The 42194-nt window shown below is 76.6% G+C and carries 36 protein-coding genes, 1 tRNA gene and 2 pseudogenes; 14 read left to right on the top strand and 25 right to left on the bottom strand.

The window, feature by feature from the left end; genetic code table 11:
* The coding region (locus QNH85_RS19020) for a glycoside hydrolase family 16 protein (RefSeq protein WP_282948923.1) at positions 1-811 on the top strand (811 nt) is incomplete at its 5' end.
* 6 nt (positions 812-817) lie between these two features.
* Here QNH85_RS19020 and QNH85_RS19015 read toward each other — a convergent pair.
* The 3 genes from QNH85_RS19015 to QNH85_RS19005 form a co-directional block, all read right to left on the bottom strand.
* On the bottom strand, positions 818-1621 hold the full coding sequence (locus QNH85_RS19015) for an SDR family NAD(P)-dependent oxidoreductase (RefSeq protein WP_282948921.1): 804 nt from the start codon (positions 1619-1621) through the stop codon (positions 818-820).
* A gap of 115 nt (positions 1622-1736) precedes the next feature.
* Positions 1737-2606, bottom strand: coding sequence for a DNA/RNA non-specific endonuclease (locus QNH85_RS19010; RefSeq protein WP_282948919.1), 870 nt, complete (start codon positions 2604-2606; stop codon positions 1737-1739).
* Positions 2603-3820 carry a trypsin-like serine peptidase gene (locus tag QNH85_RS19005; protein WP_282948917.1) on the bottom strand — a complete coding sequence of 406 codons (1218 nt, stop codon included), beginning with the start codon at positions 3818-3820 and terminating at the stop codon, positions 2603-2605. Before QNH85_RS19005 ends, QNH85_RS19010 begins: the two co-directional genes overlap by 4 nt.
* A 297-nt stretch (positions 3821-4117) precedes the next feature.
* Here QNH85_RS19005 and QNH85_RS19000 point away from each other — a divergent pair, with 297 nt between their 5' ends.
* Genes QNH85_RS19000 through QNH85_RS18990 form a run of 3 tightly spaced genes read left to right on the top strand, consistent with a single transcriptional unit; the run spans position 4118 to position 8024 of the window.
* A complete protein-coding gene (locus QNH85_RS19000) occupies positions 4118-5839 on the top strand; it encodes a caspase family protein (protein WP_282948916.1) in 1722 nt (573 codons plus the stop codon).
* The gene (locus tag QNH85_RS18995; protein ID WP_282948914.1) at positions 5836-6717 is read left to right on the top strand and encodes a hypothetical protein; all 882 of its coding nucleotides are present in this window, start codon (positions 5836-5838) and stop codon (positions 6715-6717) included. The genes QNH85_RS19000 and QNH85_RS18995 overlap by 4 nt, the downstream gene beginning before the upstream one ends.
* Before the next feature lie 41 nt (positions 6718-6758).
* A complete protein-coding gene (locus tag QNH85_RS18990) occupies positions 6759-8024 on the top strand; it encodes an MFS transporter (protein WP_282948912.1) in 1266 nt (421 codons plus the stop codon).
* A gap of 28 nt (positions 8025-8052) precedes the next feature.
* On the opposite strand, the gene QNH85_RS18985 is transcribed toward QNH85_RS18990, so the two are convergent.
* The 9 genes and pseudogenes from QNH85_RS18985 to QNH85_RS18945 form a co-directional block, all read right to left on the bottom strand.
* On the bottom strand, positions 8053-8586 hold the full coding sequence (locus QNH85_RS18985; protein WP_282948910.1) for an adenylyl-sulfate kinase: 534 nt from the start codon (positions 8584-8586) through the stop codon (positions 8053-8055).
* A gap of 18 nt (positions 8587-8604) precedes the next feature.
* A complete protein-coding gene (locus tag QNH85_RS18980; protein ID WP_282948908.1) occupies positions 8605-9435 on the bottom strand; it encodes an arginase family protein in 831 nt (276 codons plus the stop codon).
* Between the two features lie 51 nt (positions 9436-9486).
* Positions 9487-12867, bottom strand: coding sequence for an ATP-binding protein (locus QNH85_RS18975; protein ID WP_282948906.1), 3381 nt, complete (start codon positions 12865-12867; stop codon positions 9487-9489).
* A gap of 287 nt (positions 12868-13154) precedes the next feature.
* Positions 13155-13838, bottom strand: a pseudogene (locus tag QNH85_RS18970) (DUF4194 domain-containing protein); the annotation flags it as partial.
* A complete protein-coding gene (locus QNH85_RS18965) occupies positions 13835-15325 on the bottom strand; it encodes a DUF3375 domain-containing protein (protein WP_282948904.1) in 1491 nt (496 codons plus the stop codon). The pseudogene QNH85_RS18970 and the gene QNH85_RS18965, both read right to left, overlap by 4 nt.
* A gap of 61 nt (positions 15326-15386) precedes the next feature.
* Complete coding sequence (locus tag QNH85_RS18960; protein WP_282948902.1) at positions 15387-16610, bottom strand: GNAT family N-acetyltransferase; 1224 nt, start codon at positions 16608-16610, stop codon at positions 15387-15389.
* Between the two features lie 248 nt (positions 16611-16858).
* The gene (locus QNH85_RS18955; RefSeq protein WP_282948900.1) at positions 16859-17353 is read right to left on the bottom strand and encodes a DUF1097 domain-containing protein; all 495 of its coding nucleotides are present in this window, start codon (positions 17351-17353) and stop codon (positions 16859-16861) included.
* A 75-nt stretch (positions 17354-17428) separates the two neighbouring features.
* Positions 17429-18250 (bottom strand): phosphoenolpyruvate hydrolase family protein, encoded by an 822-nt coding sequence (locus QNH85_RS18950; protein ID WP_282948898.1) that lies wholly within the window; start codon positions 18248-18250, stop codon positions 17429-17431.
* A gap of 2 nt (positions 18251-18252) precedes the next feature.
* A complete protein-coding gene (locus QNH85_RS18945; RefSeq protein WP_282948896.1) occupies positions 18253-19515 on the bottom strand; it encodes a Tm-1-like ATP-binding domain-containing protein in 1263 nt (420 codons plus the stop codon).
* 171 nt (positions 19516-19686) lie between these two features.
* Here QNH85_RS18945 and QNH85_RS18940 point away from each other — a divergent pair, with 171 nt between their 5' ends.
* The gene (locus tag QNH85_RS18940; RefSeq protein WP_282948894.1) at positions 19687-21087 is read left to right on the top strand and encodes an aminotransferase-like domain-containing protein; all 1401 of its coding nucleotides are present in this window, start codon (positions 19687-19689) and stop codon (positions 21085-21087) included.
* A 42-nt stretch (positions 21088-21129) separates the two neighbouring features.
* Here QNH85_RS18940 and QNH85_RS18935 read toward each other — a convergent pair whose 3' ends face one another.
* Entirely contained in the window at positions 21130-22002 is an 873-nt protein-coding gene (locus tag QNH85_RS18935; RefSeq protein WP_282948892.1) for an alpha/beta fold hydrolase, read from the bottom strand.
* Positions 22003-22133: 131 nt separating this feature from the next.
* Positions 22134-22216, bottom strand: a tRNA-Leu gene (locus QNH85_RS18930).
* Positions 22217-22396: 180 nt separating this feature from the next.
* On the opposite strand from QNH85_RS18930, the gene QNH85_RS18925 reads away from it, so the two are divergent.
* Both QNH85_RS18925 and QNH85_RS18920 read left to right on the top strand, forming a co-directional pair.
* Positions 22397-23641 (top strand): AI-2E family transporter, encoded by a 1245-nt coding sequence (locus QNH85_RS18925; protein ID WP_282948891.1) that lies wholly within the window; start codon positions 22397-22399, stop codon positions 23639-23641.
* A gap of 74 nt (positions 23642-23715) precedes the next feature.
* Positions 23716-24117, top strand: a complete 402-nt coding sequence (locus QNH85_RS18920) for a RidA family protein (protein WP_213283341.1) — start codon at positions 23716-23718, stop codon at positions 24115-24117.
* A 39-nt stretch (positions 24118-24156) separates the two neighbouring features.
* Here QNH85_RS18920 and QNH85_RS18915 read toward each other — a convergent pair whose 3' ends face one another.
* From QNH85_RS18915 to QNH85_RS18900, 4 genes are read right to left on the bottom strand one after another with little or no spacing between them, the layout of a single operon-like run.
* Positions 24157-25056, bottom strand: coding sequence for a dihydrodipicolinate synthase family protein (locus QNH85_RS18915; protein ID WP_282948888.1), 900 nt, complete (start codon positions 25054-25056; stop codon positions 24157-24159).
* Between the two features lie 55 nt (positions 25057-25111).
* Complete coding sequence (locus QNH85_RS18910) at positions 25112-28720, bottom strand: error-prone DNA polymerase (protein WP_282948886.1); 3609 nt, start codon at positions 28718-28720, stop codon at positions 25112-25114.
* A complete protein-coding gene (locus tag QNH85_RS18905) occupies positions 28713-30353 on the bottom strand; it encodes a DNA polymerase Y family protein (protein WP_282948884.1) in 1641 nt (546 codons plus the stop codon). Before QNH85_RS18905 ends, QNH85_RS18910 begins: the two co-directional genes overlap by 8 nt.
* Positions 30350-31123: a hypothetical protein gene (locus tag QNH85_RS18900; protein WP_282948882.1), complete on the bottom strand. Its 774-nt coding sequence runs from the start codon at positions 31121-31123 to the stop codon at positions 30350-30352. Before QNH85_RS18900 ends, QNH85_RS18905 begins: the two co-directional genes overlap by 4 nt.
* Before the next feature lie 459 nt (positions 31124-31582).
* Between QNH85_RS18900 and QNH85_RS18895 the strand changes: the two genes are divergently transcribed.
* Positions 31583-32119, top strand: coding sequence for a YbhB/YbcL family Raf kinase inhibitor-like protein (locus QNH85_RS18895; protein WP_282948880.1), 537 nt, complete (start codon positions 31583-31585; stop codon positions 32117-32119).
* Between the two features lie 36 nt (positions 32120-32155).
* Here QNH85_RS18895 and QNH85_RS18890 read toward each other — a convergent pair whose 3' ends face one another.
* Complete coding sequence (locus tag QNH85_RS18890) at positions 32156-32713, bottom strand: GNAT family N-acetyltransferase (RefSeq protein WP_346016348.1); 558 nt, start codon at positions 32711-32713, stop codon at positions 32156-32158.
* Between the two features lie 3 nt (positions 32714-32716).
* Between QNH85_RS18890 and QNH85_RS18885 the strand changes: the two genes are divergently transcribed.
* Positions 32717-33286, top strand: coding sequence for a YbaK/EbsC family protein (locus tag QNH85_RS18885; RefSeq protein ID WP_282948870.1), 570 nt, complete (start codon positions 32717-32719; stop codon positions 33284-33286).
* 53 nt (positions 33287-33339) lie between these two features.
* Here the strand turns inward: QNH85_RS18885 and QNH85_RS18880 are convergent, their stop codons facing one another.
* Entirely contained in the window at positions 33340-34095 is a 756-nt protein-coding gene (locus QNH85_RS18880; RefSeq protein WP_282948872.1) for a TetR/AcrR family transcriptional regulator, read from the bottom strand.
* A 118-nt stretch (positions 34096-34213) separates the two neighbouring features.
* Here QNH85_RS18880 and QNH85_RS18875 point away from each other — a divergent pair, with 118 nt between their 5' ends.
* The 3 genes from QNH85_RS18875 (at position 34214) to QNH85_RS18865 (ending at position 37049) form a co-directional block, all read left to right on the top strand.
* Positions 34214-35161 (top strand): NAD-dependent epimerase/dehydratase family protein, encoded by a 948-nt coding sequence (locus tag QNH85_RS18875; protein WP_282948874.1) that lies wholly within the window; start codon positions 34214-34216, stop codon positions 35159-35161.
* A gap of 179 nt (positions 35162-35340) precedes the next feature.
* Positions 35341-36396 (top strand): iron-containing redox enzyme family protein, encoded by a 1056-nt coding sequence (locus QNH85_RS18870; protein WP_282948876.1) that lies wholly within the window; start codon positions 35341-35343, stop codon positions 36394-36396.
* Positions 36393-37049 (top strand): glycosyltransferase family 2 protein, encoded by a 657-nt coding sequence (locus tag QNH85_RS18865; RefSeq protein ID WP_282948878.1) that lies wholly within the window; start codon positions 36393-36395, stop codon positions 37047-37049. The genes QNH85_RS18870 and QNH85_RS18865 overlap by 4 nt, the downstream gene beginning before the upstream one ends.
* Positions 37050-37107: 58 nt before the next feature.
* Here the strand turns inward: QNH85_RS18865 and QNH85_RS18860 are convergent.
* From QNH85_RS18860 to QNH85_RS18850, 3 genes and pseudogenes are all read right to left on the bottom strand, one after another.
* Positions 37108-37344: pseudogene (locus QNH85_RS18860) on the bottom strand (glycosyltransferase); the annotation flags it as partial.
* 110 nt (positions 37345-37454) lie between these two features.
* The gene (locus QNH85_RS18855; RefSeq protein ID WP_282948876.1) at positions 37455-38510 is read right to left on the bottom strand and encodes an iron-containing redox enzyme family protein; all 1056 of its coding nucleotides are present in this window, start codon (positions 38508-38510) and stop codon (positions 37455-37457) included.
* Between the two features lie 179 nt (positions 38511-38689).
* Complete coding sequence (locus QNH85_RS18850; RefSeq protein ID WP_282948874.1) at positions 38690-39637, bottom strand: NAD-dependent epimerase/dehydratase family protein; 948 nt, start codon at positions 39635-39637, stop codon at positions 38690-38692.
* Between the two features lie 118 nt (positions 39638-39755).
* Here QNH85_RS18850 and QNH85_RS18845 point away from each other — a divergent pair, with 118 nt between their 5' ends.
* The gene (locus QNH85_RS18845) at positions 39756-40511 is read left to right on the top strand and encodes a TetR/AcrR family transcriptional regulator (RefSeq protein ID WP_282948872.1); all 756 of its coding nucleotides are present in this window, start codon (positions 39756-39758) and stop codon (positions 40509-40511) included.
* Positions 40512-40564: 53 nt separating this feature from the next.
* Here QNH85_RS18845 and QNH85_RS18840 read toward each other — a convergent pair whose 3' ends face one another.
* The gene (locus tag QNH85_RS18840) at positions 40565-41134 is read right to left on the bottom strand and encodes a YbaK/EbsC family protein (protein ID WP_282948870.1); all 570 of its coding nucleotides are present in this window, start codon (positions 41132-41134) and stop codon (positions 40565-40567) included.
* A 3-nt stretch (positions 41135-41137) separates the two neighbouring features.
* Between QNH85_RS18840 and QNH85_RS18835 the strand changes: the two genes are divergently transcribed.
* Entirely contained in the window at positions 41138-41695 is a 558-nt protein-coding gene (locus QNH85_RS18835; protein ID WP_346016348.1) for a GNAT family N-acetyltransferase, read from the top strand.
* A gap of 36 nt (positions 41696-41731) precedes the next feature.
* Here QNH85_RS18835 and QNH85_RS18830 read toward each other — a convergent pair.
* Positions 41732-42194, bottom strand: a 463-nt coding sequence (locus QNH85_RS18830; RefSeq protein WP_282948869.1) for a YbhB/YbcL family Raf kinase inhibitor-like protein, incomplete at its 5' end; no start/stop codon positions are given.

The following is a 42194-nucleotide window of genomic DNA, read 5'->3' as shown; positions in this document are numbered from 1 at the left end:
GCGCGGACTCCCCCGCGTGCAGCAGCTCGGGCACCCCGGCCCGCCCGGGCCCACCCAGGTCGACGAGCGGTTCGCCTCCCCCGTCGAGGACCGCGGGTGGACGGCCGCCTACCTGCCGGCGTGGAGCTCGCGCGCCGCGGCCGCCGCCCACGCGCGCACGGGCCCGGGCGGGCTGACGCTCGCGATCCCGCCGGACCACCCGGTGTGGTGCCCCGGCACCCACACGCCGCCGCTGCGGGTCTCGGCGGTGCAGAGCGGCAGCTGGTCCGGCCCGGTCGGCAGCACGCAGGGGCAGCAGCCGTTCCGGGAGGGGCTCGTGGTGCGCGAGGAGCAGCCCGCCCGCTGGGCCTACACGCCGTGGCACGGGCGCGTCGAGGTCACCTGCCGGGCGGTCGTCGGGCCGGGGTCGATGTTCTCCGCGTGGCTGGTCGGGGTCGAGGACGTCCCGGAGCGCAGCGGGGAGATCTGCCTGGTGGAGGTGTTCGGGGACCAGCTCGGCACCGACGAGGACGGCGGCGCGACGGCCGCGCTGGGCTCGGGCGTGCACCCGTTCCGGGACCCCGCGCTGCGCGAGGACTTCGCCGCGCCGCGCACGCGCATCGACGTGTCCGCGTGGCACACCTACGCGGTCGACTGGCGGCCCGGCTCGGTGACGTTCGCGGTGGACGGGACGGTGACCCGCACGCTCGCGCAGGCGCCGGACTACCCGATGCAGCTCGTCCTCGGGGTGTTCGACTTCCCCGAGCAGCCGCACACCGGCGGGCCCGCGGTTCCCGAGCTGGTCGTGGCCCGGGTCCGCGGCACCGCCTGAGCGGGCTCAGCCCTCGTCGTCGGTCGGCTTCGTGAACCCCGCGTGCATCGCGGCCTTCGCCCGGTCCGGGAGCACGGCGGCCGCCGCGGTCTGCAGCCGGGCCTTGAGCGACCGGACCTCGACCTTGTCGTCGCCCTTCATCATCGCCTCGAACCCCTGGTCGGCGACGTCGGCCGGGTCGTCCTTCGGGCCCTTCCCGACCGGCGTGTCCTCCATGCCGGCGCGCTCGAAGAACCGGGTGTCCGTCGGGCCGGGCAGCAGCGTCGTCACCGTCACCCCGGTGCCGTCGAGCTCGTGCCGGAGGGCCTCGGCGAACGACTGCACGAACGACTTCGACGCGGCGTAGGTGGCGTAGTACGGCCCCGGCATGAGGGACGCGGTCGAGGAGGTGAACAGCACCCGGCCCGCGCCGCGCTCCACCATGGCCGGCAGCAGCGCCTTCGCCATCCGGACGTTGCCCGCGACGTTGAGGGCGATGACGCGCAGATCGCCCTCCAGCGGCGTCTCGACGAACCGGCCGCCCTGGCCCGTGCCGGCGTTCAGCGCCAGCGCGTCCACCGGTCGTCCCGTCGCCGCCACCGCCTCGACCAGCTCGGCGACGCCCTCGGCGGTCGACAGGTCGGCCCGCACCGCGCGCACGGCGGCACCCGACGCGGCGAGCGCGTCCGCGGCGACGGTGATCTGCGGCTCCTCGGCGACCACGACCAGGTCGAAGCCCTCCTGGGTGAACCGGCGCGCGAGCTCCAGCCCGATGCCGCTCGACGCCCCGGTCACGACCGCCAGCGGGCGCGGCGCGATCTCCTCGGTCATGGGTGTGCCTCCGTGCGTGGTGTGGCTGCGTGGGCGCGGGCCTGCGTGCCGGACCCGCCTCTCGGACGCTAGGCCGGGGCCCGGGGCGCCGCCACCGGTGGCCCGGCGCAGCGGGTCAGGCGCCCAGGACGATGTCGGCGTAGGAGCGCAGCGCGTGCGCCGCGACCGCCGCCTCCTGCGAGCCCAGCGGGTCCGCCGCCGCGTACGCGCCCAGGTCCAGGCCGGTCAGCGCCGCGATCGTCGCCACGCGGACCTGGAACGTCCGGTACGCGCCGAACGCCGCCTCCGTCAGCACGCTCGGCAGGAACGAGTCCTGCCCGAGCACGTACCCGGTGACCACGAGCCGGTCGCGGTCGTCCACCACCGCGACCACCTTGAAGAACTGCCGGGGCAGCAGCGTCCCGCGGTACGGCGGGTCGTCCGGCGCCAGCACCGGACCGCTCACGACGCTGACCCGCAGCCGGTCGCGCCGCGCGGTGCCGAGGACGTACTCCTCCAGGCCCAGCCACAGCGTCGACCCCGCGTTGAACGCGTGGTGCTGCGGCGCGGAGTTCGTGTAGTGGAACGTGTCGTCGTTCGCCGCCCGGGACAGCGGCCCCCACGCCGGGTCCAGGCGCCGGACCAGGTGCCCGCGGTCGAGGTGGTTGTCCGCGTACACGTCGGCGCCGGTCTGCTCGGAGCGCGGCAGCCGCGGGTCGAGGATCCACCGGTCGTCGCTGCGGGGCTGCGCGTCGGTGGCGCCGCCGTCGATGTTCACCGCCGTGAGCAGCGCGAGGCGGCGCGCGCGGTGCATGACGACGCTGAAGTGGTGGTACCGCAGCTCGGCGGACGCCACGGCGGCGTTCGACCCCGCACCGGGCAGCGGCAGCGGGACGCCGAGGAACGCGGGGTCGTACCCGCCGCGGGTCGAGTAGTCCGGGTCGATCGCCAGGGCCTCGACGGCCGGTCCCGGCGGCACGACGCCGTCCTGCGCCGGGGGGTTCACGCGTACCACCGGCGGCGCCGTGGGCGCGGTATCGCCGAGGGCGAGGGAGACCGTGAGCCGCAGGGGGATCTCGACGGTGACGGGCGCCGGCGCGGGGGCGGCCGGGCGGGGCGGGGCGGGTGCCGGGTCGGCTGCGGCGCCGTCTCCGTCCCGGTGGTCGGGCGCCCGCCGTGCGGCGACGGGGCGGTGCCCAGGGCCTCCACCCGCGCGCGCCGCTCGCCGTCGAGCCCCGCCTCCCGCAGGTGGCGCAGGATGCGGCTGATCCGGATGCCCTCGTTGAGGTACCCCGGCGACTCCCCCGCCGTCCCGCTGGGCACGCTCGCGTGGTGCAGCGCGATGACCTCCCACTGGTCGTTGAACACCGGCGACCCGGACGACCCGGGCTCCGTGTCGGTCAGGTAGTGCAGCACCTGCTCGGGGATGTCGACGAGCTTGTTCTCCCGCAGGACGACCTCCTTCTCGCGCCCGCGGGGGTGCTGCACGATCGTCACGGACTCCCCCACCACCACCGTGCCCTGCGCGTCGGTCAGCCGGCACCAGCCGAACGGGGCCGTCGAGTCCGGGGCTCCCACGACCTCCACGAGCGCGAAGTCCAGGGTCTCGTCGGCGACGAAGAACCGGTCGGGGGCCAGGGGCAGCTCGACGACCGGCAGCAGGCTGCCGCCGAGCGACCGCTGGAAGTCGAGCTCCACGACGCTCGCCGCGGCGACCTCGGCGGACGGCAGCACGTGGTGGTTCGTCAGGAGCAGGTGCGCCGACACGAGGAACCCGGTGCCGTACCCCGCGACCCGGCCGTCGGACCCGCGGATGACGACGCGGCCCACGGTGCGCTGCGCGACGTGCCCGCCCTCGAGGTACCGGACGGCGAGGAAGTCCGGCTGGTTGATCACGCGCTCCAGCAGCACCTCGGGCGCCTGCGGCAGCGCGAGCCGGGCCGCGGCGTCGGCGACCAGCGCGGCCGGCGGCGCGTCGGACGGCACCGAGTCCGGGTCGCGCCCCGTGAGGAACCGGCTGACCCGGTCCAGCCGGCGCGCGACCCGCAGCGGGTCGTTGACCGCGGCGATGTCCTCGCCGTCGAGGCCCCCCATCGCGGGGGCGCGCTCGGCCACCCGGTCCCGCGCCCGGCCGGCGGCGAGCTCCTGCTGCCGCTGCTCGCGCTCGCGCAGCTGCTCGGCCAGCGCGGAGGTGGATCCCGGAGCGGCGACGGTGACCATCCCGCTGCCCCCTGACGTCGCACGGACGGACCGGGGCGGCCCGGCGGAGGCCGGGCGCGTGGTCGGACGGGGCGAGCGCCGTTGCTCGAGGGTCCCGTCCGACGGGTGTGACGCTGGACACAACGCTAGCAGCGGGGCACCGCCGGGCACCAGGCCCGGGGCGCACACCTCCGGCGGCCCTTGACGGCGCCCGGGCCCGGTGCTGCACTCGGAGCACCCGCTGGACGACGGAGTCCCGATGGCCGACCACGGACGGACCGGCGCCCGCCCCCGCACCCCCGGGGACGGGTGAGCAGGGTGGCGCGCGCCGTCGTCCTGGTCGGGGTCGCCCGCACCGGCGGCCGGTTCCCCGAGCTGCCCGCCGTGCCCGAGGCGGTCGCGGCCGTGCGGGACTGGGCGCGCGCGCAGGGCGTCCCGGACGACCTCGTGCTGACGTTCGCCGACACCGACGGCTCGCCCGTCCGAGGGGGCGACGTGCTCGCCGGCGTCCGCTCGCTCGTCCAGCGCGGGGACGTCGACCAGCTCGTCGTCTACTTCAGCGGCCACGGCGTCAACAACGGCAACAGCGAGTTCTGGCTGCTGCCCGGCGCCCCGGAGGACGGCAGCCAGGCGGTGAACGTCTCGCTGACGGCATGGCAGGCCGAGCGGCTGCCGGTCCGGCACGTCGTGCTGGTGTCCGACGCGTGCCGCACCGCCGCCAGCACCGTGCAGGAGCTCGGCATCCAGGGCGTCTCGGTGGTGCCGAACCTGCCACCGCACGGGCCCGCCGCCGCCGTGGACGTGTTCTACGCCTGCGCGCTCGGCGACCCGGCCTACGAGGTGAAGGACGCGGCCGTCGCCGGCGCCGCGTACCGGGCGCTGTTCACCACGGTGCTGGTCCGGGCGCTGCGCGGGGAGCTGCCGGACGTCGTGACGCCCGACGACGGCCGGCCCGAGCCCCGGCCCGGGCTGGTGCGGCCGTGGCCGCTCAAGCGCGCGCTGCCCGGGCTGGTGGCGGCGCACCTCGCCGCCGTGCGGGCCCCGCTGGACCTCGTGCAGACGCCCGACGCGCGGCTCTCGTCCGACCCCGACGTGGCGTGGCTGTCGCTCCTGGAGCCGTGGCCGCCGGCGGCGGAGGCGGCGGCCGACGCGGGGGCGCCCGGCGGGGCGGACACCGCGCCCACGCCGGCCGGCGACGCGCCGGCGCCCGTGGGTGCCGCCCCGACGCCGGCGCCCGCCGCGCCCGCGGGACCTGCTGTGCGGGCCGCCGCGGCCGCGGCCGACCGGCTCGCGGAGAACCTCGCGGGCGCCGGGGACCTCGCCGTCGCCGGGGGCACCGCCCCGTCCGGCCCGGAGCTGGAGCTGGAGCTCGCCGTCGCCCCCGGCCCGCCGGTGACCGTCCGCGGCGCCCGCGCGGTCCGCCTCGAGCGGCTCACCGACACGGCCGCGCTGGTGGTGCTCGACTCGGGCTGCTGCGCCGTCCTGCCGGTGCTGCCCGGGCGCGTGACGGTCGCGCTGGTCGAGGACGGCGCCCTGGTGGACTGCGCGATGCCCTGGGACCCCGCCGCCGGGTCGCCCGACGGCCGCTCGGCCGTCGGGCTCGCCCGCCGGGCCCGCTCCGCCGCCTGGTCGCGGTTCGGGCTCAGCCTGGACGACGACGACGAGGCCGACGACGGGCCCGACGACGACCCCCTCACCGTCGTCTACCGCGCGTGGGCGCTGCACGACCGGGGACGGCGCGCCGCCGCCGCGGCCCTCGCCGAGCCCGGCACCGACGGCGCCCGGCTGTTCGACGTCACCCTGCTCGCCCAGCCCGGGGGCGTGGCCGACCCCGACGACCCCCGCTGGGCGTCGCTGCTCACGCCCGTCCCGCTCCTCGCCCGCGGCTGGTCCCTGCTGCCCGCCGCCCCGGAACCCGTGCAGGAGCGGGCGCGGGCGTTCCCGCCGCGGCTGCCCTCGCACTGGACCCTGTTCGCCGCCGCCGACGCCGGGCGGGTCGCCGCCGCGGTGCTCGGCACCCCGCCCGAGGAGTCGCCATGAGAACGCTCGTCCTGGTCCACGGCCGTGCGCAGGAGCACAAGGACCCCGCCGCCGTGAAGAAGGAGTGGCTGGACGCCCTGGACGTCGGCGCCCACCAGGCGGGCCGGCGCGCCGACCTGCCCGACGACCGGGTCCGACTCCCGTACTACGGGCAGACGCTGTTCGACCTGGTCAGCGGCGAGGACCCGCGGCACGCGGCGGAGGTGATCGTCCGGGGCTCGCAGGACGGGCCCGGCGCGGAGGACCTCTTCGTCCGCGAGGCGCTGCTCGAGATCGCCGCGCACGCGGGCGTCACGGACGCCGAGGTGCTCGCGGAGGCGGGCGACGACGCCGTCGAGCGCGGCCCGCTGAACTGGAAGTGGGTGCGGGCCACCCTCACCGCCCTGGACAAGCTGCCGAACGTCAGCGCGTGGTCGCTGGCGCTCGCGACCCGCGACGTCTACCAGTACCTGAACAACGTGCGGGTCCGGGACACCATCGAGAACGGGGTCCGGCAGGCGCTCGACGGCGGCGGGGAGTGCGTCGTGGTGTCGCACTCGCTGGGGACGGTCGTGGCGTACAACCTGCTGCGCCGCGAGGCGGAGGCCCGGGACTGGAAGGTGCCGCTGCTCGTCACGCTCGGCTCGCCGCTCGCGGTGTCCGCGGTCGCCCGGACCCTGCAGCCGCTGTCCTGGCCGGACCCGGTGCGGGAGTGGTTCAACGCCTACGACCCGGAGGACCTCGTGGCGCTGCACCCGCTGACCGCCCCGTACTTCGCCGTCGACCGGATCGAGGACTACGGGAAGGTCGACAACCCCACCAGCAACCAGCACGGCATCTCGGGGTACCTGTCGGACGCTCGCGTCGCGAAGACGATCCTCGACGCCGTCGCGGATTGAGCTGCCGGGCGCCCGCCGCCGCGCACTAGGCTCACGCCCTTGTGAGCCGCCTCGCCGAGACCGTGGTGCCGCAGCGCCTGGGGACGCCGTTCCGGTGGCTGCTCGCGTCGTCGTGGGTGAGCAACCTCGGCGACGGGCTGGCGCTCGCCGCCGGCCCGCTGCTGGTCGCCTCCCTCACCGACGACGCCCGCCTCGTGGCGCTGGCCGCGACCCTGCAGTGGCTCCCGCCGCTGCTGTTCGGGCTGCTCGCCGGTGCGCTCGCCGACCGGTGGGACTGCCGCCGCATCGTGCTGGTCGTGAACGTGGTGCGCGCGGTCGTGCTCGCCGCGCTCGCCACCACGATCGCGACGGGCCAGGAGTCGATCGCCGTCGTGCTCGCCGCGCTGTTCGCGCTCGGCACCGCGGAGGTGTTCGCGGACAGCTCGGCGCAGACCTTCCTGCCGATGCTCGTCGCGCGGGACGACCTCGCCGTGGCCAACGCCCGGCTCCAGACCGGGTTCATCACGGTGAACCAGCTGGCCGGCCCGCCGCTGGGGGCCGCCCTGTTCGCCGTGGGCGCCGTCTGGCCGTTCGCCGCGCAGGCGGTCGTCGTCGGGGGCGCGGCGCTGCTGGTCGCGCGCATCGTGCTGCCCGCGCACCCGCGGGACCCGGACGCGCGCAGCCACGTCGGCCGGGACATCGTCGAGGGCTTCCGCTGGGTGCGGCACCACGCCGCCGTCCGCACCCTCGTCCTGACGATCTTCACCTTCAACATCACGTTCGGGGCCGCGTGGTCGGTGCTCGTGCTGTACGCGACCGGGCGGCTCGGCATGGGCGAGATCGGCTACGGCCTGCTCACCACCGTCAGCGCGGTCGGCGGGCTGGCGGGCACGGCGGCGTACGGCTGGATCACCCGGCGGGTGTCGCTCGGCAACCTCATGCGGATCGGGCTGGTGGTCGAGACCCTGACCCACCTCGGCCTGGCCCTGACCCGGCAGGCGTGGGTCGCGCTCGCCATCTTCTTCGTCTTCGGGGCGCACGCGTTCATCTGGGGCACCACGTCGGTGACCGTCCGGCAGCGGGCCGTGCCGGGGGCGCTCCAGGGCCGGGTGGGCAGCGTCAACATGGTGGGCGTGTTCGGCGGGCTCGTCATCGGCTCCGGCATCGGCGGGCTGCTGGCGGAGCGCTGGGGCGTGACCGCCCCGTTCTGGTTCGCGTTCGCCGGGTCCGCGGTGTTCGTCGTGCTCATCTGGGGGCAGCTGCGGCACGTCGCGCACGCGGACGAGGCGGAGGCCCCGGCGGACGACGCCGCGCCCACGGTCGGCTAGCGGCTGGGGTCGCCGTTCGGCACCCGGCTCACGGGCGGTCGGCGGCCCACCCCGACGCCCCGGCCACGTCCCGCGCGACCTCGGCCACGGTCCGGCCGTCGGTGGGCACCCGCGTCACCCACGGCCCGGCGGCGCGCTCCAGCAGCTCGGCGGCCGCGGCGCTGCGGTCCAGGTGCTCGCGCAGGGCCGAGCCGATCTCCCGCGGCCCGAGCCGGTCCCGCACGGTGCGGGCGGACGCGGTGAGCAGCACGCCCCGCACGTCCGCCCGGCCGCCGAGCGCGCGGGTGACGAGCTCGCGCTCCAGCACGCTGACGGTGTTGACGTAGATCAGCCGCCGGTAGCCCGCGGCGGCGTAGGTCGCCCACACGGCGCGCAGGTTCGCCTCGGTGAGCGCGCTGCCGTGCGGGTCGGACGCCGGCTTCGGGTACGCCGCGCACAGGTTGTCGCCGTCGACGAGGCAGTGCGCGAGGCCCTCGCGCGCCCACTGCGCGGACACCTCGAACGCGACGGACGACTTGCCGGCGCCGGAGCGACCGGCCACGAGCAGCACCTCGGGGATCACGGGACGTGAGTCTGGCGGTCAGCGGGCGACGGCGTCCAGGAGGGGCTGGAGCGCGTCGGCGAGCGCGCGGGCGTGGGCGGCGTCCTGCACCGGGTCGCCGGTCGCCTCGATCTCGCCGGCCTCCAGGCCGACGACCTCGCCCCGGGCCAGGACCTCCGCGGCGGCGCCCAGGTCCGCGAGCGTCAACCCGCCGGGCACGCGGTACTCCGTGGGGACCTCGTCCGGGGCCAGCACGTCGCAGTCCAGGTGCACGTACACGGGCCGGCCCGCGACCGCCTCCGCCAGGCGTCCGGGCAGGTCCGCGCCGGGGCCGAGCAGCCGCACCGTGCCGTCGGCCACGAGCGCCCGCTCGGCGGGGTCGAGGTCGCGCGCACCGACCAGGACCGCGTCCGCCGCCGGGAGGCCCGCTCCCAGCCCGGAGTCCCACAGCCCGATCGGGCCGCTGAGCGCCAGCCCGCCGAGGTACCCGGTGCCGGTCGTCGCCGGGGTGTGCACGTCGCCGTGCGCGTCGAACCAGAGCACGACCGTCCCGGGCCGGTGCTCCGCGACGGCCGGCAGCGTCGCCAGCGCCACGGCGCACCGGCTCAGCGCGGTCACGGGACGCCGGCCGGCGGCGAGCACCTCGGCGTACCGGGCGGCCATCGCCTCCAGCGCGGGGCGCGCCGCCGCGAGCTCCGCCGCCCAGTGCGCCCCGAGGGGCGGCTCCGGCGTGCCGACCACCACGGGCTCGACGCCCAGGCGCGCGGCGAGCTCGTCCGCGAGCACGGCGGACGCGACCATCGCACGGTCGTTGCGGTCCCCCGCCCGGCCGGCGAACCGGGTGAGGGCGACGGACGGGTGCTGCGGCACGGCGGGCTCCCGGGGCTGCGTCGGCGCGGTGGTCGTCTGCGAGCGTAGGGCTCAGTCCTGCGGCGCCGCCTCCGCGACCCCGGCGACGGCCTTGGTGCGCGACCGGCCCGCCGTGTCCTTCAGCACCACGTACTTGAGGTCGACGTGCGGCTCGAGCGCGCTGAACTTGTCGTTCGGCGCGCCGATCACCAGCTGGAACCCGAGCCCGCGCCACGCGCCGATCGCCCGGCCCGTGAACCGGGCGTCGGCCTTGATCAGCGCCTCGTCCAGGAACACCGGCGCGTACCGCGGGCGCGCGGCCCCGGCGTCGCCGAGCTGGTACCGCAGGGCCGCGCCGACGATGAACGCCACGAGCTCCTGCGACTCGCCGCCGGACTTCTCCCCGATGTGGTCGTACAGCGCGACGTGGTTGCCCTCGAGGTCCACCTTCTCGGCGCTGAGCCGCACGTGCCGCCGCACGTCCACGAGGTCCGCGAACTCCGGCGCCGACCGGCGGATCCGGTCGATGACCTTCGCCATCCGGTGGTAGCGCCGCTCCCGCTCCGCGTCCGTCGCCTCGGTCGCGAGCAGCTCCCGGAGGTCCTTCAGCTCGGTGCGGAACTTCGCGACCACGGTCGACTGGGTGTCGCGGGCCTCGATCCGGAGCCGGTGGTCGTCGTCGGCGAACGGCAGGTCCGCGAGGATGTCGTTGACCGGGCGGATGCGCTCCTTGATCTCCCGGACCGACCGGCTCAGGCCGTGGTGCAGGTCAGTGAGGTCGTTGCCCGACAGGCGCAGCAGGCTCTTGCGCCACTCCCCCTCGAGCTCGTGCAGCCCGCTGGTCTCCAGCGCCGTGAGCACCCGCTCGAAGTCCCCGTAGGACGCGTCCGGGTCGGTGCCGAGGTTCGGGTCGGGCCAGCGCTCGACGAACGTCTCGAACGTCCGCCGCAGCGCCTCGCGTGCCGCGACGACCGTCTGCTGCGCGGCCTGCCGGTCGGTGCGCAGGATCTCGTTGGCCCGCGCGACCGTCCCGTCGAACGCGGCGAGCGCCGCGACCGGCGACGGACGCTGACCCGCCGGGGCCGACGCGTCGCCGGAGCCGCCGAGCAGGGCGTCGAGGTAGGCGCGCTGGTCGTCGCCGACGACGACGCCCGCGTCCTGCGCCGCGTCGAGCGCGAGCTGCGCGACGTCGACCTCGTCGGTCACGCCGGACCACCGGTCACCCAGGTCCTCCGCGGAGCCCTTCGTGCGCCCGACCTCCTCGGTGAGCGACCGGATCGACGCCTCCAGCTCGACGACCCGCTGCTGGAGCCGCGTGACCTCGGGGTTGCCGGACGTGACGTCCTCGATGACCTGCGCCCAGCGCGCGCGCTCGGCCTCGACCGTCGCGACGTCCACCTGGTCCCAGCTCACGGCGTCCAGCTGCTCGTAGGCGCGCAGCTCGACGTCGTGCCGGTCCAGCCGCTCCTCGGCCGCGCGCACCTGCTGCTCGGCGGCGTCGAGGCGGGCCTGCGCGGCGGCGATCTGCTCGTCCAGGTGCGCGAGGCGGCGGGTGTTGGTGAAGCCCAGGACGTTCGCCCGGCCCTGACCGCCGTGCGCGCCGCGCCGGCCCTCGGAGACCTGGCCCGACCGGGTGAGCGCCTTCGCGTGCTGCGACAGCTCCCCCGGGGTGTCGACGCACACGAACGCGAACCGGCTCACGAGCTCGCTGCGCAGCCAGCCGGTGAACGGGCCCGACCGGAAGTCGAGCCGCCCGGGCAGCGTGCGCGGGTCGAGCGCGACGTCGGACGCCAGGTGCGTCGGCACGCCCTCGAACCGGATGCGGCGCGCGGTCGGCACCGCGTCGATCGCCTTCCGGAACGCCGGCAGGTGCGCCGCGTCGATCAGGAGCAGCGTCGCGAAGCCGCCCAGCGCGAGGTTGAACGCGTCCCGCCACGGCTCGTGCTCGGTGCGCACCTCGACCAGCTCGGCGACGAACGGCAGCTCCTCCGGCGTCAGCCCCGCCGCCGCGGCGAGCTCGGCGCGCGCCCGGTGCAGGTCTCCCGGGATGTTGTCCTGCCGCCGCGCGACCGCCTCGCGGTCCGAGCGCAGCACCGCGAGGTCGACCCCGGCGGCCTTCTTCTCGGACATCGCCGCGCCGAACTCCGCGCGGGCGGAGGACTTGGCGTCGCCGTCCGACCGCACCGCCCGGCCGCGGGCCGCCAGCGCGTCGAGGTCCGCCTCGGTCGTGACGGTCGCTCCGAGTGCCGAGCGCAGCACCTCGTCGAGCCGGGCCCGCGCGCGGGTCACGCGCTCGAGCCGGTCCTCGGCGCCGACCAGCTCGCGCTGCGCCGTCGCCAGGCGGTCGCCGCCGGACGACCAGAGCGTCTCGCGCACGCCCTCCAGCTCGGACCGCGCCGCCGCGATCCGGCCCGTGGTCTCCCCGGCGCGGCGCTCCGCCTGCTGGTGCTCGCGCCGGAGCTCGTCCTCGACGGCCCGCAGCAGCCCCAGGCGGCGCTCGTGCCGCCAGAGCGCGGCGGTCGACCCGGTGTCGTCGAACGTGCCGACCCGGTCGATGACGCGCAGCCGCTCGGCGGCCTCCTCCAGGGCGGCACGGTGCGCGCGGATGGGCTCCAGCGCCTTGACCTGCTGCCGCGCGGTGATCATCTGCTCGCGGGTGCCGGACAGCTTGTCGAACTGCTCCACCACGGCGTCGGCGGTGGCGAACGTGCTGGGTTCCTCCAGCACCATCGCCTTGTACAGGGCGTCGACGGTCGTGATCTGCTGGCCGGCCTGGATGCGGCCCAGCAGCGCCACGGCCTTGGTGCCGTCGCCCGTCGCGCCGATGCCCAGGGTCGAGTGCAGCCGCGCCGTGAACTCGCGGTCGGTGTCGAACGGCGTGAGCCCGGCCGCGACCACGCTGCCGCGGCCGAACCGGTCGGCGGTGGCGGACTCCAGCGTGCGCAGGTCGAACGGCCCGTCGACGGTCGCCCGCAGCGCGACGACGTCCTCCAGCGTCCGGGCGGCCGACGGCACGTACCAGGCCCGCACGCCCGTGAGCTCGCGGCCCGCCTGGTCCACCCACGTCATCGCGATCGCGGACCACGTGTCCCGGCCGTCGCCGCGCAGCACGCGCTGCCGGGTGCCGTCCTCGGTGCGCGACTCGTCGAGCTTGCCGCGGGCGTAGGACAGGATGTTGCGCTGGTCCTTGCCGCGCGGGCGCCCGACGACCCCGCCGTTCGACGCGCCGTTGAACGGCGTCGTGTGTGGCATCAGCAGGGCGATGTACGCGTCCATCAGCGTGGACTTGCCCGAGCCGGAGCCGCCGGACAGCAGCGTCGCCGTCGGCGCGAGCCGCACCCGGTGGTGGCCGTCGTAGCCGCCCCAGTTCACGAGCTGCAGGTCGCGGGCGACCCACTGCTGGCCGGTGGACGCCGCCGGGATGAGCCCGAACAGGGTGTCGACCATCGTCATCGTGCGACCTCCTCGGCCGGGGTGGGCTCGTCGGCGGGGACGGCGTCCGGAGTCTCGTCGACCGCGAGCGCCGCGGCCTCCTCCAGGGTCGGGCCGGGGTCGTCGGGCGCGTCGTCGGGCGCGTCGTCCGGTGCCCCGGCGGGCGCGTCGTCCGCGGGCTCGGGCTCGGCCTGGGCGTCGGCCTCGGTCTCGACCTCGGCCTCGGTCTCGGTCTCGGTCTCGACCTCGGCCTCGGTCTCGGTCTCGGTCTCGGCGTCGGCCTCGGGCTCGGCGAGCACCGGCGACCCGCCCGTGCGCACCTGCTCCCGCAGCCACTCGCGCAGCTCGCCGAGGCGCTCGTTGCTCAGCACCACCTCGACCAGCGGCGTGATCCGGTAGCGCCCCTCGGACTCCTCCTCGACGATGCCCTCCTTCGCCAGACGCGTCACGGCGGCGCGGATCTCCCGCTGCCGGGCGGCCACGTTGGTGTCCTCGGGGTCGAAGTAGGTGAGCGCGGTCTGCTCGATCTCCTCGACGTCGACGCGGGCGGACGTCTCCCCCGCGCCGCGCACGCGCTGGAACGCGGTGCGCAGGTGCACCAGCACGAGGGTCTCCGCGCGGGAGTACGCCTCGTCGCGCAGCAGCACCGGGACGTCGAGCTCGGCGGACCGGACCTGCCGCTTGTAGGCGACGCCGCGCTCGTGGTCGACCACGAGGTGCACGAACAGGTCGTGCAGGCGGGACTCGATGACCTGCTGGTTGTCGAGCAGCGTGCGCCACTGGGCCCGGTTCCGGTCGGCCAGCAGGAACCGCCGCTGCAGCAGCCGGACGAGCACCCGGCGCACGTCGGCGTCCAGCGTGCCGGAGTCCCCCGCGAACAGCTCGGCGGGGTCCTCCTCCATCGACACCGGGTCGATGAAACCCTCGACGTCGGCCGTCGCGGCCCCGGGGTCCGTGGTGGTCCCGGGGTCCGTCGTGGTGGTGTCCGTCATCGCCCTCGTCCTTCGCCCGTGTCGTGCAGGTCGTCCGTGAGTGTCGTGACCGCGCCGAACGCGAACCGGCGGCGTGTCCCGTCGGGGCGCACCGCGTCGACGAACGCGACCTCGTCGGTCTCCGTCATGCCCCGCTGGTGCGCGATCTCCAGCAGCCCGAGCAGGTCCACCGGCCGCCGCAGCGCCACCGGGGCCGCGTTGAACGCCGCCGCCACGTCGACGGTGCCGTCCGGGTCGCCGTGCCGCGCGAGGTGCGCGCCCAGGTCGGCGTAGTGCGGGCCGCCCCACGCGAGCGCCTCGTCCGCGCCGTCCAGGTCCTCGTCGCCCCACTCGGCGAGCGGGTCCGGCGGCTCGGCCGGGCGCAGGTCGCCGGCGGTCTGGCGCAGGTGGTCGACCTCCGCGACGGGCAGCCGGCGCAGCGGCTCGACCGCCTGCCCTCGCCGCGAGCGCGGCATCCACGCCTGCAGGCCGCTCATCACGTCGCGCAGCAGGTCGTCCACCTGCCGGTCGCGCAGCGGGTCGTGGTTGCGGACCTGCGCGGTGATCACGTACGACGCCTCGCGCTGCGCCGCGAACACCTGCTCCAGGCCCTGCTCGATGCGCCGGCCGATCTCCCGCAGCTCGGTGCGCTGCTGCGCGGGCAGCCGCCGCGTGAACCGGTGCCGCAGCACGACGCCGAGCTGGCTGGACAGCCCGTCCAGCCGCTGCGGGTCGCCGATCAGCCGCAGCGCGCCGGCGAACGCGCGCCCCTCGGTGGTCGACTCCATCACGTGCTCGCCGCGCTCCAGGTACTCGCGCAGCACGTCGCCGGTCGGGCGCTCGTCCTGCCGCAGGGCGGTGACCACGTCGCGCTGCATCGCCTTGATGGACTCGGCGACGCGGGCGAAGTCGGCGGGGAGCTCCCGGACGAGGTGCAGGACGTTCTCCGCCTCCTCCAGCAGGGTCTCCTCGTCGACGGGCTCGACCGCCCCGGTCCGCTGCACCCGGTCGAGCTCGGCCTGCAGCCGGGCGATCTCGGCGTCGAGCCGCGCCATCCGGACGAGCACGTCGGGGTCGGCGTCCTCCGCCAGCCGCTCCACCGCGTCGAGCAGGGTCCGCACCCGCGACTGCGACACCCGGGCGCGCCCGCCTCCGGCCCGGCCCGCGACCTCCAGCGCACCGACGGCGTGCGCGGACAGCTGGTAGACCTCGACGTCGTCGTCCAGCACCTGCCGCACCAGCCAGCCCGCGTCGGCCCACTGGCGGCACAGGTCGCGCGCGGTGCCGACCGGCAGCTCGTCCCCGTGCCCCGCCGCCCGCAGCTGGTCGAGCGCGTCGGCGACCTCCGTGTGCGCGTCGGCGACCGGCACCGTGGGGCGCTCGGCCGTGAACACCAGCGACAGCAGCGACACGACGAGGGGTGCGTGCCGCTTGTGGAGCAGGTCCAGCATGGGGTTCTGGAACGCCCGGACAGCGCCCAGGTACGCCCCTTCGGCACGAGTGATCATCGCCGGACAGCGTAGGTGAGGCGCGAGGGAGTCCGTGACAGCGCCCGGAGCCTCGACGAGGTCAGGCGACGACCTGCGCGAACGCCAGCACCCGGTCGAGCTCCTCGGAGTACGCGGGCACGAGCGGCGCGACGACCGCCCGCGCGCCGAGGCCGAACCGCTGGGCCACCGGCGCCGCCCGCACCGCGGTGCGGGACACCAGGCCGCGCGTCGACACGAGCAGGTCGACGTGCTCCCGGCGGTCCGGGTAGGTCTGGCCACCGGTGACGTACCGGGCGTCGAACGCGGGGTCCAGCACGTCCGCGTCCGTGGCGGCGAACACGTGCGTCATCTCCGCGAGCCGGCCGATCGCACCGGGGCTGAACCGCGCGTGCTGCTCGGCGTACGCGTCGAGGAAGCCGAAGTACGCGCCGCCCGACCGCAGGCTGTACCCCATCCACAGCGTCTCGCCGCCGGCCGCGAGCCGGAGCACCAGCGCGTCGCCGGACCGGCGGAACCCCGACACGACGTCGTGGAACCACCGGTGCGCCACCGGGTCGAGGCTCAGCGCGGCGCCACCCTGCGCCGCGTCACCCTTCCACCCGGCCGCCTGGAGCGCGACGAACTCCCGCTCCGCGGCGGGGTCCGCGCTCACGTCGTGCAGCTCCAGGTCGCCGCCCGCCGCCCGCGCGAGGGCACGGGCGCGGCGGCGCACGTCCTTGCGGCGACCGGCGCCCATGTGGTCGCACGCGAGCGGCGGGTCGACCACGGGACCGGCCGCCGGCGGCACGCGCCGGTCGACGGCGACGCCCGCGCGGGAGGCGAACGCCGACACCGACCGGCTGCGCTCGTGCACGAGCATCGACGCGCGCCCGATCACCTCGGTGAGGGCGTCGGCGAGCGGCCCGTCGGCCGGGAAGTGCTGCAGCTGGACGAGCCCCGGCAGCCCGAGCGGGCGCAGGCCGGTCAGCAGCGCCTCCAGGGCCTCGACCTCGCGGCCCGACCGCACCAGGGGGTGGTGGCGGTCGGAGTGGGTGGTCATGAACGCCCCGCCGGTCGTCGCCGCGCGGACCGGCACGCCGGGCGCGACCGCCTTCGTCGTGACGGCGAGCACCGCCAGCCACTCGCCGCGCTCCTGCACCACGACGAGGCGCAGGTCCGCGGCCTCCCGCCCGCGGTGCCGCGCGGGCAGCAGGAACCGCGGGTCCAGGTAGACGTTCGGCTCGGCGGCGCAGTCCGCGAGGCGCCGCCACGCCCGCGCGTCGGGGTCGGTCACCTCGGTCAGGGCGATCAGCCGGGTGTGCACGGTGTCCTCCGGGGGGCGTCGTTGCCGGTCGTCGCCGGGTCAGGCATCGGTCGAGCGGACCGTAGCGTCCGGTTTGCCCCGTTTGTGCTGGTCCGGCGGGTGAAGTGCCCGGTGACGCGGGGCCCACGCGGGGCGCCGTCCAGGTTCGCCCGAACTGCTGACCCCCGGACGGCGGTGTCGCCGGGCCACCCCCGTCCGGACGGCCCCCGCGTCGGGCCCTCCCCATCGGTCTCCGTGCGGGCCGCTGATCACGCCTCGACGAGGTCGTTCTCCGCCGTCCGCGCCGGCCGGCGCCCCCCACGGCCCAGCCACTGCCCGCCCCAGTACGACGCCCAGCCCAGCACCGCGCCGGCGACGAGTGCCAGCACGGTGGGCCAGAAGTCGAACGCGGTGCCGAAGTACGCCGAGCACCCGATGAACGCGCCGGGCACGAAACCGAGGACACCCCACCCGGCCTGCACGCACATCACGAACGCGCCGAGGGCGACCGCGAGGGCGAGACCCCCCGGGAACGACAGCACCCCCGACAGCTCGACGATCAGCCAGCCGACGACCGCGCCGGCGAGGGTGGCGGGCACGGTCCTGCGGAGGCCGTCGTGCCCGGCGCCCGCGGCGAAGTAGGCCGCCCAGGACAGGAAGCCCACCCAGGTCACCCAGCCCAGCTCGGAGCTGACCTGGGTCCAGATGCCGGCCAGGACGCCGACGGACAGGGCGAGGGGTACGAGTTCACGGAGCTTGGTCATGTGTCGTCCTCGTTGACGTAGGAGGGGGTGGGTCCGGACGGCCGCGCCGGTCAGGGCGGGCGCGGCCGTCCGGGGTCAGAAGGTGAGCGCCTTGAACTTCTCGGTCTGCTCGCGGATCGCCACCTCGGTGGGCAGCCGCTCGATCGACGAGGCACCGAAGAACCCGACGACTCCCTCGGTGTGCTCCAGCACGTACTGCGCGTCCTGCGGCTCGGCGATCGGTCCGCCGTGGCACAGCACCAGGACGTCCGGGTTGACCCGCTTCGCGGCGTCGGCCATCTCCTGCACGCGCACCACGGACTCCTCGAGCGTGAGCGCCGTCCGGGCGCCGATCGTGCCGCTGGTCGTCAGGCCCATGTGCGGGACGAGGACGTCCGCGCCGGCCTCGGCCATCGCCACGGCCTGGTCGGGGTCGAAGACGTACGGCGCCGTGAGCAGGTCGCGCTCGTGCGCCGTGCGGATCATGTCGACCTCGAGGCCGTAGCCCATGCCGGTCTCCTCCAGGTTCGCGCGGAACACCCCGTCGATCAGGCCGACCGTCGGGAAGTTCTGCACGCCGGTGAAGCCGAGCCGCCGCAGCTCGTCGAGGAAGGGGCCCATCAGCCGGAAGGGGTCCGTCCCGTTCACGCCCGCGAGCACCGGGGTGTCCCGGACGACGGGCAGCACCTCGGCCGCCATGTCGACGACGATCTGGTTCGCGTCGCCGTAGGACAGCAGCCCGGCCAGCGAGCCCCGCCCCGCCATCCGGTAGCGCCCGGAGTTGTAGATGATCAGCAGGTCGATGCCGCCGGCCTCGGCCGACTTGGCGGACAGGCCCGTGCCGGCGCCGCCGCCGATGATCGGTCGGCCCGCTGCCACGGTCGCGCGCAGTCGTTCCAGGGCGGTGGTGCGGTTCATGGTCAGCGCTTCCCTTCGTCGTGCCCCGCCGTGCCGGCGGGCGTGGTCCGGATGAGCCGGTGCAGGGCGTCCGCGGCCGAACGGCCGAAGCCCGGGTCGTTGATGGCCAGGTCGAGCTCCTGGACCTCGACGCCGGAGCCCGCGAGCCCGTCCTCGAGCGCCGTGACGGCGGCCCGGTCGGCGGCGGGGTCGAAGAACGGGCCGCCCTCGACGTCGATGCCGGACAGCCCGCGCCGCGGGACGAGGACCAGCGTCGGACCGGTCGCGGCCCGGAGCTTCGTCGCGATCAGCGACCCGAGCTCCGCCAGCTCGGCGGCGGTCGTGCGCATGAGCGTCACGGTCGGGTTGTGCACGAGGAACGTGCGGCCCTCGTACCGCTCCGGCACGGTCGCGCGGCCACCGAAGTTGACCATGTCGAGCGCGCCGAGCGAGACCAGCTGGGGCACCCCGTGCCGGCCCGCGGCCTCCAGGCGGTCGGGCCCGGCCGTGAGGACCCCGCCGCACAGCTCGTCGGCGAGCTCGGTGGTGGTCAGGTCCAGCACGCCCGCGAGGAAGCCCCCGTCGACGAGCGCCTCCATGGCACGTCCGCCCGAGCCCGTCGCGTGGAACACGACCACCTCGTACCCGAGCTCCTCCAGCCGGGCCTTCGCCTCCTCGACCGCGGGTGTGGTCAGGCCGAACATCGTGGCGCCGACGAGCGGCTTGTCCTCCGCGGGGGCCGGGTGCTCGACGCGGTCGCGGTGCGCCTGGGCCATCGCCGCGGCCGCCGCGACGGCGTTGCCCAGCACGACGCGCGAGACCGAGTTGATCCCGGCCACGTCGGCGACCGAGTACATCATCGTGACGTCGGTCGCCCCGACGTACGGGGACACGTCGCCGGAGGTCATGGTGGACACCAGCAGCTTCGGCACGCCGACCGGCAGCGCCTGCATCGCCTGCGCCGCCACCGACGAGCCGCCCGACCCCGCCGCTGCCAGGACGGCGTCGAGGCGGCCCTCGTCGTAGAGCCGGCGGGCCACGACCGCGGCCCCCGCGCCCAGCACGGTCATGGCCGCGCCCCGGTCCTGGTCCGCCCGGAGCCGGGCCAGGTCCGAGCCCGCCGCTCGCGCCACGTCCGCGGGGGTGACGTCGGCGTCGTCCCCCTCGGAGAACGTCCCCACGTCGACGAGCACGGTGCGCAGGCCGAGCCCGTGCAGCTGATCGCGCAGCCAGAGGTAGTCGTCGCGCTTCGTGTCGAGCGCGCCGACCAGGACGACTGTCGTCATCGTGGACCACCCTTCTTCCCAGCCATCGACGTCGATGGTGCCGTCAGCGTCCAGCCACGGGGGCACGCGCCACCAGGCCAATCGGGCCCGGGTGGCCTGGGGCCGGCTGCCGGCGCGCTCCTAGGCTGGGCCCCGTTGGGGACGACGCAGCGCAGAGAGGCGGGACGAGCCGTGGCACCCCGGACGCCGGTCGAGGCCGCGCAGCTCGCACGCCTGATCAGCGGCTGGGCGGACGACGAGGGCGAGTCGCTGCCCGCCCTGCTCGGCGGTGCCATCGAGGACCTCGTCGTGGCGAACGCGCTGCCGGACGGCACCGTGCTCCCGCCGCAGCGCGCACTCGCGAGCGTGCTGGGGGTGTCCCGCTCCACGGTCACCGAGGCCTACGAGCGCCTGCAGTCGGCGGGCGTCCTGGAGACCCGGCAGGGGTCCGGCTCCCGGGTGCGGCGGGCGGGCTCGGCGTCGGCGACGCGCGCCGACGCCGGCCGGATGACCAGCTTCTCCGACCGGGACGCCGGGGTGGTCGACCTGTCCTCCGGGGCGCTCGCCGGGCTCCCCGCGGTGGCGCGCGAGTACGGCCGGCTCTCCGAGGACGACCTGGCCCGTGTCGTCGCGACCGACGGGTACCTGCCGGGCGGGCTGCCCGAGCTGCGCGCGGTCGTCGCGCGCCGGACGACCGCCTCGGGGCTGCCGACGACTCCGGAGCAGGTGCTGGTCACCTCGGGTGCGCAGCAGGCGGTCTGGCTGGTCGCGCGTCTGCTGGTCAGCCCCGGCGACCAGATCCTCGTCGAGGACCCCAGCTACCGCGGTGCGATCGAGGCGTTCGCCGCGTGCGGAGCGCGCCTGACGACCGTGCCGGTGCGCGACGACGGCATCGACGTCGACCACGTCGAGCGCCTGCTGGCGCGCGGGAGGTACCGCGCGATCTACGTGCAGCCGGTCGCCCACAACCCGACGGGGACGTCGATGCCTCCGGCACGACGCCGGCGCCTCGCCGAGCTCGCGGTCCGGCACGGCGCCGTCGTCGTCGAGGACCGGTGCGCCGAGGACCTGCTGCTCGACCCGGCGCTGTCCCCGCGACCGCTCGTCGCGGACGTACCGGGCGTCGGCGGGATCGTGATCGGCACCGCGTCCAAGCTGCTGTGGGGCGGCCTGCGGGTCGGCTGGGTGCGGTCGGCGGAGTCGACGGTGCGCAGGCTGACCCGGATCCGCCAGGGCGTCGACCTGGCCGGCGCGCCCGTGGACCAGCTCGTCGCGACCCGCCTGCTCGCCGACGCGGACGGCTGGGTCGACGCGCGACGCCGCCAGCTCACGCAGTCGCTGCAGGAGGTGGAGCCTCTGCTGCACCGCCTCCGTCCCGCCTGGCGCTGGCGCACGCCCACCGGCGGCGTCGGCCTGTGGGTCGACACGGGCACCGACGCCGTCGCGCTGTGCGCCCGCTACCGCCGACGGGGCGTCCTGCTCGTGCCGGGCCCCTCGTTCTCCGCGACGAACGGGTGGGAGCGGCACATCCGGATCCCGCTCGGCCACGCCACGGCCACGGTCGCCGACGGGCTGTCCCGCGTCGACGGCTGAGGTGACCCGGTCCCGTCCCCGTGGCTCCGAGGCCGCCCGAGCTCATCGTCCTCGTCGCTCGCGCTGCGCTGCCCGTGCCGTGTGGGCCAGCACCCGGTCGACCAGCACGGGCCAGACCCGCCGGGGCGGCACCCCGTGGCCCGCGCCCGGGACGACGAGCAGGTCCGCGCCCGGGATCTCGGCGGCGAGGGCGCGCCCGTGCGGCAGCGGGAAGAACGGGTCGTCGGCACCGTGCACGACCAGCGCCGGCGCCGCGATCCCGCCCAGCCGGTGGCGCCAGGCCGGGCCCGGAGCCATGACGTAGTGGTTCGTCCGGGCGCGGAGGTCGGTCGCGCGGGCGACCGTGCGCTCCGCCACGTCCCGCTGCACGTCGGGCTCGAAGCCGCCCCGCTGGTACGCCCGCTCCTCCTCCACGAGGTACGCCGCCACGGCGGCCGGGTCGGACCAGTCGGGCTCCGGCGGCCCGGCGGCGAACGCGTCGGCCGCGGGACCCGGCAGGTCGTCCGCCTCCTGGCCCGGCGCACCCGGCGTGCAGCTGAGCAGCGTGAGGCTCAGCACGCGGCCGGGGTGGTCCAGCGCGACGAGCTGCGCCACGGACCCGCCCATCGACAGCCCGACCAGGTGCGCCCCGGCGACCCCCTCCGCGTCCAGGAGCCCGACGACGTCGCCCACCAAGTCCGGCAGCCCGTAGCCCGGCCGCCCCACCGGCCACGTGGTCGACCTGCCCGTGTCCCGCCAGTCGAACCGGATCACGCGACGGTCCCGCGCGAGCCGCTCGACCAGCCCGTCCGGCCACGCGTCGAGCGAGCAGGCGGCGCCGTGCGCCAGCAGCAGCACCGGCGCGCCCGGCGGGCCCGTGACGTCGGCGCACACCGACACCCCGGGGAGCTCGACGACCTTCTCGGCTCGAGGCACGCGACCATCGTCGCGGCCGGAGCGCGGCAGCGCGAGCCCCGGGCCGGCCGGCCCTCGGGACAGCCGGAACGAGCGAACCCCCGGTCCGCGTTGCCGCTGACCGGGGGTTCGTTCGTCGCTGTCTCAACGAGTGTCCGGAGGGGGACTTGAACCCCCACGCCCTTTCGGGCACTAGCACCTCAAGCTAGCGCGTCTGCCATTCCGCCACCCGGACAGGGTGTCTCCCGACCGTCCTCCGAGGCGCACACCGGCGCCCCGACGACCCGTCAGGTGCGGAAGAGAACTTAGCACGGAGTGGCGCCCGAGCATGCATCCGCAGGTGAGAGCAGACTGGCGACGACCCCGGGCGCCGTGAGCCCGCGGGAGACGTGAACGGCCCGGAGGTGGTGCGCGGATGGCTGACCAGAACGTGGGCGCCGACCGGTACGGGTCCGACCGCACGGGCACCGGACGGCCGACCGCCCCGGTGGGAGCCGCACCGCGCCGGGTCGCCGGTCAGCGACGGGGCGCACCCGGGCCCGGCACCGACGACGGCGTCCCCCGGTGGCTGCGCACGTCGGCGGGTGTGACGTGGCGGCTGCTCGTGCTGCTCGCCGGCGTCGGCGTCGTGTTCTACGGGACCGCGCAGGTGCAGCTGCTGTTCGTCGCGGTGTTCATCGGGTTCGTGTTCACCGCCGTGCTCCGGCCGGTCGTGGACCTCTACGCCCGCGTCATGCCCCGGGGGCTCGCCACCGCGCTCGGGCTCCTGTCGGGGTTCCTGGTGCTGGCCGGCATGGTGTTCTACGTCGGCTACTCCGTCGCGAACCAGTGGCAGAACCTGTCCGAGCAGTTCGGCGACGGCATCGACCAGATCGTCGACTGGCTCGAGCACGGCCCGCTGCCCGTGTCGATCACCAACGAGCAGATCGCCGAGTGGATCGACACGGGCCGGGAGTGGCTGCAGCAGCACGCCGGCGACCTCGCCGGGCAGGCCGCGGAGTCGGCGGGATCGGTCGTCGAGGTGTTCACCGCCCTGGCGCTGGCGGTCTTCTGCGCGGTGTTCTTCCTCGCGCGCGGGTCGGAGATGTGGACCTGGTTCGTCAACCAGCTCCCCACGTCGGCGCGCGACTCCTGGAAGACCGCCGGCGGAGCCGGCTGGTACACCTTCTCCGGGTACACGCGGGGCATCGTCATCATCGCCGTCACCGACGGGCTGCTGGCGTTCATCCTCCTGTCGATCATCGGGGTGCCGCTCGCCGCGCCGCTGGCCGTCCTGGTGCTGATCGGCGCGTTCATCCCGCTGATCGGCGCCCCCGCCGCGATGGTCATCGCGATGATCGTGGCCCTCGCGGCCAACGGCCCGCTGCAGGCCGCCCTCGTGGGCGCCGGGATCGCGCTGATCGGTCAGTTCGAGGGCCACGTCCTGCAGCCGATGGTCATGGGCAAGCAGGTGTCCCTGCACCCGGTCGTCGTCGCGCTCGCCGTCGCCGGCGGCACGCTGACCGCCGGCATCCTCGGCGCGGTCATCGCCGTGCCGCTCGTCTCCGTGGCCTGGGCGATCTACTCGCGGTTCCACCAGCTGGACCCGCCGATGGACCCCGAGGAGGCCACGGAGGACGTCGAGCCCGTCGACGAGGACGGCGCGGCGGCGGGGGCCTGAGGGGGCGTCCCCGGGGGTGCCGACGCCGGAGACGGCACCTGGTGCGTGTCAGCGGTGCGTGGAACGGTGGCGTGATGGAGATCACTCGACTGCAGCCGGCCGGGCTCGTCCAGAGCCCGGCGTTCAGCCATGTCGCCGTCGTGCCCGCGGGTGCGACGACCATCTACGTCGGCGGCCAGAACGGCGTCGACGCCACGGGGGCCGTCGTCTCGGACGACGTCGCCGAGCAGTCCGTCCGCGCGATCGAGAACGCCGCCACCGCCCTCGAGGCCGCCGGTGCGACGCTCGCGGACGTCGTGCAGTGGACCGTGCTGCTGGTCCAGGACGCCGACCTCGGTGCGGCCTACGGGGCGATCGCACCGCGGCTCGCCGGACCCGGGGCGCCGCCGCTCGTGTCGGCCGCGCGGGTCGCGGGGCTCGGGGTGCCCGGGGCCCTGATCGAGGTGAGTGCGATCGCGGCGGTGGTGCCGGGCTGACGGACGGGCGGGGTGGCCCTGGCCGTCCGCCCCGGGGGGCTAGGCCGTGGGCGTCCCGAGCGTGGTCAGCGCCTCGTCGAGCGCCGCGACACCGTCACGGTCGACGGGGCGCAGCGGTGCGGGCAGGACGCCGACGTCGACGCCGACGAGCCGCGCGACGGCATGCACGGCACGCGGGCCACCCAGCGCCGCGACGCGCTCGGCGAACGGCGCGAGCCGGGACATCAGCGCGCCCGCGTCGTCGGCGCGGCCCTGCGCTGCCGCCGTCGCGACGGCGACGTACCAGTCGGGCAGCACGCTGGCCAGGCCGGAGTGCCAGGTGCGCGCACCCGCGAGCAGGCCCTCGACGCCGAGGACGTCGCCGCTGCAGCCGATCTCGACGTGCTCGGGGACGGCGGCGCTGAGGGCTCGGACCCGGTCGCGCAGCTCGGCGGCGTCGCTCCCCCGGTCCTTCACGCCGCCGACGCCGGGGACGGCCGCCGCGCGGGCAAGGGCGTCGACGGAGTACCGGAAGCTCGTGCTCACGGGGTTGTGGTAGATCCACACCGGGACCTGCGCGGCGTCGGCGACCTCCTCGACGAGGTCCAGCACCTCGGCGTCGGTGAGCGGCAGGTAGGCCAGCGTCGGCAGGAGCACGGCCGCGGACCCGGCGCGCTCGGCGACGATCGTGTGCATGACGACCTCGTCGGTGGTGAACGCCCCGACGCCGGCGACGACCGGCACCCGGCCGTCGGCGACGGCGACGGCCGCCTCGACCACCCGGGTCCGCTCGGGGGCGGTGAGGTACGGGTACCCGCCGGTGCTGCCGAGCACGGCGATCCCTGAGACGCCGGCCCGGATCGCGCGGTCCGCGAGCTCCTCGAGCGGCTCGGTGCGCACGTCGCCCTCGGGGCCGCGCGGGGTGGGCAGGTAGGCGACGAGCGGGCCGAGGAGGGGCATCGTCGCAGTGTAGGTCGGTCGCAGCCGAGCCGGTCCGGGGCGGCGCCGGTGCCCGTCACTGGAAGTCCCGGGACGTGGTGGCGACCTTGAGCGACATCGGGGTCAGGTGCTCGGCGACGAGGTTGGTGGCCCCGTCGGCCCGTTCCAGCCGCCCGCGCACCACGAGCGCCCGGGACGTGCGGGCGACCTTCCGGAACCGCTGCCAGAGCCCGGTGCTGCACACGATGTTGAGCAGCCCGGTCTCGTCCTCCAGCGACAGGAACGTGACGCCGCCCGCGGTGCCCGGCCGCTGGCGGTGGGTGACGACACCTGCCACGGCGACGCGTCGGCCGGCCTCGTGCCGGAACGCCTGCTCGACGCGCAGCACCCCGGCGGCGTCCAGCCCGTCGCGCACGTACTGGGTCGGGTAGGAGTCGACGGTGACGCCGGTGGCCCACACGTCGGCGACGGCGAGCTCGACGGGGCTCATCCCGGGCAGGGTCGGGGCGCGCACACCGACGGAGACCCCCGGCAGGGTGTCCGGCCCCTCCTGGGCGAGCGCCCCCGCCGCCCACAGCGCCTCCCGCCGGGTCACGCCGAGCGACTCCAGCGCGCCGCCGGTGGCGAGCGCCTCGAGCTGGGTGGTGCTGAGCTCGACGCGCCGCACGAGGTCCCGCAGGTCGACGAACGGCCCGTGCGCGTCCCGCTCGGCCACCAGCCGCTCGGCCACCTTCTCCCCCACGTTCCGGACCGACGCCAGCCCGACGCGCACGGCCAGCGACCGTGCGGGGGCGTCGCCGCGGTCCAGGCGCCCACCGGGCGTCGATGGCACGGGAGGCACCGGCGGCACGGGGGCGGTGCCGGACGGCCGCGGCTCCAGGAGCGGCTCCCCGCCGGGCGGCTCGGGCGCCACGCGCTCGACGACGGCCTGCACGCCGGACCGCTGCACGTCGGGGCGCAGCACCTCGATGCCGTGCCGGCGGGCGTCGGCGACCAGGGACTGCGGCGAGTAGAACCCCATGGGCTGCGCGGCGAGCAGCCCGGCGTAGAACGCGGCGGGGTGGTGCACCTTGAGCCACGCGCTGGCGTAGACCAGGAAGGCGAAGGAGTAGGCGTGCGACTCGGGGAACCCGAAGTCGGCGAAGGCCTTGAGCTTCTCGAAGACCTCCTCGCGGACCTCCTCCGGCAGGCCGTTGCGGGTCATGCCGGTCATCAGCCGGGCACGCAGCGCCTCCATCTTCTCGACGCTGCGCTTCGAGCCCATGGCCCGGCGGAGCTGGTCGGCCTCGGCGGGCGTGAAGTCCGCGACGTCGATGGCCATCTGCATGAGCTGCTCCTGGAACAGCGGCACGCCGAGGGTGCGCTGCAGGGACTTCTCGAGCTTCGGGTGCGGGTAGGTGATGGCCTGCCGCCCCTGGTACCGCTCGATGTAGGGGTGCACCGACCCGCCCTGGATGGGCCCCGGCCGGATGAGCGCGACCTCGACGACGATGCCGTAGAAGCTCCGCGGCTGCAGGCGCGGCAGGGTGCCCATCTGGGCCCGCGACTCGACCTGGAACACGCCGACGGTGTCGGCCGCGCACAGCAGGTCGTAGACGAGCGGGTCCTCGTCGGGCAGGCCGTGCAGGTCCAGGCGGGGGCCGCCGTGCCGGACCACCTCGTCGAACGCCAGCCGCAGGGCCGTGAGCATGCCGAGGCCCAGCAGGTCGAACTTCACCAGTCCGGCGTCGGCGCAGTCGTCCTTGTCCCACTGCAGGACGGTGCGGCCCTCCATGCGCGCCCACTCGACGGGGCACACCTCGATGACGGGCCGGTCGCACATGACCATGCCGCCGGAGTGGATGCCGAGGTGCCGGGGCAGGCGCAGGAACCGGTCGGCGAGGTCGATCACCTGGTCGGGGATCTCGTCGAGGTCGCTGGCGGGCGGCGGGCGGTGCGCGGGGACGACGTCGTGCCGGTCGGCGGTCGGCTCACCGGCCCGGCCGTCGGTGTCCGCGGCGCCGGCGGGGCGGCGGGGCGCGGGGGGCGGCGGCTCGTGGTGCCAGCCCCAGACCACCCCCTCGGGGTCGCGCTGCTGCCCGGGCAGGGTCGGCCGGGTGGAGGTCGGCCGGTCCGGTGGACTGCGTGGGCGGGTGGGCGGGGTGGGCGTCGCGGTGGGTGTCGTCGGCGGGTCGCCGTCGCGGTTGCCGGACCACCACGGCTTCGTCGGCTGCGGTCCGCGCAGGGTCCCCCACCGCTCGATGGACTTGCTCCAGGCGTCCTGCTGCCCGACGTCGTACCCGAGGGCGCGCGCGGCGTCGCGGACCGCGGACCGGGCCCGGTAGGAGATGACGTTCGCGACCTGCGCGGCGTGGGTGCGCCCGTGCTTGGCGTAGACGTACTGGATGACCTCCTCGCGGCGGCCGGACTCGATGTCGACGTCGATGTCCGGCGGCCCGTCGCGCTCGGGGGCGAGGAACCGCTCGAACAGCAGGCCGTGCTTGACGGCGTCGACGGCGGTGACCTTGAGGGCGTAGCAGACGGCGGAGTTGGCGGCGGACCCGCGGCCCTGCGCGAGGATGCCGTTGCGGTGGCAGAAGTCGACCAGGTCGTAGACGACCAGGAAGTACCCGGGGAAGCCGAGCTCCTCGATCACCCGCAGCTCGTGCTCGAGCTGGGCGTAGGCGCCGGGCACCCGCTCGTCCTCCGGCGGCCCGTAGCACTCGAGGGCGCCGCGGCGGACGAGCTCGCGCAGCCAGGTGGCCTCGGTGTGCCCCGGCGGCACCGGGTACGGCGGCAGCTGCGGCGCGACCAGGTGCAGGTCGAAGGCGGACTCGTCACCGAGCGCGGCGGCGTTCGCGACGGCGTACGGGTGCCGGCGGTGCCGGTGCAGCATCTCCGCGGCCGAGTGCAGGTGCGCGGTCGGCGCGCCGGGCAGCCAGCCGTCGAGGTCCTCCATCGAGGACCGGGCGCGCACGGCGGCCAGTGCCATCGCCAGGTCGGCGTCCCGCGGGGTGGCGTAGTGGACGTTGCCGGTGGCGACCAGCGGCAGGCCGGCGTCCCGTGCGAGCGCCGCCAGCGCGTCGGCGGTCTCGGAGTCGAACGGGCTGCCGGTCTGCGTGACCTCCACGGCGACGTTGTCCCGGCCGAACAGCGCGACGAGGCGGTCGAGCTCGGTGCGCGCCCGGCCGACCCCGGCGGTGGTCACGCCGGGCTGCCGGCCGTCGTCGGTGAGCGCCCGGCGGACGGGTCCCTTCCGGCAGCCGGTGAGGACGAGCCACCGGCCGGCGGCCTGCTCGGCGAGCTCCTCGAGCCGGTACGCGGCGGCACCCTTCGTGCCGGTGGCCAGGTGCGCCTCGGCGATGGTCCGGGACAGCGCCCGGTACCCGTCGGGTCCGCGGGCGATGACGGGCAGGTGCACGGCCCGGGGGTCGGGCACGCCCGTCGGGGGGTCGAGCACGTCGGGGCCGCCGACACCGGGGACGGGCAGGTGCAGCTCGGCGCCGAACACGGTGGGCAGGCCGACCTCGCGCGCCGCCTCGGAGAACCGGACGACGCCGTACAGGCCGTCGTGGTCGGTGAGGCCGAGCGCGCTGAGCCCGAGCCGGTACGCCTCGGCCGCGAGCTCCTCGGGCTGGCTGGCGCCGTCGAGGAAGCTGAACGCCGAGTGCGCGTGCAGCTCCGCGTAGCGGGGGGTGTCAGTCATAGACGGCCTCGCAGGTCCAGCCGTCGGGCCGGCAGGCGAGCAGCAGGGCCCGGCCGTCGCCGAGCGTGACCTGCAGGTGCACGCGCACCCGGGCGTCGTCGGGCGACCACCAGCGCTCGGCCAGCGGCCAGGGTCCCGCCCAGCCGGCGACGGGGTGCTCGGTGGCCGGGCGGCGGTCGCTCGCGGGGGTGCGCACCCGCGCGGGGACGCCGCTCATGGTGAACCGCGCATCGAACCGCACGGGCAGCCCGGTCGCGTCCAGCACCTCCACCGGGGCCGGACGGGCGGGCACGGTGGCGGGTGCGGGCGACGGGAGGTGGCCGGGCCACGGCCGGTCGACGGGGCGCGGGGCGGCGGCCTGCGCCCCCCACGGCTGCAGGTGCACCTGGTCGCGGACGTCCCGGCCACCCTGCAGTGCCGCGGTGAGCACGCCGTCGCCGCCGAGCAGCCCCTGCACCCGGTCGAGCGCCCGGTGCGCACGCAGGTCGCCGCCGGAGGGGCCGCCCCACAGCCGTCCCTGCTCGGCACCGGCGGGAGCGACGTCCTCGGCGGTGATCGCCAGGGAGACGAGGCCCACCGGCTCGGCGTGGTCCTCCGGCTCGCCGCCGCCGTTTCCGTTTCCGTTGCCGCGCTCGACGGCGACGGCGGTCAGCCAGCCCTCCAGCTGCCAGCGGATGCGGTCGGTGATCCGGGCGGCGGACAGCCCGCCGAGGCCGCCCATGTCGGTGCGCCAGGCGCGGGTCAGCTCGGTGCCCTCGTCGGTGCGGGCGGTGATGCGCAGCCGCGCGCAGGCGACGGACTGCTCGGTGAGCAGGGTGTGCAGCTCCTCGGCGAGCCGGCGGCCGGCGAACGTCGCGACGTCGACCCGGTGCGCGGGCGGGTCGAGCTCGGTGGCGACCTCCAGGTCCGTCTCGGGGCGCCGGCGAGCGGGTGGCCGCAGGTCCTCGCCGCGGACGAGCGTCCACGCCCAGGTGCCCCAGGCGCCGAACCGGGCGTGCACGTCCCCGCCGCTCAGGGCGGCGAGGTCCCCCAGGCGGCGCAGGCCGAGCCGGCGCAGCAGGTCCACCAGGTCCGCGACGGCGCGGGCGGCGTCGTCGTGCACGGCGGCGGGCGTGAGGTCGTCGATGTCCCGGGGGGCGAGGAACGCCGGCGACCCTCCGGGCGGCACGACCTCGTCCGTGCGGGCGGCGAGGATCGCGGCCAGCAGCCCGTCGGCGGTGCCGACCTGGCACTCGTGGCCGGTGCGCTCGGCCACCACGGACACCAGCCGCTCGGCCAGCGCCTCCTCCGTGCCGTGGAACCGCGCCGCCCCGCCCGCGGGCAGCAGGAGCAGGCCCGGGCGGGCGACCTCGATCCCGGCGACGACGGCCTCGGTGGCGACGGCCACGGGCTCGAACAGACGGGCGTCGCGGTCGTCGTCGACGGGCAGCAGGACGAGCTCGGGGCACACGCCCTGCGCCTGCCGCCGGCGCATCCCACGGCGCACGCCCTGGGACCGGGCGAGCGCCGAGACGGCCGTGAGCCGGGCACCGGACTGCACGGCCGCGGGCAGGTGCGGCGGCACCTCGGCGGCGCGCACCGCGGCGACGACCGGCCAGTCCGGCACCCAGACGACGGTGGTCCGCGTGCTCATCCGACGAGCCTCAGCCCGGGCGTCACGGGCTGGTCCTGCGGCGGCAGCCCGTAGGGGTCGGTCGACGGGTCGAGCGGCAGCACGACCCGCAGGTCCTGCGCCTGACCAGCGCTGCCGCGGCCGGTGCGGGTGAGGTGGAGCTCGTGCGCGCGCAGGCGTCCGTCGCCGTCCCCGACGCCGGTCCACCGGCCGCCCTCGACGGTCAGCACGGTGCCCGCGCCGGACCAGGGCGCGGTGGACAGCAGCACGGAGCCGCGGTCGCGGGCCCGCGCCATGAGGCGTCGGCGGTCGGCGTCCGACAGGTGGGCCCCGGGGCCGACCACCACGACGTCGATCCCGTCGAGCAGCGCGGCGATCACCGTCGGCGCGTCCACCCCGGGGGGCGGCACCACGGCGAGCCGCCCCAGGGCGACGCCGGTCTGCGCGGCCGCCAGCAGGCCGAGGCTGGGCTGGCCGACGACGGCCGCCCACGCCTCCCGGGCGGTGCAGGCGGCGGCGATCATCGCGAGCACGAGGGAGGTCGAGCCGAGCACCGCGGTGGTGCTGCCCCGCCGCAGCCCGTCGGGCAGCAGCGGGGTCAGGGCGGGTGGGACGGCGAGCGGCGGGCGGTCGGTGAGCAGCCGGGGGCCGCGCGGGGGCGCCGGCCGGGACGGACGCTCCGGGGCGCGGTCGGGCAGGTCCGGGACGGCGACCGGACCGCTGAGCACCTCGGGCGCGGCGACCGTGCCGGCCGGGGACCCGACGACCGCGAGCGCCGCGCTGCCCGCCACCACCGGGACCGGTGACGGGGCTGACGCCGGCACCGCGGCACGGCCGCCGGCGGGGCGGGCGGCGTGCGGGACGCGCTCCGTGCGCGGTGCCGGACCGCGGACGTCAGGAGCGGGTGCGGGTGCGGGTGCGGTCCGTCCGCTGTCGGCATGGCGTGCGAGACTGCGCGCTCCGGTCCGCAGCTCGGCGTGCGCGAGGGCGGCCCGCGCCCGGGCGATCCGTTCCTCCTGGCTCACCGCCCCCACACCCTCTCGCTGCATCGTTCGAACACGTGTTCGATTGTGCCAGTAGACGCTGACACTCCCGCCCCCGTCAATCCGGCGGCACCCGGCCTGTGGACGACCCCCGGCGCGTCGCTCGGGCCCGCTGCGGACCCCGTCGGCCCGGGGCATGATGACGGGGCACGACCCGCCCGGACGGCTCGCCGGAACGGCCCGCCCGCGCCCACCAGGAGGAGGACCATGCCCGTCTCGCTGACCCGCCCCGTCGCCCCGGAGCCCTATGCGCTCCTGCCGTCCGTCGCGGCCTTCGACCTCGCGAGCGCCGACGTCGCGCACGGCGAGCCGATGCCGTCGCGGTTCGCCGCCGACGGCGAGGACCTGTCCCCCGCGCTGGAGTGGTCCGGGTTCCCCGAGGGCACGCGCTCGTTCGTGGTCAGCTGCTTCGACCCGGACGCCCCCACGCCGGCCGGGTTCTGGCACTGGACGGTCGTGGACGTGCCGGTGGGCACGACGTCGCTCCCCCGCGGCGCCGGCTCGGCGGACGGCGGCCTGCTGCCGCAGGGGGCGTTCCAGGTCCGCAACGACGGTGGGTCGATCGGCTACGCGGGCGCGGCACCGCCGCCCGGGGACCGCCCGCACCGGTACGTCTTCGCGGTGCACGCGCTCGACGTCGAGCACCTGGACGTCCCGCCGGACGCGACCCCGACCGCGGTGGCGTTCGCGGCGCTGTTCCACACGGTCGCGCGCGCGACCCTCGCCCCGACCTACGCCCTCTGACCTGCGCCCGCCGACCTGCGCCCGCCGACCCGGGCCTCAGCCCTCGGGCAGCCCCAGGTCCAGCACCATCCCGGTCGCCCCGGGCGCCACGTCGCGGAACCCGAGCGACTCGTACAGCGCCCGCCCGGGCGGGTCGGCGACGAGCGTGATGTAGGCGCCCCGGGGCGCCCGCGCCCGCACGTCGTCGAGCAGCCGGGTCAGGACCCGCCGGCCGAGCCCGCGGCGCTGGTGCGCGGGGTCGACGGCCATGTCCGCGACGAGGAAGTACCAGCCGCCGTCCCCCACCACGCGCCCCATCGCGACCACCGTCCCGTCGGCGGTCCGGACGTGGCACCACGACCAGCTCCCGGCGAGCGCCCCGTCGGCCTGCTCGGGCCGCTTGGGGGGCAGCCCGGAGTCGCGGCGCAGGCGCAGGTAGTCCGCGCGGGGCGGCGCCGCCGCGACGACCACGTACGGGTCGGCGGCGAACGGGTCGGCTGCGACGAGGCCTGAGGCGACGGGGTCGGCGACGGGCCCCGCGGGCGTCGGTTGGGTGGTCCCCCGCCCATCATGGCGCCCGGTGGGGCCGCGTCGGTGCAGGTGGGTAGCCTGCACCGCATGCCGTTGACGCTCGGGACCCTGACCTGGCTGCGCGCCGTCGACCGCCTCGACCTGCTCGCCGAGCCCACCGCCGCGGCGGTGTCGGGCTGGGCGGCGGTCGACCCCGCCGTGGCGGACGCGGTGCTCGTGACCGAGATCGACCCGGAGCTGGCGGACACGGCGGCGATGACGGAGGCGTACGACCTGCCGCTCGCCGTCTCCGCGAACTGCGTCCTGGTGTCCGGCCGGCGGGCCGGCGAGGAGCGGGTCGCGGCGGCCGTGGTGCGCGCGACGACGCGGGCCGACGTGAACAACGCCGTCAAGCGCCTGCTGGACGTCCGCAAGGCGTCGTTCCTGCCGATGGACCGCGCCGTCGAGGAGTCGGGCATGGAGTACGGCGGGATCACCCCGTTGGGCCTTCCGTCGGGCTACCGGGTGCTGCTGGACGCGTCGGTGGCGGCGGACGGGGAGGCGGGCGGCACGGTCGTCATCGGCTCGGGCCTGCGCCGGTCGAAGATCGCCCTGCCGGGGTCCGTGCTGGCGTCCGCGCCGGGCGTCGAGGTCGTCGAGGGCCTCGGCCTGGCCTGAGCCACCCGGGCCACCCGCGCCCGCGCCGCACCACCCGCGCCGCACCACCCGGGTCACGCCCCGGCGGGCACCCGCAGCCCGACCGCGGCGGCGGTGCGCAGGGCGACGGCGTCGAGGTGCTCGGCGCGGGACTCGACGACCCGCCGGTAGTGGCCGAACAGCTCGAAGCTGACGCACCCGAACAGCTCCGTCCACGCGTCGACGACGGCCAGCGGCAGCCGCGGGTCGACGCTCGCGGGGTCGGGCCGCCGCTCCTCCGGGTACCCGTCGAGGGCGTAGGCCAGCAGGGTGCGCGCGTCGTCCAGCAGGCCGGGCGGCACCGGGGCACCCGCGGCGGCCGGATCAGCCGCGCCGGACGTCCACGCGTCCACCGCGACGGTCGCGAGCAGCAGCGCGACCCGGGCGGCGGGCGCCGTGGTGTCCTCCGGAGCCTGGTAGCCGGGCACGGGCGAGCCGTAGATGAGGGCGTACTCGTGCGGCCGGGCGAGCGCCCAGGCGCGGACGCCCCGGTGCACCGCGAGCCACCGCCCCAGCAGGTCCTCGCGGGCGACGGCGGCCTCGGCCTGCGCGGCGGCGTCGCCCAGACCGGCGTACGCGTCGGTGATGAGGGCCGTCAGCAGCGCGTCCCGGTTGGGGAAGTACCGGTAGACCGCCGAGGGCGCCATCCCGAGGGTCCGGGTGACGGCGCGCACGGACAGGGCCGCCGCACCGACCTCGCCGAGCTGGGTCCGCGCGGCGTCGGTGATCTCGCGCAGGAGCTCCCGGCGGGCACGGGCACGGGCGCCCTCGCCGGGGGTGCTGGTGGTCATCGCCCCAGCCTCGCACCCGCGCCCGCCCGTCCCCGGCACGACACCCACCCTTGCATTCGAACGAGAACAGTGCTCACACTAGAGATCACTGTTCACACACTGCCCTCCGGGAGCGACCATGTCCACGTACCTCGTCGTCGGCGCCGGCCCGGTCGGGACCGCGCTCTCGCGGCTCCTCGCCGACCGCGGCGACACCGTCACGCTCGTCACCCGGTCCGGCCGGGGACCCGCGCAGCCGCGGATCACGCTCGTCGCCGCGGACGCGAGCGACCCCACCGCCCTCGGGCCGCTCGCCCGCGGGGCCGCGGCGGTGGTGAACTGCGCCAACCCCGGGACCTACATGGAGTGGGAGGCGCAGTGGCCTCCGCTCGCCGCCTCGCTCCTCGCGGCCGCGGAGGGCAGCGGCGCCGTCCTGGTCACGCTCAGCAACCTGTACGGCTACGGCCCGGTCGACGTGCCGATGACGCCGGACCTCCCGCTCGCCGCCACCGGCCACAAGGGCCGCCTGCGCGCCCGGATGTGGCAGGACGCGCTCGCCGCGCACGACGCGGGCCGGGTCCGGGCGACCGAGGTCCGGGCGGCGGACTACGTCGGCCCGACGGTCACCGCGGCGGGCGGCCTGCTGCGCCGGTACGCGGACGCGGCGCTGCGCGGGCGCACCGTGTGGTCGTTCGGCGACCCGGACGCGCCGCACTCCTTCTCCTTCGTCGACGACGTCGCCGGCCTGCTCGCCACCGCCGCGGACGACCCCCGCGCGTGGGGCCGCGCGTGGCACGTGCCCGGCGCGGAGCCCCGCTCGGTCCGGGAGGTGCTCGCCGACCTCACCGGTGCCGCGCCCGGCTCCCCGGGGACCGGACGGCCCCCGCGCGTCCGGCGGGTCCCGCGCGCCGCGCTCACCGCCCTGGCGCCGGTCGTCCCGCTGCTCCGCGAGCTCGGCGAGGTGCTGTGGCAGTTCGATCGCCCGTTCGTGCTCGACGCCACCGCCACCACCGCGGCCTTCGGGCAGACCGGGACCCCCTGGCCGCAGGTCGTCGCGGCGACCGCCCCGGCATGGGCCCCGGCCTGACCGGTCCCCGGCCCTCCGCCGCCGGCCGTCCTCGACGCGCGCCGCGACCGCCCCGCGACTAGCGTGACCTGCGCAACCGCGCTCCGGCGGCGTGGACCACCCCGGGGAGCGCGCAGGCCTCTGGCAGCGGGGCCACCGGGACTGCTGCGCGCAGGTGCGCGGCGCGAGGAAGGCCACCGATGCGAGCACCGAGCCCCCGTGGACCGCTCAGCGAGCGCGTGCTGGCCGCCCTGACGTCGGGGACGGTCGACCCGGGCCTGCCGGAGGCCGCTGCGCGGGCGGTGCGGGCCTCGGACGACCTGCTCACCGACGAGGACGTGCAGATCGCGCTGACCGCGCTCTACGAGCTGCACCACCAGGGCCTCGACGGCGTCGACGAGCGCTTGGAGTGGGACACGACGCTGCTGCGCACCCGTGCCGTCGTCGAGGAGCGCTTCGAGACGCAGCTGCGCGCCGAGGTCTCCGTGCCCGCGGACCTGGTGGCCGAGCTCGAGGCCCACGTCGCGTCGGAGGGCCTGGGGCCGGCCGTCGCGCGCGCCCTGTTCGACCTGACCGGCCGGGACGACGGCCCGAGCCTGTCGGCGTACGTGGCGCGCCGGGCGACCGACGAGCAGCTGCACGAGATGCTGATCCACCGGTCGGTCTACCAGCTCAAGGAGGCGGACCCGCACACCTGGGCGATCCCGCGCCTCGCGGGGGTGCCGAAGGCCGCGCTGGTCGAGATCCAGGCCGACGAGTACGGCGGCGGCCGCCCCGAGCGGATGCACGCGGCGCTGTTCGCCCGCACGATGCGGGGGCTCGGGCTGGACGACACGTACGGCCGCTACGTCGACGACGTGCCGGCCGTCACGCTGGCGTCGGTGAACATGATGATGATGTTCGGGCTGCACCGGCGGCTGCGCGGCTGCGTCGTCGGCCACCTCGCGGCGTTCGAGATGACGTCCTCGCAGCCGAACCGCCTGTACGGCAACGGGTTCCGCCGGCACGGGTACGACGCCGACGTGACGTGGTACTTCGACGAGCACGTCGAGGCCGACGCCGTGCACGAGCAGATCGCCGGGCGGGACCTCGCGGGCGGCCTGGTGGAGCAGCAGCCGGAGCTCCGTGACGACGTGCTCTTCGGCGCCGCGGCGTGCCTCGCGGTCGACGGCCGGGTCGGCGCGCACATCCTCGAGCGCTGGACCGCGGGCGAGTCGTCCCTGCGCCGGCCCGCGCCGGTCGGGAGCCCGGCGTGAGCCTCGCGGAGGCGGAGTACGTCCTGCCGCTGCGGTGGCAGGACGACCGCGGGCTGGCCGAGCTGGCCGGCTACCTCGAGCGGCTGGTCCGGTGGCTGCCCGTGACGGTGGTGGACGGCTCCGACCCCGACCGGTTCGCCGCGCACGCGCGCGCCTTCCCGCCGGCGGTGCGCCACGTGCGCCCGGACCCGTGGCCCGGCGGCAACGGGAAGGTCGCGGGCGTGGTGACGGGTCTGGCGCTCGCGACGGCCGAGCGGGTCGTGGTCGCCGACGACGACGTGCGGTACGACGCGGAGACGCTCCGTGCGGTGCTGGACCGGCTGGACCACGCCGACGTGGTGCGCCCGCAGAACGTGTTCGACCCGCTCCCCTGGCACGCGCGCTGGGACACGGCCCGCACGCTGCTCAACCGGGCGTTCGGCGCCGACTACCCGGGCACGCTCGCGCTGCGGCGCACGGCCCTGGGCCCGGACGGCTACGACGGCGACGTGCTGTTCGAGAACCTGGAGCTGCTCCGCACGGTCCGCGCGCGCGGACCGTGCGGAGCAGCTCCAGGTTCTCGAACAGCACGTCGCCGTCGTAGCCGTCCGGGCCCAGGGCCGTGCGCCGCAGCGCGAGCGTGCCCGGGTAGTCGGCGCCGAACGCCCGGTTGAGCAGCGTGCGGGCCGTGTCCCAGCGCGCGTGCCAGGGGAGCGGGTCGAACACGTTCTGCGGGCGCACCACGTCGGCGTGGTCCAGCCGGTCCAGCACCGCACGGAGCGTCTCCGCGTCGTACCGCACGTCGTCGTCGGCGACCACGACCCGCTCGGCCGTCGCGAGCGCCAGACCCGTCACCACGCCCGCGACCTTCCCGTTGCCGCCGGGCCACGGGTCCGGGCGCACGTGGCGCACCGCCGGCGGGAAGGCGCGCGCGTGCGCGGCGAACCGGTCGGGGTCGGAGCCGTCCACCACCGTCACGGGCAGCCACCGGACCAGCCGCTCGAGGTAGCCGGCCAGCTCGGCCAGCCCGCGGTCGTCCTGCCACCGCAGCGGCAGGACGTACTCCGCCTCCGCGAGGCTCACGCCGGGCTCCCGACCGGCGCGGGCCGGCGCAGGGACGACTCGCCCGCGGTCCAGCGCTCGAGGATGTGCGCGCCGACCCGGCCGTCGACCGCGAGGCACGCCGCGGCGCCGAAGAGCACGTCGTCACGGAGCTCCGGCTGCTGCTCCACCAGGCCGCCCGCGAGGTCCCGCCCGGCGATCTGCTCGTGCACGGCGTCGGCCTCGACGTGCTCGTCGAAGTACCACGTCACGTCGGCGTCGTACCCGTGCCGGCGGAACCCGTTGCCGTACAGGCGGTTCGGCTGCGAGGACGTCATCTCGAACGCCGCGAGGTGGCCGACGACGCAGCCGCGCAGCCGCCGGTGCAGCCCGAACATCATCATCATGTTCACCGACGCCAGCGTGACGGCCGGCACGTCGTCGACGTAGCGGCCGTACGTGTCGTCCAGCCCGAGCCCCCGCATCGTGCGGGCGAACAGCGCCGCGTGCATCCGCTCGGGGCGGCCGCCGCCGTACTCGTCGGCCTGGATCTCGACCAGCGCGGCCTTCGGCACCCCCGCGAGGCGCGGGATCGCCCAGGTGTGCGGGTCCGCCTCCTTGAGCTGGTAGACCGACCGGTGGATCAGCATCTCGTGCAGCTGCTCGTCGGTCGCCCGGCGCGCCACGTACGCCGACAGGCTCGGGCCGTCGTCCCGGCCGGTCAGGTCGAACAGGGCGCGCGCGACGGCCGGCCCCAGGCCCTCCGACGCGACGTGGGCCTCGAGCTCGGCCACCAGGTCCGCGGGCACGGAGACCTCGGCGCGCAGCTGCGTCTCGAAGCGCTCCTCGACGACGGCACGGGTGCGCAGCAGCGTCGTGTCCCACTCCAAGCGCTCGTCGACGCCGTCGAGGCCCTGGTGGTGCAGCTCGTAGAGCGCGGTCAGCGCGATCTGCACGTCCTCGTCGGTGAGCAGGTCGTCCGAGGCCCGCACCGCCCGCGCAGCGGCCTCCGGCAGGCCCGGGTCGACCGTCCCCGACGTCAGGGCGGCCAGCACGCGCTCGCTGAGCGGTCCACGGGGGCTCGGTGCTCGCATCGGTGGCCTTCCTCGCGCCGCGCACCTGCGCGCAGCAGTCCCGGTGGCCCCGCTGCCAGAGGCCTGCGCGCTCCCCGGGGTGGTCCACGCCGCCGGAGCGCGGTTGCGCAGGTCACGCTAGTCGCGGGGCGGTCGCGGCGCGCGTCGAGGACGGCCGGCGGCGGAGGGCCGGGGACCGGTCAGGCCGGGGCCCATGCCGGGGCGGTCGCCGCGACGACCTGCGGCCAGGGGGTCCCGGTCTGCCCGAAGGCCGCGGTGGTGGCGGTGGCGTCGAGCACGAACGGGCGATCGAACTGCCACAGCACCTCGCCGAGCTCGCGGAGCAGCGGGACGACCGGCGCCAGGGCGGTGAGCGCGGCGCGCGGGACCCGCCGGACGCGCGGGGGCCGTCCGGTCCCCGGGGAGCCGGGCGCGGCACCGGTGAGGTCGGCGAGCACCTCCCGGACCGAGCGGGGCTCCGCGCCGGGCACGTGCCACGCGCGGCCCCACGCGCGGGGGTCGTCCGCGGCGGTGGCGAGCAGGCCGGCGACGTCGTCGACGAAGGAGAAGGAGTGCGGCGCGTCCGGGTCGCCGAACGACCACACGGTGCGCCCGCGCAGCGCCGCGTCCGCGTACCGGCGCAGCAGGCCGCCCGCCGCGGTGACCGTCGGGCCGACGTAGTCCGCCGCCCGGACCTCGGTCGCCCGGACCCGGCCCGCGTCGTGCGCGGCGAGCGCGTCCTGCCACATCCGGGCGCGCAGGCGGCCCTTGTGGCCGGTGGCGGCGAGCGGGAGGTCCGGCGTCATCGGCACGTCGACCGGGCCGTAGCCGTACAGGTTGCTGAGCGTGACCAGGACGGCGCCGCTGCCCTCCGCGGCCGCGAGGAGCGAGGCGGCGAGCGGAGGCCACTGCGCCTCCCACTCCATGTAGGTCCCGGGGTTGGCGCAGTTCACCACCGCCGCGGCCCCGCGGGCGAGCGGCCCGAGGGCGGTGGGGTCGCTCGCGTCCGCGGCGACGAGCGTGATCCGCGGCTGCGCGGGTCCCCGGCCGGACCGGGTGACGAGCGTGACGGTGTCGCCGCGGTCGGCGAGGAGCCGCGAGAGCGCGGTCCCGACCGGGCCGGCGCCGACGACGAGGTACGTGGACATGGTCGCTCCCGGAGGGCAGTGTGTGAACAGTGATCTCTAGTGTGAGCACTGTTCTCGTTCGAATGCAAGGGTGGGTGTCGTGCCGGGGACGGGCGGGCGCGGGTGCGAGGCTGGGGCGATGACCACCAGCACCCCCGGCGAGGGCGCCCGTGCCCGTGCCCGCCGGGAGCTCCTGCGCGAGATCACCGACGCCGCGCGGACCCAGCTCGGCGAGGTCGGTGCGGCGGCCCTGTCCGTGCGCGCCGTCACCCGGACCCTCGGGATGGCGCCCTCGGCGGTCTACCGGTACTTCCCCAACCGGGACGCGCTGCTGACGGCCCTCATCACCGACGCGTACGCCGGTCTGGGCGACGCCGCCGCGCAGGCCGAGGCCGCCGTCGCCCGCGAGGACCTGCTGGGGCGGTGGCTCGCGGTGCACCGGGGCGTCCGCGCCTGGGCGCTCGCCCGGCCGCACGAGTACGCCCTCATCTACGGCTCGCCCGTGCCCGGCTACCAGGCTCCGGAGGACACCACGGCGCCCGCCGCCCGGGTCGCGCTGCTGCTCGCGACCGTCGCGGTGGACGCGTGGACGTCCGGCGCGGCTGATCCGGCCGCCGCGGGTGCCCCGGTGCCGCCCGGCCTGCTGGACGACGCGCGCACCCTGCTGGCCTACGCCCTCGACGGGTACCCGGAGGAGCGGCGGCCCGACCCCGCGAGCGTCGACCCGCGGCTGCCGCTGGCCGTCGTCGACGCGTGGACGGAGCTGTTCGGGTGCGTCAGCTTCGAGCTGTTCGGCCACTACCGGCGGGTCGTCGAGTCCCGCGCCGAGCACCTCGACGCCGTCGCCCTGCGCACCGCCGCCGCGGTCGGGCTGCGGGTGCCCGCCGGGGCGTGACCCGGGTGGTGCGGCGCGGGTGGTGCGGCGCGGGCGCGGGTGGCCCGGGTGGCTCAGGCCAGGCCGAGGCCCTCGACGACCTCGACGCCCGGCGCGGACGCCAGCACGGACCCCGGCAGGGCGATCTTCGACCGGCGCAGGCCCGAGCCGATGACGACCGTGCCGCCCGCCTCCCCGTCCGCCGCCACCGACGCGTCCAGCAGCACCCGGTAGCCCGACGGAAGGCCCAACGGGGTGATCCCGCCGTACTCCATGCCCGACTCCTCGACGGCGCGGTCCATCGGCAGGAACGACGCCTTGCGGACGTCCAGCAGGCGCTTGACGGCGTTGTTCACGTCGGCCCGCGTCGTCGCGCGCACCACGGCCGCCGCGACCCGCTCCTCGCCGGCCCGCCGGCCGGACACCAGGACGCAGTTCGCGGAGACGGCGAGCGGCAGGTCGTACGCCTCCGTCATCGCCGCCGTGTCCGCCAGCTCCGGGTCGATCTCGGTCACGAGCACCGCGTCCGCCACGGCGGGGTCGACCGCCGCCCAGCCCGACACCGCCGCGGCGGTGGGCTCGGCGAGCAGGTCGAGGCGGTCGACGGCGCGCAGCCAGGTCAGGGTCCCGAGCGTCAACGGCATGCGGTGCAGGCTACCCACCTGCACCGACGCGGCCCCACCGGGCGCCATGATGGGCGGGGGACCACCCAACCGACGCCCGCGGGGCCCGTCGCCGACCCCGTCGCCTCAGGCCTCGTCGCAGCCGACCCGTTCGCCGCCGACCCGTACGTGGTCGTCGCGGCGGCGCCGCCCCGCGCGGACTACCTGCGCCTGCGCCGCGACTCCGGGCTGCCCCCCAAGCGGCCCGAGCAGGCCGACGGGGCGCTCGCCGGGAGCTGGTCGTGGTGCCACGTCCGGACCGCCGACGGGACGGTGGTCGCGATGGGGCGCGTGGTGGGGGACGGCGGCTGGTACTTCCTCGTCGCGGACATGGCCGTCGACCCCGCGCACCAGCGCCGCGGGCTCGGCCGGCGGGTCCTGACCCGGCTGCTCGACGACGTGCGGGCGCGGGCGCCCCGGGGCGCCTACATCACGCTCGTCGCCGACCCGCCCGGGCGGGCGCTGTACGAGTCGCTCGGGTTCCGCGACGTGGCGCCCGGGGCGACCGGGATGGTGCTGGACCTGGGGCTGCCCGAGGGCTGAGGCCCGGGTCGGCGGGCGCAGGTCGGCGGGCGCAGGTCAGAGGGCGTAGGTCGGGGCGAGGGTCGCGCGCGCGACCGTGTGGAACAGCGCCGCGAACGCCACCGCGGTCGGGGTCGCGTCCGGCGGGACGTCCAGGTGCTCGACGTCGAGCGCGTGCACCGCGAAGACGTACCGGTGCGGGCGGTCCCCGGGCGGCGGTGCCGCGCCCGCGTAGCCGATCGACCCACCGTCGTTGCGGACCTGGAACGCCCCCTGCGGCAGCAGGCCGCCGTCCGCCGAGCCGGCGCCGCGGGGGAGCGACGTCGTGCCCACCGGCACGTCCACGACCGTCCAGTGCCAGAACCCGGCCGGCGTGGGGGCGTCCGGGTCGAAGCAGCTGACCACGAACGAGCGCGTGCCCTCGGGGAACCCGGACCACTCCAGCGCGGGGGACAGGTCCTCGCCGTCGGCGGCGAACCGCGACGGCATCGGCTCGCCGTGCGCGACGTCGGCGCTCGCG

Source organism: Cellulomonas endometrii, from assembly GCF_949769265.1.
Taxonomy (GTDB): Bacteria; Actinomycetota; Actinomycetes; order Actinomycetales; family Cellulomonadaceae; genus Cellulomonas; species Cellulomonas endometrii.
The sequence above is the reverse complement of the archived record's forward strand: the minus strand, read 5'-3'. Positions and strand labels throughout refer to the sequence as shown.

Coding starts and splice junctions, on each gene's coding strand:
- QNH85_RS19015 (WP_282948921.1), bottom strand. CDS start 1,621: ATGACCGAGGAGATCGCGCCGCGCCCGCTGGCGGTCGTGACCGGGGCG.
- QNH85_RS19005 (WP_282948917.1), bottom strand. CDS start 3,820: ATGGTCACCGTCGCCGCTCCGGGATCCACCTCCGCGCTGGCCGAGCAG.
- QNH85_RS18995 (WP_282948914.1), top strand. CDS start 5,836: ATGAGAACGCTCGTCCTGGTCCACGGCCGTGCGCAGGAGCACAAGGAC.
- QNH85_RS18975 (WP_282948906.1), bottom strand. CDS start 12,867: ATGACGATGGTCGACACCCTGTTCGGGCTCATCCCGGCGGCGTCCACC.
- QNH85_RS18965 (WP_282948904.1), bottom strand. CDS start 15,325: ATGATCACTCGTGCCGAAGGGGCGTACCTGGGCGCTGTCCGGGCGTTC.
- QNH85_RS18955 (WP_282948900.1), bottom strand. CDS start 17,353: ATGACCAAGCTCCGTGAACTCGTACCCCTCGCCCTGTCCGTCGGCGTC.
- QNH85_RS18950 (WP_282948898.1), bottom strand. CDS start 18,250: ATGAACCGCACCACCGCCCTGGAACGACTGCGCGCGACCGTGGCAGCG.
- QNH85_RS18945 (WP_282948896.1), bottom strand. CDS start 19,515: ATGACGACAGTCGTCCTGGTCGGCGCGCTCGACACGAAGCGCGACGAC.
- QNH85_RS18925 (WP_282948891.1), top strand. CDS start 22,397: ATGGCTGACCAGAACGTGGGCGCCGACCGGTACGGGTCCGACCGCACG.
- QNH85_RS18920 (WP_213283341.1), top strand. CDS start 23,716: ATGGAGATCACTCGACTGCAGCCGGCCGGGCTCGTCCAGAGCCCGGCG.
- QNH85_RS18915 (WP_282948888.1), bottom strand. CDS start 25,056: ATGCCCCTCCTCGGCCCGCTCGTCGCCTACCTGCCCACCCCGCGCGGC.
- QNH85_RS18910 (WP_282948886.1), bottom strand. CDS start 28,720: ATGACTGACACCCCCCGCTACGCGGAGCTGCACGCGCACTCGGCGTTC.
- QNH85_RS18905 (WP_282948884.1), bottom strand. CDS start 30,353: ATGAGCACGCGGACCACCGTCGTCTGGGTGCCGGACTGGCCGGTCGTC.
- QNH85_RS18895 (WP_282948880.1), top strand. CDS start 31,583: ATGCCCGTCTCGCTGACCCGCCCCGTCGCCCCGGAGCCCTATGCGCTC.
- QNH85_RS18885 (WP_282948870.1), top strand. CDS start 32,717: ATGCCGTTGACGCTCGGGACCCTGACCTGGCTGCGCGCCGTCGACCGC.
- QNH85_RS18880 (WP_282948872.1), bottom strand. CDS start 34,095: ATGACCACCAGCACCCCCGGCGAGGGCGCCCGTGCCCGTGCCCGCCGG.
- QNH85_RS18875 (WP_282948874.1), top strand. CDS start 34,214: ATGTCCACGTACCTCGTCGTCGGCGCCGGCCCGGTCGGGACCGCGCTC.
- QNH85_RS18870 (WP_282948876.1), top strand. CDS start 35,341: ATGCGAGCACCGAGCCCCCGTGGACCGCTCAGCGAGCGCGTGCTGGCC.
- QNH85_RS18855 (WP_282948876.1), bottom strand. CDS start 38,510: ATGCGAGCACCGAGCCCCCGTGGACCGCTCAGCGAGCGCGTGCTGGCC.
- QNH85_RS18850 (WP_282948874.1), bottom strand. CDS start 39,637: ATGTCCACGTACCTCGTCGTCGGCGCCGGCCCGGTCGGGACCGCGCTC.
- QNH85_RS18845 (WP_282948872.1), top strand. CDS start 39,756: ATGACCACCAGCACCCCCGGCGAGGGCGCCCGTGCCCGTGCCCGCCGG.
- QNH85_RS18840 (WP_282948870.1), bottom strand. CDS start 41,134: ATGCCGTTGACGCTCGGGACCCTGACCTGGCTGCGCGCCGTCGACCGC.